The sequence below is a fragment of the Ulvibacter litoralis genome (assembly GCF_900102055.1).
Taxonomy (GTDB): domain Bacteria; phylum Bacteroidota; class Bacteroidia; order Flavobacteriales; family Flavobacteriaceae; genus Ulvibacter; species Ulvibacter litoralis.
The window spans coordinates 1-57671 of sequence record NZ_FNBA01000003.1; the positions used below are offsets into that span (position 1 = coordinate 1).

A 57671-nucleotide genomic window follows, 5' to 3' on the forward strand; every position below is an offset into this window, starting at 1 on the left:
GACGGCGATGGAGTAACTGACGGCGATGAGATTATTGACGGAACCGACCCAACCGATCCTTGTGAATTTGTAGTAACAAGTCAAACAGTACCAACTTCTACCGTATGGAACGATTTAGATTGTGATAACGATGGTGTTACCAATGGTGATGAGATTGCCAATGGAACGGACCCACTAAATCCAGATACCGATGGCGATGGAGTAACTGACGGCGATGAGATTATCGACGGAACCGACCCAACCGATCCTTGTGACTTCGATGTAACAAGTCAGACAGTAGATCCAAGTGCAGAATGGAACGATTTAGATTGTGATAATGACGGAATCAATAATGGTGACGAAGTTATCTTAGGAACTGATCCATTAAATCCAGATACAGATGGAGATGGAGTAACTGATGGCGATGAGATTATCGACGGAACAGATCCAACTGACCCTTGTGAATTTGTGTTAGCGAGTCAAACAGTACCAACTAGTACCGTATGGAATGACTTAGACTGTGATAATGACGGAATCAGTAATGGCGACGAGATTATCTTAGGAACCGATCCGCAGAATTCAGATACAGATGGTGATGGTGTAATTGACGGTGATGAAGTTAACGATGGAACTGATCCTATTGATCCTTGTGACTTCGATGTAACAAGTCAGACAGTAGATCCAAGTGCAGAATGGAACGATTTAGATTGTGATGGTGATGGAGTTACTAATGGTGATGAAATTGCTAATGGAACCGATCCAGGAGATTCTTGTTCATTCGTATTCACAAGTCAAACAACGACTCCTTCAAATGAATGGAATACGTTAGATTGTGATGGTGATGGAGTTGTAAATGGTATTGAAATCAGTAACGGTACAGATCCAACTGATCCTTGTGATTTCCTTGCGGAAAGTCAAACAGTACCACCTTCTAACGAATGGAACGACCTTGATTGTGACGGAGACGGAGTTACTAATGGTGATGAGATTGCCGATGGAACCGATCCAACCGATCCTTGTTCATTCGTATTGGCAAGTCAAACAGTTGATCCAAGTGCCGTATGGAACGATTTAGACTGTGATAACGACGGAATCAGTAATGGAAACGAAGTTGTCTTAGGTACAGATCCACAGAATTCAGATACAGACGGAGACGGTGTGATAGATGGTGATGAAATTAACGATGGAACAGATCCTAATGACCCTTGTAGCTTCGATATAACAAGTCAGACAGTAGATCCAAGCACAGAATGGAATGATCTTGACTGTGATGGTGATGGAGTAACCAATGGTGATGAAATTAACGATGGTACAGATCCGCAAAATGGATGTGACTTTGTGGAAGGAAGTCAAACATTACCTTCAACTACATGGAACGATCTTGATTGTGACGGTGATGGGATAACTAACGGTGATGAAATTGCTGGAGGAACAGATCCTTATAACCCTTGTAGTTTCGATAGTACAAATCAGACATTACCAACAACTACAGTATGGAATGAACTTGATTGCGATAATGATGGAGTAACCAACGGTGATGAAGTCAATGATGGTACAAACCCATTAGATCAGTGTGATTTTGTTCTAGAAAGTCAAACACTTCCAACGTCACAAGAATGGTTAGACTTTGATTGTGATGGAGATGGAGTAACCAACGGTGATGAGATTATTGATGGTACAGACCCATTAAGTGTTTGCGACTTCGATTATATGAGCCAAACAGTATCGCCAACAGTTATATGGTTAAGCGCAGATTGTGATTGTGACGGTGCTGGTGACGGCATCCCTAACGGTGATGAGATGGGTGATGTGAATGGAAATGGAATTCCAGATTTCTTAGAGTGTAATAATGGAGACATTACTTCTGAAGATAATCTTGATGTGTTTGATATCATGACGCCAAACGGTGATGGACTAAACGATGTGTTTACAATTAGAGGTATCGATAAATACCCTAATAACACAGTTGAAATCTATAACAGATGGGGTGTGAAGGTATTCGAAACGAGAGAATATGGTGTTGGAGATAATTACTTCCGCGGAATCTCAAACGGAAGGGTAACCATTTCTGAAACAGAACAACTACCAGTAGGTACTTATTACTATGTGATAACATATGTAAATGATAATGGTGAAACCAAGAAAATGGCCGGTCCACTTTACATAAACAGAAATTAGAAATTATAGAAAATGCCTGTCGGATGATGCATTCGACAGGCTAAACATAAACGATATGAGAAATAATAAACTAACTCTTTTGGTGCTTTTCGTCCTAGGATTGTACGCAAATATCGCCTCTGCACAGCAAGATGCTCAATATACTCAGTATATGTATAATACATTGAGTGTAAATCCAGCATATGCAGGAGCTAGAGATGTATTTAGTTTTGTAGGACTGTATAGAAATCAATGGTTTGGTAATAACATCAAAGGAACCCCAAAAACATTTACAGCATCTGTGCACTCGCCAATTGCAAAAAATGTTTCCTTAGGTCTTAATGCGGTTCGCGATGAAATCTTTATTACACAAGAAACCTATTTAGATTTAGATTTTAGTTATACACTTCATGTTTCAGATGAAGCGCGTTTAAACTTAGGTATTAAAGGAGGGGCGCATTTATTAGATGTAGACACACAGCGTGCTTACGAAGGCGCATACAATCCAGGAGATCCAGATGCGGAAGTATTTATAGATAATAAGTTTTCTCCTCAATTTGGAGTTGGAGCTTATTATTTTACGAATAATTTTTACTTAGGATTAAGTGCTCCAAACATTTTAGAAACGGAACATTTTGACGAATCTTCAGTAGATCCAAATAGCACATCTAGTGCAACTGCTAAGGAAAAAATCAATTTTTACCTTACTTCAGGGTATGTTTTCGATCTTAATGAAGACATCAAATTTAAACCAGCAGTATTGACGAAATTAGTTGAAGGAGCTCCGTTACAGGTAGACCTTTCCGCAAACTTTTTGGTAAATGAAAAATTTACGCTTGGAGCTGCTTATCGATGGAGTGCTGCATTAAGTGCGATGGTTGGATTTCAAATTTCTGAAGAGTTGATGTTAGGTTTGGCATACGACCGTGAAACTACCGAGCTTACACAATACAACAATGGGTCTTTTGAGGTTTTCTTGCGATACGAGATATTTAAGAACTCTAAAAATATGGTTTCTCCAAGATTCTTTTAATAGACAAAACTTACTCGAACATGAAAAATATACTTAAACTATTTTTAGCTTTTACGTTTTTAACTTCATCGCTAGTAAGCGCCCAAGAAGGGAAAATTAAAAAAGGAAATAAAGAATACAACGAAAATGCATTTATTGATGCGCAACAAGCCTATTTAAAAGTTGTTGAAAATGGATTTAAAACTCAAGATGTGCTGCAAAAGTTAGGAGATTCCTATTACTTTACAGCAGACTATGAGAATGCTACCAAATGGTATGAAGAACTATACAATAGTTATGGGCCCTCTGTGAGTCCAGATTACTTGTACAGATATGCGCAGTCTTTAAAGAGTTTGAGACGTTATAGAGCTTCAGACAATATCATGGAAAAATTTTATGCAATTAACGGAAACGATAATCGTGCGGTATTTTTTGCAAACGAAAGAGGATATTTAAAACAGATTTCTGAAGCACCTCGTTTTGAAGTAGCCAAAGTAAACTTCAATACAAAACTTTCAGATTTTGCACCTTCTTACTATATAGACAAATTGGTATTTGCTTCAAATGGACAAAAAAAATCAGAAAAACCAAGAACTCATAACTGGAATGATCAGCCTTTTCTAGACTTATATTCAATTTCCGTAGAAGCTTCCGAAGAGAGTGTTGAAGCATTTAGTGGAAAAGTAAATACTAAATTTCACGAATCTACAGCGGTATTTACCAAAGATGGAGAAGCGGTTTATTTTACAAGAAACAACTATACAAAAGGAAATTATAAAAAAGATGCCAACGGAACCAATCGTTTGAAGCTTTATAGAGGTAAAAAACAAGAAAACGGAAATTGGGATATCGAAGAGCTACCCTTCAATAATAACGAATACTCAGTGGCACACCCAGCATTAAGTGTTGACGAAAAAACATTGTACTTTGCGAGTGACATGCCTGGAGGAAAAGGGGCATCAGATTTATATAAAGTTACCATTACTGATGAAGGATTTTCAGTTCCAGAAAGTTTAGGCGACGGAATTAATACCAAAGAAAGAGAAACATTTCCGTTTGTAAGTTCAGACAACAAATTGTACTTCGCTTCAGATGGACATGTTGGTCTTGGCGGACTAGATATTTTTGTGACGGAAATTGATGGAGAAAACCATTTTAAAAAAGTGTACAACCTAGGAGCACCACTTAATAGCCCTTTTGATGATTTTACATTTATCATTAATGCCGCTACAGATACAGGTTATTTCGCTTCCAACAGAAAAGGAGGCGTAGGCGACGATGATATCTATAGCTTTAAAAGAACAGCACCGCTTGTGATTACTTGCGATCAAGTTGTGGATGGGTTTATCTTAGATGAAACAAGTAAAGAGCCAATAGCTGCTGCTAAAGTTGTTTTGTTAGATGAAAATAATACAGTTGTTTCTGAAAGTACTTCGGAAGCTAACGGTCATTTTACGTTCAATTTAGAATGTGTAAAAGCCTACTCAGTTCGTGCTACGAAAGAAGGGTTTTCAACTGAAGAAAAGTCGTTTGCCTCTTCAGAAACAAATAAAACTGTAATTGAAAAAACACTACTGCTTAAAAAAGGAAAAGATTTAAATGTTTCTCCCATTGGTATAGGAAGTGATTTAGCAAAATTATTAAATTTAAGTCCGATTAATTTTGATTTAAATCGATACAATATTAGACCAGACGCAGCTGTTGAGTTGCAAAAAGTAATCGCGGTTTTAAATGAATACCCAACAATGAAAATTGATGTGCGTTCGCATACCGATAGCCGTGGAAGAGATTCGTACAATAAAACGTTATCGCAAAAACGTGCGCAAGCAACAATGGATTACATTGTAAAAGAAGGCGGTATCGATAGAACGAGAATAACAGGCATGGGATACGGGGAAACGACACTGCTTAATCATTGTTCAAATGGTGTAAAATGTGAAGATTACGTTCATGAACAAAACAGAAGATCAGAGTTTATTGTAGTCGAAAATTAAAGATTACTACAATTAATTGTAAATAAAAAACCCACGCAACTTGCGTGGGTTTTTATTTTTATAAGAGCTACTAGGGATTAATGATCTCCTTTAATAGCGTCTTTAGTGTCTTTAGCACCTTTTTGAATTGCATCACCAGCGTCTTTTACAGCACCTTCAGTTGCGTCTTTAGCATCTTTTAATGCATCTCCAGTTGCATCAACTGCATCTTCAATAGCATCTCCAGTTGCATCGGTAGCGTCTTCAATAGCGTCACCTGCATCTTCCATTGCATCTTTAGTCGTGTCTGCTGCATCTTCCATTACTTCTTCCATAGAATCAGCTGCATCTTCAGCTTTTTTTTCTGTATCTCTACAAGAGTAAACAGATGCGATTAAACATACTGAAGCAAAAGTTAAAATTAATTTTTTCATTGTTGATATAAATTAGTGATTAATAGTGGGTAAAAGTACTTATTTTTTTAATACAACAACCTTTCAAAGGCAAATGTTACGCTTATAAAATATTTTTTTTTAACATTTACCGATTCTTCGGAAAAAATCCACTATTACTTGGAAATATTCCAAAAATAGTATAAATTTGAGTATGGATAAAGATCTTTCAATAGAAGCAAAGCGTTTTAAAAAAGTGCGAGAGGCTTTGCATTATACCCAGCAATCATTTGCAGAGGTGATTGGTATAAAGGGAAGTACGGCAGATATCGAACGCGGTAAAACCAAAGTTTCTGGTAAAGTTGTCATGGAATTGCTTCGACAGTTTAATATTAACCCCTTATGGCTTTTTGGAAAAAGCTTTACACAATATATTTCTATACATGGGGATGATGTAAGCCCAAAAGTAATTACGGTAGATGCTTCCGAAAAAGAAACCATCCTTTTGGTCAATCAAAAAGCCGCTGCAGGGTATCCGCATAACATTCAAGATGTCGATTGGTATGAAACATTGCCTGCCTTTTCCATTCCTTTGCCAGAATACAGAAATGCAACCTATCGCGGTTTTCAGGTTGAAGGAGATAGCATGTTGCCTAATATTAGACCCAATGAATGGGTTTTAGGAAGAGCAGTGCCCAGTATTTCCGAAGCTAGTGATAGTAAAATCTATATCGTAGTTTTAAAAGATTCTGTTTTGGTAAAAAAACTTCAGAAAGTACCTAATATGCCAGAAAAAGTGAAGCTTATTTCTCTTAATGAAGAGTACCTTCCAATTAATATTAATATTCAAGATATTCAGGAGTTGTGGTTGGTAAATAGCAAACTTACTTTTGGAATCGACGAACCTTCAGACAGTACTTTATTACGGCAATTGCAAGAGTCTATGAATGAATTAAAAGGTCAAATACGAAACCTAAACACATAAAAAAAGAGGCTTAGTTATAAGCCTCTTTTTTTTACAATACTGATGTATTAGTTATCATCAGTCATATCGGTTTCTTTGATTTTGGTGTTACCCTCATCATCCGTTTTAATTTTCACTTTTTTGTCGTCGGTTTCCATTTTAATTTTTGTTTCACCGTCGTCTTTTTTAACTTTAATGTCAGCGCCTTCATCTCGCATTTCTTCAATAAGAGCTTCTTTTTCAGATTTTTGCTCTCTACAAGAAGTAAAAGATGTGGTCAAGAATGTTGCGGTAAGCGCAATAAAAATTAACTTTTTCATAATAGATGGTTTTAATTATGGTTCAAATGTAAAACCCTTAAAAGTTAATTTTTCATAATCAATAGCTAATAATTTAATAAATATTGCGTAAAACACATAAAATTAACAAAATAAATGAATTTTAATAAATTGTTTAATTTTCTTCGGAAGCTTCAGAAAAACAATTCAAAAGAGTGGATGGATGCCAACCGTAAAGAATACTTTGAAGTCAGAGATTTTTATATTGCTTGGTTGCAAACAATGAATGATACCCTCGCAACAATCGATGCAGACTATTTTGATACGCCTGGTAAGAAAGCTATTAATAGAATAAATAACAACCTATTATATCACCCCAATAAGCCTACGTACAAAGATCATTTTGGAGCGGGATTAGACCAACGCAGCAAACAAGGTGATTTTTATATTGAGTTAGGTGTTCATGGATCTTTTATAGGTGGCGGTTACTGGCATCCTTCTTCTAAATTATTGAAAAGCATTCGGGAAGCCATAGATTATGATGGGGACGTTTTACAGGAAATTCTTCAGAAAAAAAGCTTCAAAAAGATGTTTGGCGGTCTCATTGAAAGTGAGTCGTTAAAAACGGCACCGAAAGGCTTTTCAACAGACCATAAACACATCGATTTATTACGGCGTAAGTCGTTTGCGGTGGGTTGTTCTTTTTCCGAAGCAGACGTGTGTAACGCTAATTTTAATGAAAAAGTAATTGCAGTGTATCAAGAATTGCTGCCTTTCCGAAGGTATTTAAATAACGCCGTTAGTGTTTAGCTTAAGCGTTCGTTTTGCTTTTTAAGGAGTCTAGTTTTTCAATATAATCCATTACCGTTTTAGTGGCTCCAGTATTGTTATTGATAAAATGTCCAGCAATCATTCCTGTTTTATTTCTGAAAGAAGCGTTGTTGGTTAATTTTTCTAGTATTTCGGTACATTCTTGTGCATTCGAAACAGAAAATAATCCGGCCAATTGTTGTAGTTTTTTAGCTTCTGGGAATTTCTCGAAATTTTTACCAATCACAATCGGAACCCCAAAAGTAGCAGGTTCTAGAATATTATGTAATCCCGTAGCGCCCATCGCACCTCCCACATACGCAATGTCTGCGTAGTTGTATATTTTGGTAAGCAATCCTACCATATCGATAATGAATACGTTTGCTTCGGAAAGGTTTTTAGTTTTTTTTACTTCGGAAAGTGATATCACTTCAGAATATAAGGCTGTTTTTTTCTGAATGTTTTTTCTGAAGGTATGTATTTTTGAAGGTTCAATTTTATGCGGTGCAATCACAAATTTTACATTTTCTGAAGCTGCATTGATAGAGTCTAATAATACGACTTCGTCTTCTGTCCAGGTGCTTCCGCAGACAATACACAGCGAATCTCCCTTAAATTGCTCCATAAAATCCAGTGTGTTGTTCTGTTCAATTTGGTGCGAAACTCGATCAAAACGAGTATCGCCACTTACCGTAAAATTGGAAATTCCAATACTAGAAAGTAAGTCTTTCGAATTTTCATTTTGCAAAAACAAATGGTCAAAAGTGCCAAGTGCTTTTCGCATAAATCCGCCATAAGGTTTAAAAAAGGATTGTTTAGATCGAAATAATCCAGAGACCAACAGCGTCGGAATCTTATTTTTTTGAAGTTCGAAAAGGTAATTAGGCCAAAATTCATATTTGATGAATATTGCTAACGAGGGATTTGTAGCCGCTATAAATTTTTTCGCATTTTGAAGGGTGTCTAAGGGCAAATACACAACAACATCGGCAATAGGGTCCTTTTTCTTAACCTCGTATCCCGATGGAGAAAAAAAGGAAACCACAATTTTATGGTTTGGAAGTAGTTGTTTACAAGCATTCATGATAGGAACGCCTTGTTCAAACTCTCCCAAAGAAGCGCAATGAAACCAAAGGGTTGTCTCGTTGGGAGCTATGTTTTCAGAAAGCGTATTAAAAACATCCTTTCTTCCAGAAACAAAAAGCTTCATCTTTTTACTAAAAAGAGGTAAGATGCCTATAAAAAGGCTCGTGATTTTTATTAAAATGGTGTATAATATCCGCATAAGGTAAAACCTAAGTGCTAAAATACGCTTCTTTGCGTAATTACATTGCTTGCCGTTTTCTATTTTTGTAATTTTACGATACTATAAGATTACTATTTTTTCAATAAAGAATATGCGAAAAATACAAATGGTAGACCTTAAAGGTCAATACCAACAAATAAAAGAGCGAGTAGATGCTTCTATTCAAGAAGTAATTGAAACCACAGCTTTTATAAACGGCCCAGAAGTACATCAATTTCAAAAGGAATTAGAAGAATATTTAGGAGTAAAACACGTAATTCCGTGTGCCAATGGTACCGATGCGCTTCAAATTGCTATGATGGGATTAGGGTTAAAGCCCGGCGATGAAGTAATTACGGCCGATTTTACATTTGCAGCTACGGTAGAGGTGATTGCCTTATTGCAATTAACTCCCGTTTTGGTAGATGTAGATCCTATAAACTTCAACATCGATATTGATGCTATTAAAAAAGCAATTACACCAAAAACAAAAGCGATAGTTCCTGTTCATTTATTTGGGTTAACGGCCAATATGGATGAAATTATGGAGCTTGCCGAACAGCATAATTTATTTGTAATTGAAGACAATGCCCAGGGTATTGGAGCCGATTATATTTCGAAAGATGGAAGCAGAAAGAAAAGTGGAACCATCGGTCACGTTGCTTCTACATCCTTTTTTCCTTCTAAAAATTTAGGTTGTTATGGCGATGGAGGTGCGATTTTTACCAATGATGATGATTTAGCATACAGCATTCGTGGGATAGTGAATCACGGAATGTACGAGCGCTACCATCACGATGTTGTGGGGGTTAATTCTCGTTTGGATTCTATTCAAGCAGCGGTTTTGAGAGCTAAATTACCTCACTTAGATGAGTATAACGCTGCAAGAAGAACTGCGGCTAGAAAATATACAAAGGCACTTTCTGGAATTGATACGATTATCACACCTTCAGGATGTACTTTAGATGCATTGTGTAAAAATGATGTCTGTAATTGTCACGTATATCATCAATATACATTGCGTATTATCAATGCAGACCGAGATGGGTTGGTAAAACATTTAAATGAGAACGGAATTCCGTGTGGTGTTTATTATCCAATTCCATTACACAGTCAGAAGGCATATAAGGATGCGCGTTACAATGAGGCAGATTTCCCAGTAACCAATCAGTTGGTAAAAGAAGTGATTTCATTACCAATGCACACCGAATTAGACGACGAACAAATCGAATTTATTACAACAACACTTATAAATTTCATTGCCAAATAATGAAAAAAATACTTGTAACAGGAGGTTTAGGATATATTGGATCGCACACTGTAGTAGAACTTCAACATTCAGGTTTTGAAGTGGTGATTGTAGATAACCTTTCAAACTCTTCATTAGACGTTTTAGAAGGAATTATTTCAATTACTGGAAAAGCACCTACATTTGAAAAGCTAGATTTGCGTGTGAAATCGGATGTTTCAGCATTTTTTAAAAAGCACACTAATATTGATGGAATTATTCATTTTGCAGCAAGTAAAGCCGTTGGTGAAAGTGTGACCAATCCATTGCTCTATTATGAAAACAACTTGAACACCCTTGTTTATATGCTTCAAGAGTGTGAAACGCATAAGATTTCTAATTTTATTTTTAGTTCTTCTTGTACTGTTTATGGTGAGCCAGACTCCCTTCCTATTACTGAAAAAGCACCTATAAAAAAGGCAATTTCTCCGTACGGAAATACAAAGCAAATTAGTGAAGAGATTCTTTTTGATGTGTGTTCCGTTTCAGAATTAAAAGCAATCGCATTGCGTTATTTTAATCCGATAGGAGCTCATGAAACAGCAAGTATAGGTGAGTTGCCTATTGGAGTTCCTCAAAACTTAGTGCCATTTATCACACAAACTGCAGCGGGATTGAGAAATCAGTTGTCAGTTTTTGGCGATGATTATCCAACGCCGGATGGAAGTTGTATTCGTGATTACATTCATGTGGTCGATTTGGCAAAAGCACACGTAATTGCTTTAAAGCGATTACTTTCTGAAAAGAACGAGACAAATCTGGAAGTATTCAATATTGGAACGGGAAAAGGAACTTCTGTGCTAGAAGTGGTTTCTACTTTTGAAAAGGTAACAGATCAAAAACTAAATTATAAAATCGTTGAAAAACGTCCTGGTGATGTTATTTCGGTCTATGCTGATACCACCAAGGCGAATGAGATACTAGGCTGGAAAGCTGAAAAATCGTTGGATGACGCATTAATTTCTTCCTGGAAATGGGAGAAAAAAATCAGGAATTTATAATGTATTTTCTTGTTAACAGTCGTTTAACGAACGTTTAACGGTTATGTCTAGCTATACGCTACTTAGTTTTCTACCTTTGCACGCTAAAGAAAGGAACTATGAACTTGATAACAGTACAACGAAAAACAAAAAAGGAAAAACGGTTTACCCAAAAAATGGGGATGTTTACAGCCAAAGTGGTTTACATCAGAAAAACCTTTTTATCGATCCCTTTTAAAACATTGCATAAATACCGAGAAACGTATTACGGTGAAATAAAAGATTGCGAACATTGCAAATTAAGCGCATAAAAAAAGCCCTCAACTTGAGGGCTTTTTTTATGCGTATGTACTTTATAAAGTTGCTTTTTCAGTTTCAGATTCTCGGTTAATCTTTTTAACCAATCCTTGTAGTACATTTCCAGGGCCTACTTCAATAAACTTCGTAGCACCATCTTGAATCATGTGTTGAATGCTTTGTGTCCATTTTACAGGAGCTGTTAATTGCGAAATAAGGTTTTCTTTTATCTCAGAAGGGTCTGTTACAGCATGTGTGCTCACATTTTGATAAATAGGACACGCAGGTGCTGTAAATACGGTATTGCTTATTGCAAGGGCTAATTCTTCGCGAGCAGGCTCCATTAATGGGCTGTGAAACGCGCCACCAACGGGTAATAACAATGCACGTCTAGCGCCCGCTTCTTTTAAAGCTTCACAAGCAAGACCTACCGCTTCTATATCTCCAGAAATCACCAATTGCCCTGGGCAGTTGTAATTAGCAGCTACGACAATACCTGGTGTTTTCGCGCAAATTTCTTCCACAATAGCATCTTCTAATCCTAAAACAGCAGCCATGGTTGACGGTGTTAATTCACAGGCTTTTTGCATTGCTAAAGCACGTTTGTAAACTAAGGTTAATCCATCGTTAAAAGCAATAGTTCTGTTGGCTACTAATGCAGAGATTTCTCCTAAAGAGTGTCCAGCAACCATATCTGGTTGAAAAGAAGTTCCTAGTACTTCAGCAAGAATAGTAGAATGTAAAAATATTGCGGGTTGTGTTACATTGGTTTCTTTTAATTGATCCGCAGTTCCTTCGAACATGATTTTAGTAATGTCAAATCCTAAGGTCTCGTTGGCTTGGGTAAATAGCTCTTTCGCTCTTTGAGAAGATTCGTATAAATCTAATCCCATTCCTGAAAATTGGGCTCCTTGACCAGGAAATAAATATGCCTTCATAAATCTAAGTTTTAAGCTACAAAAATAGGTTTTTCAATCAATTCTTCCGAAGAAATTATAAACGAACAAAAGTTTGGTAGCTAAATGCGTAGTTGTGCCTCTCATCTTTAGGATGTGTAACTTCAGAAATTAGTTTCCATTCAGCCTCCGGAATTTCAGGGAAAAAGGCATCTGCATCAAAATTTCCTTGTACGCGGGTGAGTTCAATTTTATCTGCTAAAGCAATCCCTAAATGGTATATTTCGCCACCGCCAATAATAAAGGGTTGCGGATCTTCTTTCGCTAGTTCTAGTGCTTCTTCCATACTATGAACCACAACGGCACCTTCTTTTTGGTAATCTTTATTTCGTGTAATGACCAAATGTGTTCTGTTGGGCAATGGCTTCGGAAAAGACTCAAACGTCTTTCGCCCCATAATAATATGATGCCCTGTCGTAAGCTGTTTAAAACGCTTAAAATCGTCGGGTAAATGCCAAACCAAATCGTTGTCTTTCCCTAATTCGTTATGTAGGCCGGCAGCGGCTATAAGTGTAATCATTCTTCTATTGCTGGAGGTGAAGGCATTGTGTCGTGTTCCTTCTTTTTTTTTACGGCTTCCACAATGGCTTCCTGCGCCATTTGTTTATCAAGTTCTGCAATGCGTTTCTCTTGCTTTGCTTTAAGCTTTTCCAATTGTTTTGTTTCCCATTCTTTTCCCATAAACGTGTTCATGATCAAAACATTGAAAAGGTGAATTAAAAATATAAAAGCCCAAATTAAAATGGCCCAAACAAACCAATCTTTAATAAAGAAATCATTTCCGTAGCCTAAAACGGGATTGATTACCACTAAAAAGATAGCGCCAGCTAAAAACACTACAAAATGACGCATCAAGTTTTTCTTTTGCTTCACTCTAGCGCGCGCATATTCGTATTGTTCTCGTTGTTCTGGGTCTAATCTTTCTGTTTTTTTAGTTTTTGAAAACATAGTTAGTTACTTTTATAGCATGTGCTTTCTAGATAGAAAGTATGTGTTACTGTAAAATTACCTAATTTTCATTTATTGCTTCTGTTTTATGAAAGATTTAAAAAAAGATTTTCCAATTTTAAACAACTATACGTACTTAAACACAGCTTCTAGCGGACTAATATCAAAGCCTCTTTTCGATTGGCGTAGGCAGCAAGATTTAAGTCTTATGGAGCAATCTAGTATTTTTAGAGATCAACATAAAACACATATTGAGTGTATTCGTAGTTCAGCGGCTCGTTTTTTTGGTGCTTCGGAAAGTGAAGTAGCCTTGATTCCTAATTTTTCCTTCGGATTTAACACTTTGCTAGAAGGATTGCCTAAAAATCAGAAAGTATTACTTCTGAAAATGGATTACCCGTCTGTAACTTGGCCGCTCGAAAATCGTGATTTTGATGTTTGCTATGCCGAAATTGATGAAAATTTAGAGCAAAATGTAGAAGATGCCATCGCACAGCATCAGCCAGATATTTTTGCATTTAGCATCGTGCAATATGTGAGCGGAATTAAAATGGACCTTTCGTTTATAAAACGTTTGAAAGCCTACCATCCTGAATTGCTAATTGTCGCCGATGGAACACAATTTTTAGGCACTTCTGAGTTTGATTTTTCTGAAAGTGGTATGGATGTTTTAGGAGCAAGTACTTATAAATGGATGCTTTCGGGCTATGGGAACGGACTCTTTTTTGTGAAAGAAGAAGCGCAGAAACGAATTTTTCCGAAGACCATCGGGTTTAATTCGGCAGATGCTGTTTTTAGCAAGCGTGATTCTTTCAGTTTTGTAAAACATTTTGAACCTGGACATCACGACACTCTTAATTACGGAAGTATAGAACAGTCTATTTTGTACTTTGAGGCGATTGGAATGGAGGTGGTTTCAGAAAAAATAAAAACACTTTCAGAAAAAGCAAGGGTAGCATTTACGGCACTCGGGTTGTTAGATTCTTCCGTAGTAAATAGAAAAGAACATTCAAATATTTTAAATATTAAAGGAGATGAAAAACTCTTTCAGAAGCTAAAAGAAAACAAAATTATCTGTTCGCTACGAGGCGATGGAATTCGTGTTGGATTTCATTTTTACAATACAGAAGAAGACTTAGAAAAATTACTTTCAGTGTTAGCATAAAAAAACGCGCTCCAAATCGAGCGCGTTTTTTATTTTTATGATTGCTATGAGCAACTATTATCTCCCAGTTTTAAAACTAAACGGAACGGTATATTTAATAGCTCTTGGTTTTCCACCTAACATTCCAGGTTTCATTTTAGGAATTTGCATGATGTTTCTTTTGGCTTCGTCTTGTAATCCTTTGTTTCCACCAGTTACACTTTTTACTTCTACCATCCCTTTTTCATTGATCACAAAGTTAACGGTAACTTTTCCTTGAATGTTGTTTTTGTATTCGTTGGCAGGGTATTTAAAGTTTTTAGTAATGTGTTGTACTAGTTTTTGGTCAAAACAAGCATCTCTTTTTGAAGCGCTGCTTCCTTCGCAACCTGGCCAAACAGGTGCAATTTCTTTCATGGTAACAGTGTTCTTGTTTACGTCACCCCATTCTTCTTGTTGAGCGAATAGTGCAGTTGAAACAAATAAACTAAAAATAATTAGTGCTTTTTTCATAAGTAGGTTTTTAAATTAAATGGCCACGGCTCCTTTAATGTGGGGGTGGGGATTATAGTCTGATAATGTAAAGTCATCAAATTTGAAGCCAAATATATCTTTTACATCTGGATTTAGCAACATTTTTGGCAAAGGCTTTGGTTCTCGAGACAATTGAAGCTCAATTTGTTCCATGTGATTGTTGTAAATATGAGCATCGCCAAAGGTATGTACAAAATCTCCTGCTTCGTACCCACAAACCTGTGCCATCATCATTGTTAATAACGCGTATGAGGCAATATTAAAAGGGACTCCTAAAAAGATATCGGCACTTCGTTGGTACAACTGACATGAAAGTTTTCCATCGGCAACGTAAAATTGGAAAAAGGCATGACAAGGAGGTAGGGCTGCTTTTCCGTTGGCTACATTTGTATCAAACGATTCGCTAGAGTTGGGCATTACACTAGGATTCCAGGCGCTTACTAACATGCGTCGGCTGTCTGGATTGTTTTTTAAGGTTTCTACAATTTCAGAAATTTGATCGATTTCTTCATTGTTCCAATTGCGCCATTGATGTCCGTAAACAGGACCTAAATCGCCGTCTTCATTGGCCCATTCGTTCCAAATTCGAACGCCGTTTTCTTGAAGATATTTGATGTTAGTATCGCCATTTAAAAACCATAATAGCTCATAAATAATCGATTTTAAATGCAGTTTTTTGGTGGTTACCATCGGAAACCCTTCGCTTAAATCAAATCGCATTTGATGACCAAACACACTTTTTGTACCTGTACCAGTACGATCGTGCTTCTCAGTTCCATTTTCTACTACATGTTTTATAAGGTCTAAATACTGCTTCATAGGGTTCTTCTTTGAGTGCTAAAAGTAAAAAAACAAGCGGTAGTTTAAAAACGCTTTGCATTCCCTTTTTGAAGAAGTTATTAACTGTTTTGAAGCGATTGAAGTGGGTAACGCTTTGGGTTAAAAAACCAATTTATAACAAGTGTTAATTTAGAAAAAAGACACCATCATCGCTCATTCCTAAAGGGGCAGAGGTTCTCTTTTTCCAATCGGTTGAAGCACCTTCTTTCAAGATAGGTTCTTTAAGTTTTTGTTCAAACTGTATCCTTAGCTGTGATTTCATCTTTTTCTCGGCATTAAATTGATTGACTTTTAAAAAGTTGAGACCATACTTCGGAAACTGAAGTAGTGTTATTTGCGTTTGAGTTCCTATAGTATATACATCAAGAACTTTAAAGTAGGAGCCTGCTGGTAGAATGGCAGCGCCAATGGCATGAAGCTCTGGATTAAATTGTGGGAGGCTTTTTGCGGAAGCTGAAACAATGGTATATCTACAATTATCGGAAAGACCATTGGCAAAAGAAGCCATGTCTGTAAACCCGCGCTCCATAATAATTTGAGACGGTTTGTACTTGGCAATCAATGAAGGGTCTAAGGTTGTGTCTCGATAAAAAAGATATACGTTTCCGAAGGTTTCCTTGAAAAGTTTTTCAATTGCTTGTGTAGATTCCATGACTATAAGTTATACCCATAAAAGTATGTTTTTATAGTGCTTTGAGGCTCTATGATTTCATAGAGTTTTCAGAAATACTAGAAATCGTAATCGCTAAGTATGATTTGTTTAGCCAATAATCATCCCTGCAATTGCTGCTGAAATTAAGGAAGCAATGGTTCCTCCTAATAAAGCTTTCATTCCAAACTTAGACAGGTTTTTACGTTGTCCAGGAGCTAATGAGCCAATTCCTCCAATTTGAATTCCGATAGAAGCAAAGTTGGCAAAACCACATAGCATATACGTTGCCATGATAATTGATTTTTCGTATTTTAAATGGCGTACGTTGGTAATGTCCTTTAAATCGGCCAATTGAATGTATCCAACAAATTCACTTGCTACAAGCTTGATCCCTAAAAGCTGTCCCATCATCATCATATCTTCTTTGGCAACCCCTACCAGCCACATTAAAGGGGCAAAAATAGTTCCTAATACAGCTTCGAGCGATAGTTTTGGGTACGATGAATTTGCTGCCACCCATTTGTTGATGGTGGTAAATTCGCCAACCCATTCTAATATTCCATTAAACATGGCGATAAAAGCCACAAAAACTAAAAGCATAGCACCTACATTAACGGCAAGTTTTAAACCTTCAGTAGTACCGTTTGCGATCGCATCTAAAATGTTTGAACCAATTTTTTCAGAAGAAACTTTTACATCGGTATTGATTTCTTCAGTTTGTGGAAATAATATTTTAGAAACTACAATAGCACCTGGCGCCGCCATTACAGAAGCAGCTAATAAATGCTTTGCGAATATGAGCCTTAAAACTGGATCGTCACCTCCAAGAAATCCAATATAAGCTGCAAGTACAGCACCTGCAACAGTTGCCATCCCACCAATCATCACCAATAGAATTTCCGACTTGGTCATTTTTTCTAGATAGGCTTTAATTAAAAGGGGTGCTTCCGTTTGTCCTAAAAAGATATTTCCGGCTACGCTTAAACTTTCGGCACCAGAGATTCTAAGGGCTTTAGAAAGGAGCCATCCCATTGCTTTTACCACTTTTTGGATAATCCCTAAGTAAAATAATACTGAGGTTAGCGCTGAAAAGAATATAATCGTTGGCAGTACTTGAAAGGCGAAAATAAATCCGAAGGTATCCATATCCACTACTAAACCTTCAAAAAGGAACTTACTTCCAGCTTGTGTGAAATCTAGAATTTTAACAAATATCTTCCCAATAAATTCGAAGATAGATTTAATAAATTCAATTTTTAAAACCCCAATTGCAATGATTAATTGAAACGCCAAGCCAATCCCTACCGTTCTCCAGTTGATGGCTTTTCGGTTAGAACTAAATAAAAAGGCAATAAAAATTAAGGAAAACATTCCTAGCGCACCTCTCCATAAACTATTTAGTGTAAGACCTTGCACAGGAATTATCCCAGCGGTATCGGCTGCAATTGGGTTTACTAGGGTTTTTTGAGTGTTTTCTTTTAATTTAAAAACTGTATTTTTTTCTGAAAATACTAAGGTGCTATCTGTAGCTTCGGTAACTCTAAAACGGCGTATGGTGTCGTTTGGAGTGTTGTGAAAAAGCACTAATACATTATTCTGAAAAAGGTAATCTCCAGTAGCATGTATGTTATTTTCTGCTTCAATTTTATATTCGAAGGCGCCTTCTTGAAATGAAAAGACATCATTTTCAGAATTAATAGGGAGGATCGTTTCGCCAGTAGTATTTTCTATGGCTGAAAATTTCCAGTTTTTTTCAATGTTTTGCCCAAAACTACTTCCGAAGAAAATAAATGTGATGGCAATAAGTAAAACTTTCTTCATAAGCTGTAGCAATCATTTTGAAGCTGAGGTAAATCAGTCCAAAGAGTAATTTGTCCTTATCTTTTTGAAATTTCATCTCGAATTCTGGCAGCAGTTTCGTAATCTTCGTTTGCAACTGCTTTATCGAGCATTTTATTTAATTCTTTTATGGTGAACTTGCTGTAATTTTCGCCAGTCGACTTTAGGGATTCTTTGTCGCTTCCCATGATTAGCTGTTCAATTACAGCTTCTTCATCTTCTTCTGAAACTTCTTCTTTTTTCTTTTTAGAAGAGGTCTTTAAAAAGATTCCTGCTTTGTCTAAAATGTTTTTGTACGTAAAAATAGGCGCTTTAAAACGAAGGGCAAGTGCAATAGCATCGCTAGTTCTAGCGTCTATAATTTCTTCAATTTTGTCGCGTTCGCAAATTATACTAGAATAAAAAACGCCATCCACTAATTTGTGAATAATAACTTGCTTTACTACAATATCAAACCGATCTGAGAAATTTTTAAATAAATCGTGGGTAAGTGGTCTAGGAGGTTTTATTTCCTTTTCTAGTGCAATAGCAATAGATTGAGCTTCAAAAGCACCAATGATAATAGGCAATTTACGGTCGCCTCCAACTTCACTCAAAATAAGCGCATAGGCTCCATTTTGTGTTTGGCTGTATGATATTCCCTTTATGTTAAGTCTAACTAAACTCATATTTCAAAAACAAAAAAGCTGTTTAAATTAGGACGTTTCCTACTTTAAACAGCCCTTTAATATTAAGGCACAAAGTAACAAAAATTATGCGTTTTGAGCCTTAAAGGCTTTTAATTTTTCGTTGAGTTGTGGAATCACTTCGAAGGCATCGCCAACAATCCCATAATCAGCCGCTTTAAAAAATGGTGCTTCTGGGTCAGAATTGATCACAACTTTTACTTTAGAAGCATTAATACCTGCTAAGTGCTGAATTGCTCCAGAGATTCCAATTGCAATGTATAAGTTAGATGCAACAGGTTTTCCTGTTTGCCCTACGTGTTCGCTGTGAGGTCTCCATCCTAAATCACTTACGGGTTTAGAACAAGCAGTTGCTGCTCCTAAAATTCCGGCAAGTTCTTCAATCATTCCCCAGTTTTCAGGACCTTTTAATCCACGACCTCCAGAGACTACTATTTCTGCATCTGCAATAGTAACTTTGTCTGTCGCTTTGTCTACAGAAACAACATTTACTGAAAAATCTTCCGAAGCAAGAGTTGGTGCGAAACTTTCCGAAGTTGCAGTAGTTGCATTTTCTTTAAGTCCGTACGCGTTTTTAGCCAATCCGATGATTTTTACGTCTGTTGTAATTTCAGTGTTTGAAAACGCTTTGTTTGTAAAAACACTGTGTTTAACTGTAAAAGGAGCAGTGCTAGAAGGCAATGCTGTTACGTTAGAAACATAACCAGCTTCTAGGTTTACAGCCACTAATGGTGCTGTAAATTTACTGTTTACGCTCGCAGTAAGTACTACTACTTTAGCGTCTTCTTTTTTGGCAGCTTGAGCAATAACATCTGCGTAAGCATCTGCATTGAAGTTTGCCAATGTATCGTTGTTTACTTCTAATACTTTAGAAGCTCCGTATGTTCCTAATTCGGAAGCATCACCACCATTAATGGCTACTGCAGTAACAGAAGTTCCTAGTGCGTCTGCAATTCCTTTTGCGTACGACACTGCTTCTAATGCTACTTTTTTAAACTTTCCGCCTTCGGATTCTGTATATACTAATACCATGTTTTTTCAAAATTATAAATACCGGCTTTTCAGCGAATGGTATTCAGGTTGAATTTTAGATTTTGATTAAATTACTTTTGCTTCGTTGTGAAGTAGATTGATTAAATCATCTACATTGTCCACTAACTTTACAGCACCTTTTGGAGCTGGTTTTTCAAAAGAAACCGTTTTTGTTTCAGAAGCACTTGCAACAGGCTCTTTTACAGTAAGTGGCTTACTACGCGCTTGCATAATACCACGCATGTTTGGAATGCGAAGATCACTTTCTTCTACCAATCCTTTTTGACCACCAACAACCAACGGAAGTGAGGTGCTTAAGGTTTCTTTACCACCGTCTATTTCACGAATAGCAGTTACTGCATCGCCTTCTACTTCAAGGCTAATACATGTGTTTACAAAATTAGCTCCAGTTAGCTTTGCAAGCATTCCTGGTACCATTCCTCCATTGTAATCAATAGATTCACGACCTCCAATTACAAGATCATACCCTCCATCTTTTACAACAGAAGCCAATTGTTTCGCAACCGAATAACCATCGGTAGCAGCTGTATTTACACGAATTGCTTCGTCTGCTCCAATTGCTAATGCTTTTCGAAGCGTAGGTTCTGTTTCGGGTCCTCCAACATTGACAACATGAACTGTTGCACCTTGTTTTTCTTTAAACCACATTGCACGGGTTAATCCAAACTCATCATTAGGATTAATTACAAACTGTACTCCGTTGGTATCAAATTTAGTATCACTATCGGTGAAGTTGATTTTTGAAGTAGTGTCTGGTACGTGACTTATACACACTAATATTTTCATATCTATATTGTATTTTGAGTGAAAGCTTTTATAGGCTGTAAGCTTCAAATTTAACGATGCGAATATACTGATATAATTCCTAATTTTGCTATGCATGCATAATAAATTTATGCTAAAACTTAAAAAAAAGACTTGCCCACTTATAAATAATAGTATTTTTGTTTTCCTGAAATACTTTTCAGAATATATAATTGATATTAAAATATGAAGACCTTACAATTTAGAGAAGCCATTTGCGAAGCGATGAGTGAAGAAATGCGTCGCGATGAAAGTATATATTTAATGGGTGAAGAAGTTGCCGAATACAATGGTGCTTATAAAGCCAGTAAAGGAATGTTAGACGAGTTTGGTGCAAAAAGAGTAATTGATACTCCTATTGCAGAACTTGGTTTTTCAGGAGTAGCGATAGGTTCGGCAATGAACGGAAATCGCCCTATAGTTGAGTATATGACGTTTAACTTCTCATTAGTGGGGATCGATCAAATAATAAATAATGCTGCTAAGATTAGACAAATGTCGGGTGGGCAGTTTAATTGTCCGATCGTATTTCGTGGGCCAACGGCTTCTGCAGGACAATTAGGAGCAACACACTCCCAGGCTTTTGAAAGTTGGTTTGCAAACACGCCGGGTCTTAAAGTGGTAGTGCCTAGTAATCCAGCAGATGCAAAAGGATTGTTGAAAAGTGCTATTCGTGATAACGATCCTGTAATTTTCATGGAAAGTGAGCAGATGTATGGTGATAAAGGTGAAGTGCCTGAAGGAGAATATTTAATTCCATTAGGAGTTGCTGATGTTAAAAGAAAAGGGACGGATGTAACAATTGTTTCCTTCGGAAAAATAATCAAAGAAGCATACACAGCAGCTGAAGCATTGGCAAAAGAAGGAATCGAATGTGAAATCATCGATTTGCGAACCGTTAGACCAATGGATCACAATACAATTTTAGAGTCTGTTAAAAAAACCAACAGATTGGTAGTTTTAGAAGAAGCATGGCCGTTTGGAAATGTTGCAACCGAAATTACATACCAAGTTCAAAGTCAGATATTCGACTACTTAGACGCACCAATTATTAAAATTAATACTGCCGACACACCAACTCCATATTCTCCGGGATTATTAAAAGAGTGGTTGCCAAATAGTGAGGACGTAGTGAAAGCTGTTAAAAAAGTTCTCTACAAAGAATAGATTACTTATTATAGTATAGAGGATTGGCAAGTGTTTTCTACTTTACGTTTTATACCAAAGTAAAAAACACTTGCGTTTTATTATAAAGCCTCTTAAAAACAACTGTTGTTTTACCCTATTTAGCCCTATGAAACATCTTATAGCCTTACTTTTTCTTTTTTTTACAACAATACTGTTGGCTCAAACAAAAGTGAGTGGTGAAATAAAAGATGAATTTGGAGAACCGGTAGCATTTGCAAATGTTATTTTTAAGGACTCAAATGAAGGGACTATCTCAAACGAAGAAGGACGTTTTTATTTAGAAAGTGACGAAAACTACAGTACTGTTGCTTTTTCCTTCGTAGGCTATCAAACCAAAGAAATTACCCTTGGACAACGCACCACTTATAAGTTAGTCATTGTGTTAGAAGAAGAAGCATCTTCTTTAGATGAGGTTGTGGTGTACAGTGGGAAACAGTCTAAAAAGAACAATCCAGCCATTGATATTCTTCGGAAAATTTGGGAGAACCGTAGAGAAAACGGTGTAAAGAAATTTAAGCAATACACCTACGATAAGTACGAAAAGCTAGAGTTTGATATCAATACCATCGATAGTTCACTTATAAAAAGTAAGATTTTTAAGGGAATGGAGTTTATTTTTGATCAAACAGACACTTCAAATATTACGGGGAATACGTATTTGCCAATTTTTATAAATGAAGCCTTTTCAAAAGTGTATGGTGATAATCTTCTCAAAGAAGAGAAAGAGGTTTTAGAAGGGAATAAAAACTCTGGATTTGATAATAACAATACACTTATCGCTTATTTGAAAGATTTGTATAGTGAGTACGATGTGTACGATAACTACTTAAAATTTTTCGACAAAGCGTTTACCAGTCCGTTGTCTAGAACAGGAATTGATGTTTATAACTATGTGCTTTTAGACAGTGCGTATCGTGATAACAAATGGTGCTACAATATTGTGTACTATCCAAGACGTAAAAATGAACTTACTTTTAAAGGAGATTTTTGGGTAAATGATTCTACTTGGGCTATCAAAGAAATTAACCTTCAGGCGTCCAAGAGTGCCAATTTAAACTGGGTTCGTGAAGTGTATATCGAACAAGAGTTTGATGTATTAAATGATTCTATTTTCTTAATTACCAGAGATTACTTTATGAGTGATTTCAGTTTCAGAAAAAAAGAAGAAGCACAAGGTATCTACGGAAAACGTACAACACTCTATAATAACTATGCGTTTGATGTTCCTAAAGAGAAAAAGTTTTACAGCGGACAAGTAGATCCCTATCAATACGAAGTTTACAATCGTCCAGATGATTTTTGGGAAGAACGCCGTTTAGAAAATTTAAATAAAGACGAAAAGGGAGTCTATAAAATGCTAGACACCTTAAAAACAGTACGTCGATTTAAAACCTTATACAATGTAGGGTCCGTGTTAGCCTCAGGCTATTATGAAGTGAATAACTTTGACATTGGTCCTGTGTTCTCAATTTTCGGTTTTAATGAAGCGGAAGGGATGCGAATACGATTGGGAGGACGTACCTATTTTAGCCAGAATGACCGTTGGCGTTTGGAAGGTTTTGGAGCCTATGGTTTTAAAGACAACCGATTTAAATACGGTATTTCAGGAAAATATTTATTGGATCGGAAGTCGCGTTTAATTGTTTTTGGAGGTAATAGACGAGATGTAGAGCAAACAGGAGCAAGTTTAACAAATAGTACCGATGTGTTAGGTCGAAGTTTGGCTTCGTCTTCTTTAGTTTCAGTAGGAGCAAATGATCGATTGACACGAATAAATTTAAGTACTTTCGGACTCGAGGTAGAGCCTAGTAAAGATTTTAATGTTCGGTTAACAGCATCTTACCGTACTTTAAAATCGGCTACGGAAACATTTAGCATCAATTACAAAGTGTTTGAAGATGGAGTAGATACGGGTGCAGTAAGGGATGAAATTAAACAGCCTGAAATTGAATTGAGTTTTAATTATACGCCAGGCCGAAAAACATCAGGATATGGTGTAGAACGTACCGTTATTAATACAGGGCAGTTTCCTACGTTTTTTCTTGGATATTCAAAGGGATTAAAGGGAATTATGAACGGCGATTTTGATTATGAGCGGTTACAAGCATTGTATGTTCAGCCATGGAATATTGGAGGTCTTGGTCGTTTGTACTCAACCGTTGAGGTGGGGAAAACATTTGGACAAGTACCTTTAAGTTTGTTGAATCCAATTCCTGGAAACCAAACGTACTTTAGTGTTTATAATAGTTTTTCACAGTTAGATTATTACGAGTTTGTAAGCGATACGTATGCTTCTGTTCATTTACAGCATAATTTTGGCGGACGTATCTTTCAAAGAATCCCTTTAATTCGGAAACTGAATCTTAGAGAGATAATCGGTTTTCGAGCGGTTTATGGTGATATTTCAGAAGAAAATATTGCTTTAAATGCCTCTAATATTGTGTATAAATCTCCCGAAGATATCTACTGGGAATGGAGTGTGGGAGTTGGTAATATTTTTAAAATATTCCGATTGGACTTTAACTTCAGAGGAAACTATCTCGAGAATCCGGAGGCACGTCCTTTTGGAGTTACAGGAACCTTCCAGTTTGTGTTTTAAACTTTTTTCTGCTATATTTAAGGTTTAAGATATTAATTTCCAAAACCTTACAAAATTTTAAAGAAAGTAGCTATCTTGTTTATTTTTTGCACTCAGTATGTTTTGCTGTTTGCCAATCCCAATGCTTCGGTGTATTATGAATATACGTCCGATGGATATGCCTTGTTTGCAGATAATGAAGAATTATGTCCTATAACTGTTCAAGTTGAATTAGATCTTATAAACATGAAACTTGCCGATGGCGATCGTTTGACAAATGTTGTTCCTCCTAATGTAACAAAACATAAAATATTAGATGTCGTTGTGATAAATCGATTGGATTTATACAGTTTCACCTATACTAAGAAACTTATTTTCGGAGATTTTTCTTTGGAAAGTTACGATGCTGGATTTCTGTATTATTTACCTTTTAAAAAAGGAAGTTCATTTCGTGTAAAGCAAGGGTATTTAGGTTCTTTTTCGCATCAAAATACATATGCAATCGATTTTGAAATGTCTGAAGGGACGCAGATTTACGCTGCCAGAGAAGGTACTGTTGTAGAAGTGGTGCAAGAAAATAACACTTCCTGTAGTGCCGCTAATTGTGAAGAATACGATAATTATATATTGGTGTATCATCCAGACGGTACATTTGCAAAATACGCACATATAAGACAAAATGGGGCAGTAATTTCAACCGGTGATGCCATAGCTATAGGGCAGCACATTGGGTATAGTGGGAATGTGGGTAGGACAAATGGAGGGACGTTGCATATTGAAGTGTATAAGCTAACCGTAAAGGGTCCGCAAACACTTAAAACAAATTTTTTAATTGATGATGGCCAAGACCATTCAATTTTAAATACTTCTCAGCGCTATTTCCGTAATTATTAGTAGTGTTAAAAAGCTTCTGTCTAGAGCATTTTTTAAGGGGTAAGGTAATTTTTCCTTCTTCTTATAGTTTCCATCTCCATCAATTTACGTACTTTTGCACCCCCATAGAACGAAATATATTTTAAGAGAAGCTTTTGTTTTGTGTGAATTAGAATTATTTCAGAATAAAATATAGGTAAAGATGACCGCAGACAAAATAAACACATTTGATGTGTTGATAGAGATTCCAAAAGGAAGTAGAAACAAGTACGAGTACGATTTTGAATTAAAAAAAATACGATACGATCGCATGATCTTTTCATCGATGATGTATCCTGCCGATTATGGTTTCGTTCCAGAAACATTGGCATTAGATGGAGATCCATTAGATGTTTTAGTATTGGTAACTGAACCTACATTTCCTGGATGTGTTATTGAAGTAAAACCTATTGGCGTTTTTCATATGGCAGACGAAAAAGGGCCAGATGAAAAAGTAATTTGTGTGCCTGTTAGCGATCCTATCGCAAATACAGTTGAAGATCTTTCAGATTTAAATCCGCATTTAATTAAAGAAATTGAACATTTCTTTCAAGTGTATAAAGATTTAGAAGAGAAGAGAGTAGATGTTGGTGGCTGGGGAGATGTTGTTGAGGCTAAGGGGATTGTGGCAAAATGCATCGATCGTTTTAGAGAAAGTGATGTTCCTTTTAAAGAAGTGAGTATCCGTTAAAATACATAAAAACACACTGTTTTAAAGCAATAATTCTCAAAGGGTTATTGCTTTTTTTGTTTTATTCCTTTTTTGTTACTTTAGCATCAAACATAATTAAAACTAAAAAACCATATGGAACAGAACATTATTTACGTACCAATAGCGCTTTCAGTTGTAGGTCTCCTATTTATGCTTGTTAAAAGAAGCTGGGTGCAAAAGCAAAACCCTGGAAGTGAGCGTATGCAGTTTATTTCAAAGAGTATTAAAGAAGGTGCTTTAGCCTTTTTGAATGCCGAGTATCGTTTGCTTTTAATTTTCTCAGTAATAGCTGCGGCATTATTATTTTTAGTGTCTACCATGGTAGAATCTACAAGTTGGATGATTGTTCCTGCTTTTTTATGTGGTGCAATTTTCTCTGCCTTGGCAGGAAATATTGGGATGCGTATTGCTACCGAAGCAAATTCGCGTACTGCAGAAGCTGCTAAAACAAGTTTGCCTCAAGCGTTAAAAGTCTCTTTCGGAGGAGGTACTGTAATGGGTCTTGGTGTTGCTGGATTGGCAGTACTAGGATTGAGTTTGTTCTTTTTGTTTTTCTTAAGTCAATTTATGGGAACCGAAGGGAATTTTTATGATAACATGACGATTGTTCTAGAAACCCTTGCGGGATTCTCTTTAGGAGCTGAGTCTATTGCTTTATTTGCACGTGTGGGTGGAGGTATTTATACCAAAGCAGCCGATGTTGGTGCCGATTTAGTAGGTAAAGTAGAAGCAGGAATTCCAGAAGATGATCCTCGTAACCCTGCAACTATTGCAGATAACGTTGGAGATAATGTAGGAGATGTTGCCGGAATGGGAGCCGATTTATTCGGATCGTATGTTGCGACAGTATTGGCAGCAATGGTTCTTGGAAACTATGTGATTAGGGATATGTCGTTGGCAAATCAGTTTACAGATAACTTTAATAATATGGGGCCAATCTTGCTTCCTATTGTTATAGCTGGGGTCGGAATTTTAGCCTCTATTATTGGAACTTTCTTTGTTAGTATTAAAAACAACGAAGCGAAAGAATCTCAAGTTCAAAAAGCATTAGATACAGGAAATTGGGTGGCTATTATTTTAACGTTAATTGCTAGTTATTTCTTAATTAAATGGATGTTGCCAGAAACGATGAATATGAAGTTCTTTGGCGAAGGCTATAAAGAAATTTCTTCTATGAATGTATTCTGGGCTGCTTGTATTGGTCTGGCTGTAGGAGCGTTAATTTCTATGGTAACTGCGTATTATACAAGTTTAGGGAAAAAGCCGGTAATGGATATTGTAACAAATTCTTCTACTGGAGCTGCTACAAATATAATTGCAGGTTTGGCTGTAGGGATGTATTCTACATTTTCTTCAGTATTATTATTTGCAGCTGCGATTTACGGATCGTATGAGTTGGCAGGATTTTACGGTGTTGCGTTAGCGGCATCAGCAATGATGGCTACAACAGCTATGCAGTTAGCGATTGATGCTTTCGGACCTATTGCAGATAATGCAGGAGGTGTAGCTGAAATGAGTGACTTAGAGCCTCACGTTCGTGAGCGTACCGATATATTAGATTCAGTAGGTAATACAACAGCGGCAGTTGGGAAAGGGTTTGCGATTGCTTCGGCAGCGTTAACAGCTTTGGCATTGTTTGCGGCGTATGTAACATTTACAGGAATTGACGGAATTAATATTTTTAAAGCTGATGTGTTAGCGATGCTATTTGTGGGTGGAATGATTCCGGTAGTGTTTTCTGCAATGGCAATGAAGTCGGTAGGAAAAGCTGCGATGGAAATGGTACAAGAAGTACGTCGTCAGTTCCGTGAAATTCCTGGAATTATGGAAGGAACAGGAACGCCAGAATATGCTAAGTGTGTTGATATTTCGACAAAAGCGGCTTTAAAGGAAATGATTTTACCAGGATTGCTTACCATTATTACACCAATTATCATTGGTTTAATTTTTGGAGCAGAACCTTTAGGAGGGTATATGGCTGGAGTTTGTGTAAGTGGTGTAATGTGGGCTATTTTCCAAAATAATGCTGGAGGTGCTTGGGACAACGCTAAAAAGTCGTTTGAGGCTGGTGTAATGATTAATGGAGAAATGACCTACAAAGGAAGTGATGCACATAAAGCAGCCGTTACTGGAGATACTGTTGGTGATCCATTTAAAGATACGTCTGGACCTTCAATGAATATTTTAATTAAATTGACTTGTTTGGTTGGATTGGTCATTGCACCAATTTTAGGTGGACACGGTTCTATGGCTCATTCTGATACTACTACGGAAGAGATTATCTCTATAGATGAAGATGGAAATGAAACCAGACTAACAAACAAGCAAGCCGATGAAATGGATGCTGCTGGTTTAACTGAAGTTTCTAAGGAAGTTATGGTGAAAATGTCGGTAGATGGTGATGTAACAACTGCTGAGGTTACCATTGAAACTACAAAAGATGGTGAGACCACAACAGAAACAAAAACGTTTAAAGGAACCGAAGATGAGGTAGAAGCTGAATTAAAAGCTTTGAGAAATATGTAAGTTTCTTTAAAACTAGATATTAAAAAAGTCTGTTCAGTTACTGAACAGACTTTTTTGCGTTAGGGATAGAGCGATTGTTGGAGCTTGCCGCGAAGCATTTAGGAAAGCGACTGCGAAAGCCCGGCCTGTTGGCAAACAGGAAACGCCCTAAAAAATATTATTTGTAGTCAATTAAAACAATCCGTGAAGTTCGGCGTCTATTTTGTTAATGATTTGTCCCAGATGTTCTGGGTTGTCAACAAAATCTAAATGATCTACATCGAGTATGATCAAATTTCCTTTGTCGTAGCCGTGAATCCAAGCCTCGTAACGCTCGTTTAGCCTGCTTAGGTAGTCGATGCTAATAGAGTTCTCGTAGTCGCGCCCACGCTTGTGTATTTGGCTCACCAAATTTGGAATCGAACTGCGTAAGTAAATAAGTAAATCGGGTCCTTCGGTCACGCTTTCCATTAAATCGAAAAGGGAGCGGTAGTTTTCGAAATCACGATTGGTCATTAATCCCATCGCGTGTAAATTGGGAGCAAAGATGTACGCGTCTTCGTAAATGGTACGATCCTGAATTACTTTTTTACCAGTTTCACGAATGTCGAGTATTTGACGGAAGCGACTGTTTAAAAAGTAAATTTGTAAATTGAATGACCAGCGCTCCATTTGATTGTAAAAGTCGTCCAAATAGGGATTGTCTTCTACGTCTTCAAAATGGGGTTGCCATTTATAATGTTTGGCTAACAAACGTGTTAAGGTTGTTTTTCCTGAGCCTATATTTCCTGCAATTGCAACGTGCATAAGTATTGTTACTTTGGGTTCTTGATTGAAAAGGTGTGTAAATTATTTCCGTCATAAATATACAAGAAATCCTTCGTAAGGTACAAGTCTTTTGGAGCCTTTTCGAAGACCGGTAGTTTTATGGGTGCTTCGGAATTTTCGGTAATTAAAAATAATTCGGACCCCTTTGTGACTAACAAATTGGTATCCTGTAGGGCGAGATTTTGATATCCATCTGAAGCTTTTTCAGAAAGAAGACTACCGTAACTATTAAAAATTCTAACTTTTTGTTCGGTGAGTACTGCACAGTAATTAAAATTGCTGGATTGTGCAAGTAGTTTTCCAGCAAAAGGTTGTGATACGGTAACTTTACGCTGGTCGCGATAGTTGTATAGCTCTAATTGTTGGGTGTCTATATTGAAAATCCAAAGCCGATTGTTTCCTGCATTTGTAGCGGTGCTAACGTTAATAAATTCGGGAAGCGTATTGAAGTTAATGCGCTCAATGGCGTTTAGTTTGTTGTCTAGTAAAACAACTGTATTGGTGTCTTCGTAAAAAAGGACAATCTTCAACGGATTTATAATATCTGCCGAGGTGATATTTCCTAATTGTAAGTCGTTAAAAACGAAAGAGCCGTCGGGTCCTTCCTTATGAAGCACACGGTCTTTTACAAAGTAGCTGTTTTGGTAAGAGTCAATTCCTATAAAACTGGAAGCAACAAGTGGTGTTTTAGTAACAGCTGTAAATTCTTGTCCTAAAACGAGTTGCGTAAAAAAAAATAGAAAAAATAAGTGCTTCATAGAGCGTTACAAGGTACTAAATGTGTATTAAAAACGAGTATTTTATTGGCAAACAAAGGGGAAAACCCTGTTTTTATTCTAGGGATAGCCCTCTTTTATAGTTTGTGGTTTCTGTTTTACTTTGTGTAACGGTTATTTTAAAGAAGGTATTGCCTTAGTTTCCTAACTCAATAGTAACTTTAACTTAATTGTGTAATGATATTTACAGGTTGTAATTAAACTACCTTCGTCACAATTTGAAACACTTTTTTTACGGGTGTTTTTTAAAAAATGAATGTTTGGTGCGTTTATTGAAGTACAGCTCTTAAATACACTAACTTAACACCACCATTATGATTGCCACAGAAGTTGAAGAACAAATAAAACCGTTGGTTAAAACTCCTTTGCTAAAAACAAAGATTCCTGCCAATAACTTTATTATTCCTCAAGGTGTTCCCATAAATTTTTGGCAACCAGATTACATCGAATCTCCTTATAAAAAAGCAGTAGATCTATTTGCCGATAATGCCGATTTTATCAGCCATTCAATAAATGCGATGGACGGTTCGTTTCTACGTTAACCTTCCAATTTTTAATTTCACACATTCGTATTGCGTTCTTTTTTTACGTAAAACTTTCAGTATCTTTCCTAAAAAAAAAAGAAATGCGTAATATTCTCTTCGGAATTGTCATCGCTTTGGTTCTTGTTTTCGGATTGCGATATTGCGATTACCAAAAAGACCAACGCGAGCAGTTAGAAGCCAATACAGCTTTGCTAGAACAACAACTAAAAAATGTTGGGAAGCTAATCGTTACCGAAGGTTCTTATGCGCAGGTTTTTAGTTATAAAGATTCTGAAAAACTATACTTCGATTTCTTTTCTTCCAGCAAAAAAGCATTGGTTGTTGTAAATGCCAAAGCAACCATCGCCTATGATCTGAGTAAAGTGGAAACTAAAATTGATGAAGCTTCAAAAACGGTGACTATTACCCATATTCCAGAACCAGAGTTAAACATTAACCCTAATATTGAATACTACGATATTGAAAATGGGTATTTTAATCAGTTTGAAGCATCCGATTATAACAAAATTAAAAAGCGGATTGAGGCTTCACTCCGCAAAAAGATTCTTGCGTCCGATCTTAAAACGAATGCACAAAACAGACTTATCTCTGAGCTTCAGAAAATTTATATTTTAACCAATTCGATGGGGTGGACACTGCAGTATAATTCGCAAACCATTTCCGAAGAAAACGATTTGCAAACCTTAAAATTATAGCTTTTTACTCAAGCTAAACCAACCGCCACCGTTCATTGCCTCGATGCCATTGCTTTTTAAAACAGCCGTAGCACTTCCACTTCGCATTCCGCTAGCACAGCATAGAATCACTGGTTTGTTCCATTTTTTAATTTCCGAAACTTTCGAATTTATAGTTTGCAACGGAATGTTTTTGGACCCCGGAATTGCACCACCTTCGTATTCCGCTTTAGACCGCACATCTACAATGATGGCGCCTCTGCTTTTAAAATCGTTGATTTTTGCACCTTTGTTTCCGAATAAAAAATCGAGTAGTCCCATATGTAATGCCCGAGAAGTCGGGTAACTTTTTTAATTAGTTTCAATAGTTTGTTTTTCTAAAAGTGCCAATCCTCCTTCAATAAGGTGTGCTACTTTAGGTCTTTTTTGTTGTACTTCGGAAAGATACGAAAGCACTTTGTCTGTTTTGGTTAGTTCAAAAATCTCTAACGGAAGCAACCAGTCGTTTGAGTATTTTTCAGACGCAATTGTGAAAATTGTGTCTAATCTGTTTAAAGCCTCTTCTGAAGGTGTCGCGCTTGCGTCTCGAATGTCGCGCACCTCTTTATACAATGAGTTTAACTCTTTTTCCTCTTCAGTAAGTGCCACACGAATTGTTTCCGAAGTGCTTTTATGTGTCACTAAATCAAACGATAAATAATCTGCAATTCCTGCAAAAGCAGATACAATTTCCTTTCCAACTGCCATGTCAAAATCGCCCATTTCTGGCGTAAACAACACTTCATCTTTATAGGTCACAGTACAATTTGTAAACTGAATAAGCATCAGTTCACCGCGTAAGTTACGAATTCCAGTTACGTTTAAACCTTCTACTGTAATACCACTTTCAAACTCAAAAGCAATTTGCTTTCCGTCGTAAAAATTGTAGGCTTGCAGGTCTCTCGGACCCATATTCTCAATCGCAAGATTGATGCCTTTCAGCTTTCCAAGGGGCGATCTAAAACCATTTTTATGACGACTCACTCCGTGGCCAATCATTTCTTTTTCTCGGTACGAAAGGGCTGTTTCTCCTTCTGTTTCGAAGTATACAATTTCGTTGTCTTCGTTTTTAATCATTCGCGTAAAAAGTCCGCTCACTTGTAGTCCCGTGCTAATTTCTACAGTTCCTAATTGCTTCGAGTCGATTAACTTTTGCAAACCGCGCCATCCACCTTTTCGTACGGCCATGGTATTGGCAAATTCTTCCAACACTTCTTGAAGGTAAGCGAAATCGGGCGTTACATATAATTGAGGTTGTGGTTTTGTAATGTCAAAATCTTGGTACGCAGCAGCAATGGAGTACGGAATTTTTTTCACTTCTTCCTTCATACACCAAGCACTCTCTCCAATAGACGAAAGCAATCCGGCACCGTAAATTTTTGGTGTTTCTACCGTTCCTACCAAACCATACTCAACCGTCCACCAATGTAAATTCCGAATCAACGAAATTTCCGAAGGAGGTACATCTTTATTTTGAAGGTCTTCCACACGTTGTTCGGCCTCCTTAATTTTTTCTTCTGAAATGCCTTCCGCTTCTTTCAATATGGATAACTCTCGAACGGCTTCGTACATATCAATGTCATGTGCACTTGAAATCGCTTTCGCGCCCACTTCACCAAAACGACGCAGGTATTCGGCGTAATCCGGACTCGCGATAATGGGAGCATGACCCGCGCCTTCGTGAATAATATCGGGAGCAGGGGTGTATTCTATATTTTCTAATTGCCGAATATCGCTGGCAATGACCAAGACTTTATAGGCTTGAAATTCCATAAATGCATTGGGCGGAATAAATCCGTCCACGGCAACCGCAGCCCATCCAATTTCTTTCAAAATACGGTTCATCCCGTACATCGATGGAATGGTATCAATCGAAATCCCCGTTTTTTTGAGTCCTTCCAGATAACTTTCGTGCGCAACTTTGCTTAAATAATCTACATTTTTGCGCATTACATAGCGCCACACTGCTTGATTTATAGGTGTGTATTGCTCATAATTTTGAGGCTTAATATATTGCTTTAGGTGCGGTGGCAACCTGTCTAGCAATTCATTGGTTTCTATTTGGACTTCCATACACTTCAAAAATACTAAGTTTTGGTTTCATAGTAAGTGTCTGCTGCGATTTTTGTGTTTATATTAGGATAGAATGCGTTTATAGTTTCAAATTTTTTACCTCGAATGTAGTATCTTGCGTCTTTATGGAAACCCTTTCACGAAAACAAGAAATCATCGTTGTAGCGTCCCGTCTTTTTAAAGAAAGAGGGTATAACGCTGTGTCTATGCGTGACATTGCGCAAGAAATGGGGATTAAAGCTGCCAGTTTATACAATCATATTTCTGGCAAACAGGAATTGCTTTCCACGCTTATTTTGGAAGTGGCCCGTGAGTTTACCTTCGGAATGAATCGCGTTGTGAAAGAAGAGGTGTCTTCCATAGAAAAAATCACACAAGTTATAGAGTTGCATATTGATATTACAGTGAACTTTTCTGAAGGTTTAGCCGCTTTAAATAACGATTGGATGCATTTAGAAGCTACCGATTTGGAGGGCTTTGTCAAAATGCGAGAAGACTACGAAGAAAACTTTCGAATCATTTTAAAACAAGGCATAGAAGCGGGCGAAATTCAATCGCACCATCCCGAAGTAATGCTTTTTTCAATTCTATCTACCCTGAGGACGCTCTATGTTTGGTACCAAAAAAGAGGGAAATTAGATGTCAATCTTCTTAAAAAAGATATGGTTGCAGTGCTTCTTCATGGTATCGTGCCTCCTAAATAATTATTATTTATTCTTGCTAAGTCTTGGTATATTTAGGCTTAGCTACTTTAACGAAGTAGATTTGTAATTCTAACTAACAAGCGTTAGTTTTGTGTACTTAATTCAAAATAGCGTGTCAAAGTTTCATAAAATACTAGTTAAGGATGTTTATAAAGAAACCGACGATTGTTCGGTGCTTACTTTCGACATCCCTTCAGAGCTTTACGAAGAGTTTCATTTTAGACAAGGACAGCACCTTACACTAAAAGCAGATATCGATGGTCAAGACATCCGTCGTTCGTATAGTCTGTGTTCAAGTCCGATCGATAACGAATGGAAAGTCGCCGTAAAAGGAATTCCGGGCGGGATTTTTTCAACGTTTGTAAATACAACCTTGCAATCTGGCGATACGCTGGAACTAATGGCGCCTAGTGGTGCTTTTGGTGTTGAAGTTTCAAACGAGCCAAAAACATACGTTGCTTTTGTAGCGGGTAGTGGTATTACACCAGTGCTTTCTATGATGAAAGCACACTTAGCTTCCGAGCCAAATGCTAAATTCAAGTTATTTTACTTGAACCGAACCGTGAAATCTATTATCTTTAAAGAAGAGATAGAACAGCTTCGTAATCAGTATTTTGGACGGTTAGAGATTTTCTATTTCTTAACCAAAGAGCATCGCGATATCGAGTTGTTTAACGGACGATTTACTTCGGAAAAATTACAAGAGATTACCACAAAGTTGATGGATATGTCCGAGGTTTCTGAAGCCTTTTTATGCGGCCCTGAAAAGATGATTTTCTTAGTGCGTGACGCCTTGATGGAAGCTGGAATGTCTAAAGAAAATATTCATTACGAACTCTTTGTTTCGGGACTTTCCGAAGAAGATATTCAACGAGCAGAACGACTATCACAACGAAATGTGGAAGGTGTAGAAGTGACCATTGTAGATGGAGGAAAAGAATTTCATTTTACAATGACCAAAGACTACGATAATATATTAGACGCTGCTTTAGGAGCTGGTGCCGATTTGCCATTTGCGTGTAAAGGGGGTGTTTGTAGTACCTGTAAGTGTAAAGTGCTAGAGGGTGCGGTAGAAATGAAAGTAAATTACGCTTTAGAAGAAGATGAGGTGGCACAAAATTTTGTATTGAGCTGTCAAGCAGTGCCGACTTCTGAAAGTGTAAAAGTAGATTTTGATGTCTAAATAGTTAAAAGACTGAGTTATGAGCGAACAAGAAGTAAAAAACCTAGAAGAGATTTTTGAAGCAAGAATCGCAAGGGACGAGAAAATCGAACCGAAAGATTGGATGCCAGAAAAATATCGAAAAACACATATTCGTCAGATATCGCAACACGCGCATTCCGAAATTATTGGGATGTTGCCAGAGGGAAACTGGATTACCAGAGCGCCTTCGTTGCGACGTAAAGTTGCTTTATTGGCAAAAGTTCAAGATGAAGCAGGACACGGATTGTATTTATACTCCGCGTGTGAAACCCTAGGGATTTCTCGCGATGAGTTGTACGAGCAATTACATTCAGGAAAAGCAAAATATTCCTCCATTTTTAACTATCCAACAGTTACTTGGGCAGATATGGGTGCAATTGGCTGGTTGGTAGATGGTGCCGCTATTATTAATCAGGTGCCGCTTTGTAACACGTCGTACGGACCGTATGCACGTGCCATGGTGCGTGTCTGTAAAGAAGAGAGTTTTCACCAACGTCAAGGGTTTGAAATCATGTTGACACTTTGTAATGGTTCGCCAGAGCAAAAAGCAATGGCGCAAGACGCGTTAAATAGATGGTGGTGGCCAAGTTTGATGATGTTAGGGCCTACTGATGCTGAATCGGTGCATACTGAGCAATCCATGAAATGGAAGTTAAAACGTAAAACTAACGATGAGCTGCGTCAGCAGTTTATTGATCAGACCGTTCCACAAGCTGAGTTGTTAGGAATTACGGTTCCCGATCCAGATTTAAAATGGAATGAAGAAACTGGGCATTACGACTTTGGAGAAATCGATTGGGATGAGTTTTGGCAAGTGGTAAAAGGTCACGGACCTTGTAATAAGGAGCGTATGAGTGCGCGCGTTAATGCTTGGAACAATGGAGAGTGGGTTCGCGATGCGGCTATCGCTCATGCTGAAAAGAAACAAAACAAGAAATTAAAAAACGTAAGCTAATACATTGCTCTTCGGAACGAAAAGTAATAATATTCAGTGATAAAATATAAAGAGTATGTCTAAAAAAAAATGGCCTTTATGGGAAGTGTTCGTTCGAAGTAAAAACGGATTGGAACATCGTCACTTCGGAAGCTTACACGCTGCCGATGCTGAAATGGCTTTAGAAAATGCACGCGACGTATACACACGCAGAAGTGAAGGTGTTAGTATTTGGGTAGTTGAAAGCAGTAATATTACAGCCTCTAATCCTGCGGATAATGGTGAGTTATTTGAGCCAGCGCAAGATAAGGTGTATCGCCATCCTACTTTTTACAATTTACCCGATGAGGTAAAACATATGTAAGCGAATCTCTTTTCTGAAAAAAGGCTATCGCAACTGAAAGACGAAAACGATCAATTAATTAGGATTATAGTAACAAGAATTAAAAAAAGTAAATAAGCTTGAAATTTAATTTGGATTCAATTTCAAATTCAATTTCAGTTTGAATTTCATTATTTCATGAAAAACGATTTATACAATTACATTCTCGGGATTGCAGATAATTCGCTCATTTTAGGGCAGCGATTAGGGGAATTATGCGGTCACGGCCCTAATTTGGAAACCGATATAGCACTCACTAATATTTCATTAGATTTATTAGGGCAAACCCGAAGTTACTTTCAATACGCAGCAACGCTTGTAGAAGGAGAGAAAACGGAAGACGACATCGCTTTTATGCGAACCGAACGCGATTACAAAAATGTATTGTTGGTAGAACAGCCTAATACGCACTTCGGATTTGTAATAATGCGTCAGTTTTTGTTTGATGTGTACCATTTGCAATTCATGAAAAAATTGCAGCAAAGCAAGGATGAAACTTTGGTGGCTATTGCAAACAAAGGAATTAAAGAAGTGAGTTACCACGAACGTTTTTCAAGCGATTGGGTCATTCGTTTGGGTGATGGAACAGACGAAAGTCGTGAAAAGATGCAAGAAGCGGTGAACGGTTTGTGGAGGTACACTAACGAATTGTTTCAGTTAACCGAAGCAGACAAAGCAATGGTTTCTGAAGGAATCGCAGTTGATGTTTCTACCTTGAAAGATGAATATTACGCTAAAGTTTCCGAAGTATTAAAAGAAGCGACCTTAACCATTCCAGATGATAATTACTTCCAAAAAGGAGGGAAAGAAGGAATTCATACCGAGCACATGGGCTATTTATTGGCCGATATGCAGTACATGCAACGAAGCTACCCAAATATGAAATGGTAATCCATTGAAACTAAAAACGTGCACTTAGAAACAACACATATCGATCCGAGTTTACTGCCTATTCTGGAAACGGTTTCAGATCCTGAAATTCCAGTATTGTCGGTATTAGATTTGGGTGTTATTCGGGAAGCTTTTGAAGAAGACGGTGTGGTGAAAATAAAACTAACACCAACCTATTCTGGTTGTCCGGCTATGGATGTGATTGGCGATGATTTGCGTACAGCATTTGCAGCGATTGGTAAAAAAGCAGTTGTGCAATTGGTGTTGGCGCCAGCTTGGACTACCGATTGGATTAGTGAGGCGGGAAAACAAAAAATGGAGGAATACGGTATAGCGGCACCTTTATCTGAAACTGCCGATAAAGATGCGTTGCTTGGAAATGCAAAAGTGGTGCGTTGTACCAATTGCGGGAGTCAAAACACCCATTTGGTAAGTCAGTTTGGTTCTACAGCGTGTAAAGCACTTTTTAAATGTGACGATTGCCAAGAACCTTTCGATTATTTCAAGTGTTTAAAATAGAAAATAACGTCATTCTGAACTTGTTTCAGAATCATATTAAATAGGAAAAAAGAGTTTTGTCATTCTTGCGAAAGCTGGAATCCTTACTAAAAAAATAAAAATGAGCAGTATTACAACCCATATAGAAAACAACATAGCAACACTAACCCTAAACCGTCCGGAAGTTTTTAATAGCTTCAACAAAGAGATGGCTTTTTTACTGCAAGCTGAATTAGATGCTTGTGAAAAGAATGCTGAGGTTCGCGCGATAGTAATTACCGGAAACGGAAAGGCTTTTTGTGCCGGACAAGACATTCAAGAAATTACCGATCCAGAATTAAATCCTGGATTTAAAAAGATATTAGACGACCATTACAATCCAATCGTAACGCGAATTCGTGCGATTGAAAAGCCAATTATTGGGGCTGTAAATGGCGTTGCAGCCGGAGCAGGTGCTAATATTGCATTGGCGTGTGATATTGTAGTAGCTTCAGAAAATGCAAGTTTTATTCAGGCGTTTAGTAAAATTGGATTGATTCCAGACAGTGCAGGAACGTTCTTTTTACCACGACTGATTGGCTTTCAGAAAGCAGCGGCATTAATGATGTTGGGCGAAAAAGTTTCTGCTTCAGATGCTGAGAAAATGGGGATGATTTACAAGGTTTTTACTGCGGAAGAATTTACAACTTCGGTACAAGCATTGGCGCAAACACTTTCAAAAATGCCAACCAAAGCCTTAGGATTGACAAAACGTTTGTTGAATCAATCCATGACGAACGATCTAACAGCACAATTGGCTTTAGAATCTAAGTTACAAATAGAATCGGCGCAGAGTGAAGATTATAACGAAGGCGTGACTGCCTTTGTAGAAAAGAGAAAACCGGTATTTAAAGGGAAGTAAATATGACTGTCATCCCGAACTTGATTAAGGATCTCATTAAATAAATGGGGATGTCAGTTCGAGTTAAAATGAAAATTAGTTTAAAGGAATTACGTGAGTCGTACCTGAATATGAAATTTTAAAAAAGCTCTAAATAATTAAAATTAAATGTCTGAAACAAATCAAAAATCTCCAATCAAGGCGGTAGGAATAATAGGCGCAGGAACTATGGGCTCAGGAATTGCGCAAGTAGCTGCAACTGCAGGATGTGTGGTGAAGTTGTTCGATTTAAATCAAGCCGCTCTCGATAAAGCAAAAGCTAGTCTTGAGAAAATCATGACTCGTTTGGTGGAAAAAGGGCGCGTTACTCTCGAAGAGAAAACTAGAATTCAAGACAGTATTAGCTATGTAAATTCTTTAAAAGAATTAGCAGATTCAGATCTTACGATTGAAGCAATTGTTGAAAATATAACTATTAAAAAGAAGGTGTTTCAAGAGTTGGAGAGTCATGTTTCTGAAGCGTGTATTATTGCTTCAAACACATCGTCGCTTTCAATCGCTTCTATTGCGTCATCGCTTCAGAAACCAGAACGATGCGTAGGGATTCACTTTTTTAATCCAGCACCTTTAATGAAATTGGTAGAGGTGATTCCGTCGATACAAACTTCCGAAGCAACCTTAAAAACTTCCGTAAAAACAATTCAAAACTGGAAGAAAGTAGTGGCGGTGGCTAAAGATACTCCTGGATTTATCGTGAATCGTGTGGCAAGACCTTTCTACGGCGAGGCCCTACGAATTTACGAAGAGGGCATTGCAGATTTTGAAACCATCGATGCTGCCATGAAAACACAAGGTGGCTTTCGAATGGGCCCTTTTGAATTGATGGATTTCATCGGGAATGATGTGAATTATACGGTTACTGAAACGGTGTTTGAAGCTTTTTACAACGATCCACGATACAAACCTTCCTTCACACAAAAACGTTTTTCTGAAGCAGGTTACCTCGGAAGAAAATCGGGAAGAGGGTATTATTCGTACGATGAAAACGGAAAAATAACACAACGTCATTCTGAACTCGCTTCAGAATCTCATGACACTGCTGAGGTTGCCACTTCAATCTTCGAACGAGTGTTAGTAATGTTGATCAACGAAGCCGCAGACGCATTGTTCTGGAATATTGCTTCCGCAGAAGATATTGACAATGCGATGACCAAAGGAGTCAATTATCCGAAGGGATTATTGGCGTGGGCAGACGAAAAAGGAATAGCGTGGTGTGTGGCGCAATTAGATGAATTGTACGATGAATACCATGAAGATAGATACCGTTGTAGCCCTATGCTACGACGAATGAATAGAGAGAATAAAACATTTTTTTAAATGAAAGGCGAACAAATCCCCTATAAAATGCTACGTCAAGATGCATATAGCACATGGCTAGGAATTGAAATATTGGAATGTGAAATTGGGAAAGTAAAAGTTGCATTAACCATTCGAAAAGAGATGCTGAATAGTATGGGGAAAGCGCATGGCGGAATTAGTTATTCGCTTGCAGATACGGCTTTTGGTTTTGCTGCAAATACCCACGGAAAGTATGCCGTTTCAATTGAAACAAGCATCAATCATATTGAAGCATTGAATGAAGGAGATGTTATTGTTGCGGAGTCGGTGATTGAAAAAGTAAATAATAAAATAGGATTTAATATTATAGAAGTCAAACGAGGTGACGAATTAGTAGCACTATTTAAAGGTGTGGTGTACAGAACTTCGAAAGATTGGGAATAATTGATATTGAAAAATTAAAATCATCAAATTATGAAATGGCAAGGTAGAAGGCAAAGTAAAAACCTAGATGATCGTAGAGGAATCGGAACAAAAGGAAAGGTTGTTGGCGGTGGTTTAGCGGTAGGAGTAATCGTTCTTTTGTTGCAAGTTTTTGGTGGCGATACAGGGAAGCAATTAGCACCCATTGTTGAGCAAATAGGCAATAGCCAATCGACCCAACAAGTCAGTCAAAGAGAACTTACGGCTCAGGAAAAGGAAGTAGGAGGTTTTGTATCCACTGTTTTGGCAGACACGGAAGATGTGTGGAATAAGGTGTTTAGCGATAATAACCTGGGCCAATATGAAGAGCCAACCATGGTTTTGTTTACCGATGCTGTTAGTACGGCCTGTGGGAATGCAACTTCTTCTTCAGGACCTTTTTACTGTCCTGGCGACCACAAATTGTACATGGATTTAGTCTTTTTTGATGAGCTAAAATCTCGTTTTGGCGCGCAAGGAGGCGATTTTGCAATTGCCTATGTCACGGCCCACGAAATTGGTCATCATGTACAAACATTGCTAGGAACGAATCAAAAAGTGAGTCAGTTGCAACGACAAAGCAGTGAAGTGGTTGGAAATAAACTTTCCGTAGCCTTAGAGCTTCAAGCCGATTTCTACGCGGGTGTTTGGGCGTATCACAACAAAGATTATTTGGAAGAAGGAGATATTCAGGAAGCGTTGAGTGCTGCCAATGCAGTAGGGGATGATGCCATTCAAAAAAGAACCCGTGGTAATGTAGTACCCGATAGCTTTACACACGGAAGCTCAGAACAACGTATGAAATGGTTTATGAAAGGATATCAAACTGGAGACGTTCGATTGGGAGATACTTTTTCAGAAATATTAGATTAAAACGATTTAAATATAAAACCGAAAAATGTAAAACTCTAAGTTTAAAAGTAAAGCAATAAGCTCCTTTTACATTTTACATTTATCATTTAAAATATATAATTTGAAAGAAGCATATATCATAGACGGAATTAGAACTCCAGTAGGAAGTTATAAAGGAACATTAAGTGCTGTTAGACCTGACGATTTAGGTGCTTTGGTGATTTCTGAAATCGTAAAAAGAAACCCGAACATTCCAAAAGAGGCGTTTGATGATGTGATTTTAGGATGTGCCAACCAAGCAGGGGAAGACAACCGTAACGTAGCACGAATGTCGTTACTATTGGCAGGATTGCCTTTTACGGTTCCTGGCGAAACGGTGAACAGACTTTGTAGCAGCGGACTTTCAGCAATAATTCATGCAAATCGCGCGATAAAAGCAGGCGATGGTGACTTGTTTATCGCTGGTGGTGTTGAAAATATGACACGTGGACCCTACGTAATTGCAAAACCATCTACTGCCTACGGAAACGATTCTAAAATGTACGATTCTAGTTTTGGATGGCGTTTTGTAAATCCTAAAATGCAGGAACTTTATGGGACTGACGGAATGGGAAATACTGCGGAAAATTTAGTAGAAAAGTACAATATCTCTAGAGAAGATCAAGATGCTTTCGCCTATCACAGTCAGATGAAAGCGACAAAAGCGCAACAAAACGGAAGGCTCGCAAAAGAGATTGTTCCAGTTGAAATTCCGCAGCGAAAAAAAGATCCAATTATATTTAAAGACGATGAATTTATCAAGCCAACGTCTTCAAAAGAAATATTAGCAAAATTACGTCCAGCTTTCAAAAAAGATGGAAGCGTTACTGCAGGAAATTCATCAGGATTAAATGATGGAGCAGCAGCAACAATCATCGCTTCCGAAGCAGCCGTAAAAAAATACAATTTAAAACCACTAGCTCGAATTGTAAGTTCGGCAGTTGTGGGAGTAGAACCACGTATCATGGGAATTGGTCCTGTGCAGGCTTCTAACAAAGCATTAGAAAAAGCAGGATTAACCATGGCCGATATGGATATTATCGAGCTGAATGAAGCCTTCGCGTCACAAGCATTGGCATGTATTCGTGAATGGGGATTAAAAGATGATGACGCACGAATTAATCCAAATGGAGGTTCAATTGCTATTGGACACCCACTAGGAGTTACAGGAACTAGAATCGCTTATTCTGCAGCTTTAGAATTGCAAGAACAAGGAAAACGATATGCGTTGGTGACCATGTGCATTGGAGTAGGACAAGGATACGCAGCGATTATTGAGAATGTGAGTCAAGCATAGAGAGTTGAAGGAAAACTTAGAGTTTAGATAATTAATTATAAAAATACCTACCTGCGCAGGCATTAGTATGAATAAAACACAACATTACGTACAAGGACAATGGCAATCTGGAAGTGGTGAAGGAATTCCCGTTTTAGATTCTATTACGGGTGAACATTTTACAAGTACCACGATTGAAGGACTAGATGTTCCGTCTATTTTGCAATACGGAAGAGCTAAAGGAGCTACGCTTCGTAAAATGACGTTTCAGCAACGAGGAAATATGTTGAAAAGTCTGGCGTTGTATCTTGACAAACGAAAACAAGCTTTTTACGAAATTAGCTACCGTACAGGAGCTACAAAAAGAGATAGTTGGGTAGATATTGAAGGGGGCTTCGGAAATTTATTTGCCAATGCTTCTCTTCGGAAACTGTTTCCAAATCAGTCGTATCACGTAGAAGGAGATCCTATCGATTTGTCTCGTGGCGGACGTTTTATGGCGCATCACATTATGGTACCTCGCGAAGGAGTTGCTGTTCATATCAATGCCTTTAATTTCCCTGTTTGGGGAATGTTAGAGAAATGTGCTGTAAACTGGATGGCTGGAATGCCAGCAGTTGTATTACCAGCTCCACAGACGGCTTATTTAACAGAAGCTGTAGTAAGAGAAATTATCGCCTCAGGAATTTTACCTGAAGGTTCCTTACAGCTCATTTCTGGGACTGCTAAAAATATATTAGATACCGTACAATCACAAGATGTCGTGACCTTTACAGGTTCGGCAAAGATTGGGCGATTGCTTAAAAACCATCCACAACTAACGGCAGAGTCTGTTCCATTTACGATGGAGGCAGATAGTTTAAATGCGGCTATTTTGGGGAAAGATGCCGTTCCTGGAACACCAGAATTCGACTTGTTTGTAAAAGAAGTACGCAACGAAATGACGACGAAATGTGGACAAAAATGTACGGCGATTCGTCGTATTATCGTACCGCAAGAATTGATAGAAGATGTACAAATTGCGTTGGCAAATCAGTTAGACAAAGTAACCATTGGCGACCCTCGATTGAGAGAAGTGCGAATGGGAAGTTTGGTGAGTGATGCACAACGAAATAGTGTGAAAGAGCAGGTGGCTAAAATTGCGGAGACCGCTGAGATGGTCTACGGAAACTACGACGATTTTGAAGCGGTAGGTGCAGATTCAAAAAAGGGAGCTTTTATGAAACCTATTTTGATGCGCGAAGACCATCCGTTGCAAAATGAAGCAGCACATATTACGGAAGCTTTTGGCCCCGTAAGTACGTTAATGCCTTATAATACGTTAGAAGATGCAATTACTTTGGCGAAAATGGGGAAAGGTTCTTTGGTAAGTTCAATTGTTACCAATGACGATAAAATCGCAAGAGAATACGCTGTAAATGCTGCAAGTCATCACGGTCGTATTCTAATTTTAAATCGGGAGTCAGCCAAGCAAAGTACAGGACATGGTTCGCCATTACCGGGATTAATTCACGGAGGACCAGGACGTGCCGGTGGAGGTGAAGAAATGGGTGGAATGCGTGGTATCAAGCATTATTTACAACGTTGCGCAATTCAGGGAAGTCCGACGACCTTGACAGAAGTAACTGGTATGTACCAACCAAAAGCCGATTATAAAGAATCGCCAAAACACCCTTTTGCATATCATTGGGAAGACATCCAACCTGGAATGTCTTTAAAAACTCACAACCGAACCATTACAGATACGGATATTGTAAACTTCGGAAATATAACGTGGGACCATTTTTATGCGCATACAGATATTACAAGTCTCGACGGAAGCATTTTTGAAAAACGAACGGCTCACGGATATTTCATCATTTCGATGGCGGCAGGATTGTTTGTGTATCCAAATAAAGGACCCGTAGCGGCAAACTATGGTTTAGAAGAAATTCGATTTTTACGTCCTATTTACCACAATGATACGTTGTACGTACGGTTAACGTGCAAGCAAAAAGTAGATAGAGACAGTAGAGGACAAGAACATCCCAGCGGAATTGTAAAATGGTATGTTGAAATTTTTGATGCCAATGTAGATGCAACAAACGCTATTTTACCTCCAGGAGCCGAGAAGGAAGATCCATTAGTATGTATTGCAACAATTCTTACCATGGTAGAAAAGAAGCAAGAGGTGTTTACTGAAATGACTTCGGAAAAAATAGCGGAATGTTTGCAGAAACTTACTCCAGAATCAAAACCGAAATGGGGAATTATGACACCGCAACACATGCTGGAGCATTTAGAGTATACATATAAAATAGCTTCGGGAGAACTACAAGATTTTGAGATAGCAACACCTGAAAAGTATCTAGATGTGGTTCATGACAGCTTGTATAATTTTGAAAAATTTCCGCAGAATTCAAAATTTCCTCAGTTAGAAAAAGATACGTTAGCACCATTGGTGCATCCCGATTTGCAAACAGCAAAAGAGATGTTTACGGCACAACGATATAAGTATTTAGATTTTTTTAAGAACAACCCGGATGCAGTTTTAAAGAATTTAGTGTTTGGAGAATTAAATAGGTACGAGTCTTATTTATTGGAACGAAAACATTTGAATCATCATTTTGAACAATTTGATTTGCTGTAGCAAATTTTGACAGGAACTGTCACTGCGCACTTGTTGCGCAGACGCTTAAATAGAAAACCAATGTAGAATGAAAATGCCGCGCGAACACAAGTATTATACATACATCCTCACGCACGAAAATAATCATATTTTCTATGTAGGAGTAACAAATAATATGAAGCGCCGGACAGCAGAACATAAAGCGTCAACACATGGAACACATGTAGGGAGATATAACATTAAGAAATTAGTCTATTTTGAAGAACATCAATGGATTCAAGAGGCTGTTAGAAGAGAGAAAACGATTAAAAAGTGGAAACGAGAATGGAAAATAAACATTATTACTGAAATGAATCCTGAATGGGAAGATTTAAGTGATGATTGGGACCTTTCTAAGTTTGCAATAGAAAACGAATAACCGAATCCGCAACAAGTGCGGATTGACATATTAATAAACATTTCAGAAAGAAGTTTATGACTAGTCCATACGTAAAAGAAGAAATAAACAACGGAGTTTCAACCATAGAATTCTTCCATCCAGCACACAATAGTCTGCCGGGAGATATTCTTGAAAAGTTGAGAAAAACAATTAAAGAAGCTGGAGAAAATGACGATGTAAAAGTGATTATTCTGAAAAGTGGAGGCGAACGTACTTTTTGTGCAGGAGCAAGCTTTAAGGAACTTATTAATATTAACGATGCTGAAACTGGACGCGTATTTTTCAGTGGGTTTGCAAACGTTATAAACGCTATGCGTAAATGTCCAAAATTTATCATTGGGCGTGTGCAAGGGAAAACTGTAGGAGGAGGAGTTGGAGTCGCTTCAGCAACCGATTACTGTATGGCTTCCAAGTTCGCTAGTATTAAGTTGAGTGAATTGAATGTTGGAATCGGACCGTTTGTAGTAGGACCTGCTGTGGAACGAAAACTAGGGCTTACAGGAATGAGTCAAATCGCCATCGATGCCAATACCTTTTACGATGCAGAATGGGCTCGCCAAAAAGGATTGTACGCGCAAGTATATGATTCTACGGAAGCTTTAGATGAAGCGGTGCAAGCTTTTGCTGAAAATTTATGCACCTATAATCCTGAAGCCATGAAAGAAATGAAGAAGGTACTATGGGAAGGAACTGAAAACTGGGATACATTATTAGCTGAAAGAGCGGTGATTAGCGGAAGACTAGTATTAAGCGATTTCACAAAAGAAACATTGAAACGATTTAAATAAAAATAAACCGCAAAATGTAAAACTGAAAAATTCAAAATTTTAAAGGTTTACATTTTTAATTTTTCGGTTTGGAATTTTACATTGATTATGATTTACAGTTTTAAAGGACATATTCCCGTAGTACACGAATCTAGTTTTGTGCATCCGTTAGCGGCTGTGACTGGAAATGTAATTATTGGAAAAAACTGTTACATAGGTCCTGGTGCTGCGATTCGTGGCGATTGGGGAGAGATTATCTTGGAAGACGGCGTAAACGTACAAGAAAACTGTACGGTGCATATGTTTCCAGGAAAGAGCATTGTGTTGAAAGAAGGCGCTCATGTGGGTCATGGAGCTGTAATACACGGCGCTAATTTAGGACGTAATTGTTTGATAGGGATGAACAGCGTGATTATGGATGGTGCCGAGATAGGAAATGAATGCATTGTAGGTGCGATGGCTTTTGTGAAAGCCGAAGAAGTATTTGAACCTAGAAATCTCATCGTAGGAAATCCTGCAAAGGCAATCAAAGAGGTTTCAGATGAAATGATTGCTTGGAAAACAGCCGGAACAAAATTGTACCAACAATTACCTGCCGATTGTCATGAGAGTTTAAAGGAAGTTGAACCCTTGCGTGAGATTCCGAAGAATAGACCGAAACAAGAAGATTTTTATAAAACGCTAAACCAATTCCTGCGCAGGCAGGAATCTCATTCTAAAGAATAATGAGTATATGGTACGTCTATATGATTGCAAATAAGCCTAACGGTGTTTTGTACATTGGGTGTACACACAATATAGAAGAAAGAGTAAAAGAACACAAATTAAAGATATACCCTAATAGTTTCACCGCTAGATATAATTGTGATAAAATAATATATTTTGAAGAAATAAATGCTGGAGACATTGCTTCAAATCGTGAAAAGCAAATGAAGAAATGGAAAAGAGAATGGAAGGTCAAGTTAATAGAAGAAATGAACCCAAGTTGGATGGACTTAAGTTTAAATTGGAATTTAAATTTTAATAAATTAAGGAATGAGTAACGAAAAGAGATTCCTGCCTACGCATGAATTTACAATGCCCAAAATGGGCGAGAGCATTACAGAAGGAACCATTTTAAACTGGTTGGTAGAAGAAGGCGATTCTTTTGAAGAAGGCGATATTTTGTGCGAAGTTGCTACCGATAAAGTAGATAACGAAGTACCTGCTCCTGCTTCAGGAAAAATGATTCAGCATTTGTACGCCCCAAAATCTGTAGTCGAAGTAGGAACCGCAATTGCATTATTGGAACTTTCAGGCGAGGCTAAAACAGAAGTTTCCGAAGCAACAAAAACGAAAGCTCCTGTAGAGAAAAAGAACGTTAAAAAAACAGTAGCACCTTCAAAAGGGACGCAGCAAAAAGCATTTAAAGTAAACGAGAATGTATTTATTTCTCCATTGGTGGATGCAGTAGCTCGAAAAAATCACATCAGTTACGAGGAGTTGGCACGTATTCCAGCAACAGGTAATAAAGGACGTTTGCGTAAAAGTGATGTGGTAAATTATATTGCTGAAGGGCGTCCGTTTCAGTTTGCACAACCCGTTTCTGAAAATTCAGGATTTCAAGTTCCTGACTTAAAATTTGACAAGGGCACAGGGAAAATTGTGGAGATGGATCGCATGCGTGAGATGATTGCAGACCACATGGTGTATAGCAAGCATACAAGTCCGCATGTTACGGCATATATTGAAGCAGATCTTACCGATATGGTTACTTGGCGGAATGCGAATAAATTAAAATTTTTAGATAAACACGGTGAGAAATTAACGTTTACGCCTTTGTTTATTGAAGCTGTAGCGAAAGCTATCAAAGATTTTCCGATGATAAATTCATCCTTAGATGGGAAGAATATTATTGTAAAAGAAGACATCAATATCGGAATGGCAACTGCTTTGCCAACTGGAAATTTAATTGTGCCAGTGGTTAAAAATGCAGATCAGAAAAACTTAAAAGAATTAGCTTCTTCCACCAACGAATTGGTTGGAAAATCACGCTCTGGAAAATTAAAAGGCGATGATATGAAGGGAAGCACATTCACCATTAGTAATGTGGGAACCTTTGGAAGTTTGATGGGAACGCCCATTATAAATCAGCCGGAAGCAGCCATTTTAGCGACTGGAATTATAAAAAAACGTGCTGAGGTGATTGAAAAACCTGAGGGAGATACGATTGAAATACGTAGTATGATGTATTTATCCTTATCGTTCGATCATCGGATTGTAGATGGGTATTTGGCAGGCTCTTTTTTAAGAAGAGTAGGAGATTATATGGAGCAATTTGATGTGAAAAGAACGTATTAATCGTTTTGTATTTAATCATTGCAGTAGAATAAATTACGAATGTTAGGTGGAGCACCGTCGAAACCGAATTAAATTAGACACCATTGAAAATTAATAAAGAGATACTTAAAAAAGCATTTACCAAACTTGTTACAGCAAAAGCGATGAGCGAGCTGTATGAAGAAAACTTTAAGGTGGTTTCAAAGTATGTACACGCTACATCGAGAGGTCATGAAGTGATTCAGATTGCGTTGGGAATGCAGTTATTACCGCAAGATTATGCCTTTCCATATTATAGAGATGACGCCATGTTGTTGTCTGTGGGGATGACGCCTTACGATTTAATGTTGCAGGTTTTGGCTAAAAAAGACGATCCATTTTCGGCGGGGAGAACGTATTATTGTCATCCAAGTTTACGCGATGACGACAAGCCGAAAATTCCACACCAAAGTAGTGCTACGGGGATGCAAGCCATTCCGGCAACAGGTGTGGCGATGGGAATTCGATACAAAGAATCGATGCGTGCGAGTGACAATAAAGAGAATAATGAAGGACCTTCAAGTACGGTCGATTTTTCGTTGGAATCGGTCGATACGCGTTTGCGCGATAACGGATTTGTAGTCTGCTCGCTAGGAGATGCTTCTGTTACCGAAGGTGAGATTGCGGAAGCCTTTCAGATGGCAGCTTTGAAGCAACTTCCCATTTTGTATTTGGTACAAGATAACGGCTGGGACATTAGTGCCAATGCGGCAGAAACAAGAGCACAAGATGCGTTTGAATATGCACGTGGTTTTAACGGACTGGAAGCCATTACCATTGATGGAACCGATTTTGAAGAGAGCTACACAGCTCTTCAAGATGTGATTAAAAAAATTAGAACCGAACACAGACCGTTTTTGGTGCATGCTAAAGTTCCGTTGTTGAATCACCATACTTCTGGGGTTCGAATGGAGTGGTATCGCGATGATTTGGAAGAAGCAAGAAGCAGAGATCCTTTTCCAAAAATGTGGAATCTTTTACTGAAAAATGGTTTTACTGAAACAGATTTAGAGACCATTGTAGCAACTGCTGAAAAAGAAGTAGCGGCAAGTCTTGAAAAAGCTTTAAAAGCCGAAGATCCTTCTCCTGAAGACTTATTTACCAACGATTTTGCACCTACGCCTGTAACGGAAGAAGTAGGCGAGCGCGCTCCCAAAGGAGCCGAAAAAGTGGTGATGGTAGATTGCGCGCTTTTTGCGATTGAAGAATTGATGGCAAAACACCCAGAATGTTTGTTGTACGGACAAGATGTTGGTGGACGTTTAGGCGGTGTGTTTCGTGAAGCAGCTACCTTAGCGCAGAAATTTGGTGATCACCGAGTGTTTAATACGCCAATTCAAGAAGCGTTTATCGTAGGTTCTACGGTTGGAATGAGTGCTGTGGGATTGAAACCGATTGTTGAGGTTCAGTTTGCCGATTATATTTGGCCTGGTTTAAATCAGTTGTTTACGGAAGTAAGTAGAAGTTGTTATTTATCGAACGGAAAATGGCCTGTTTCTATGATACTTCGTGTGCCAATTGGTGCTTACGGAAGTGGTGGCCCGTATCATTCTTCGTCTATGGAGAGTGTTGTAAGTAATATTAGAGGGATAAAAATTGCGTATCCGAGTAATGGAGCCGATTTAAAAGGATTGATGAAAGCCGCCTATTACGACCCGAATCCTGTGGTTATTTTTGAACACAAAGGATTGTATTGGAGTAAGGTGTCTGGAACAAAAGGAGCTACTTCTATAGAGCCTAGTGAAGATTATATGTTGCCCTTCGGAAAGGCTTGGGTATTGCAAGAAATTTGGAAGCAAGAAGAAGAAGAAACGATTTCGATTATTACCTACGGAATGGGAGTGCATTGGGCGATGAATGCTTCAGAAGAATTAGGACTGCAAGATAAAATTGAAATTGTCGATTTACGAACCTTACATCCGTTAGATTATGAAACGGTATTCGCTTCCGTTCAGAAATGCGGAAAATGTTTAGTGGTAACGGAAGAACCTTCAGAAAACAGCTTCAGTAGAGCGTTGCAAGGTAGGATTCAAGAAGAATGTTTTCAGTATTTAGATGCGCCTGTCATGGTGATAGGTTCAGAAAATATGCCAGCAATTCCTTTAAATTCGGTATTGGAACAAACGATGATTCCTTCCGTAGAAAAAGTGAAAGCTAAAATTGAACAGCTGTTAAATTATTGATTTAGTTTCGCTTCCATAGCGTTTAAACGATCTTCTAGCTTTTGGATCATTTCTGCTTGGGAGTTAATCATGACTTGTTGTTCTTTAATTCCTTTGGTTAAAATAGGAATCAATTCGGTGTATTTCATGCTTAACATGCCATCGTCGTTGGTTGTTACAACCTCTGGTAGAATCTCTTGGATTTCTTGCGCGATAAAACCGTAATGTGTTTTTTCTTCGGTTTCATGGTTTAAGAAGTAACTTACTGGATTCATTTTTGAAATAAAAGATAAACCAGTTACTAAAGGAATAATGTTCGATTTTAAACGTCTATCAGAACTAATATCAGGTACATTTTGTAAGTAGATAGTATTGTATCTATTTGTACTCGATCCGATATCATAACCTGAAGAGGAAGGAACTAAATCTTCGGTATGCGTATATATTTTTCTCCATCTAGAGTTTTGCCAAAAATATAAGCCTTCTGGTTCTGTAATAGATCCCGAACTAGGTCCCGTATTCCATACCATAAGTCCGTCTACTGGTGTAGAAATAATTGGACTACTACTGGTAAGATCGTTAATTTTCATTCTGTTTGTTAAAAAACCTTGATTGCTTTTAGACAAATAAAGTGACGCATATTCTGGATTGTTATTAGCTCCGATTTCTACGTTATTTCGCGTAGGATGTGTAGATATAATAACACCACTATCTGCACGAACTTGAAAATTCATGTCAGGGTCTCCATCAGGATTTACGGTTACTTGTCCACCACCTGCGCCAAAACTATCATACGAAAAGAAGCGCTTACCAGTGCTACTAAGACTTAAATTAGTAGTATTGTGCATATACATTCCAGAGTTAGAACTGTTGGTAAAACTGTATACAGGAGCTGATTCGCTACCTAGACCTTCAGAAAGAATTTTTGTTTGAGAACTTGCTCCAGAAGGGATTGTAAACTTGGTGCTATTGTTTGTCTTTACGACTAAAGCTTGTGAGTTTGTCGTACCTAGAAAGTCCCCTGAACTGATAGAATTTCCTTTTAATTTCCAGTCGTTTTCTAATCCAATCCATTTATCAACACCGTTCCAATAGTAAAATCCAGGTGTGACAGCATTTGTACCTGTAACAGTAGCTGTGTTATAAATTAAGGTGCTTTTTTCTAAAGTCGTTCCAGTTAAATTGATTGCACTTAATGAATTGTCTCCCGTAAGAGCGACTCTAGGAATAAGCATTCCACTGTCGGAAGAGTTAATGTCGAGCATCACTCCATCTTTTGGGCTTATGGTATTGATACCAACTTGGCTAAAACCAAAATAAGAGACAAGGCAAGCTAAAATACAAAGGAAAGATATACGCATTTTTAGTAGGTATTAGTTTTTATAATGTACGGGTACGCTATTGTTAAATATATGTAGACTTGGGGTTTACATAAATTATGTATTGGATGGTAATTTTACACAAAGATGTATTTTTCCTACAAAATATAAAATTCAAAACTTTCGATTAAGAGTTTGTTTTATCGATAAAATGTAACTATTTGTCAAGTTTTAGTGTAGGGAAATAGATGCATTTAGATATTAATCTTTCCTATTAAAAATTAAATTCGTCTTTTTTTATTGAATCTATGTTATTTACATAGAATTACTATTCATTTAGTTGGTTAGGGTGTAATTTATCTCGGTATTTACGTGTTATCACGTATTTTTTTTATTAAAGGATACCTATAATTTTGTTACTATCTTATAAACTAATCAATTATGAAAAAAATTACACAACTATTACTATTTCTACTACTAAGCATTCCTATTCAAGGCACATTGCTTGCGCAATGTGGTCCTGGACAGAATGTAATTCAAGACCAAACAAATGCTAATTATACTACCCCTGGAACTTCAGAATATGCTCAAGATTTTATTGTAAACTGCGACGGAGCAATTGAAGCTGTGAAAATCATTTTTGTAGGGGTAGTAGTTCCATCGTCAGGAACCTTAAAAGTCTATAGTGACCTTGCTGGAACTATTGTTATAGCATCTTCGGCTACAATAAGTCTACCTGTAGGGAATTCGACTCAAATAATACCGCTTACCAGTCCTTTGCCAGTAACCAATGGAACTCCTTATCTATTTGCATTTATTGAAGACAATACCGAGCAAATTGGCTATAGAGCTTATAACTCTGATGTTTATCCCGATGGGAATTTAAAGGTACGTGGTGTTGGAGGTACAATATGGAACGAAACTCCCTACGACTTATACTTTGAGGTGATGTATAGAGATGATGTAGCACCAGTTGCTGTGTGTCAAAATTATACGGCACAATTAGATGCGACAGGTTCTATTACTATTACAGGAGCAGATGTAGATGGGGGTTCCTCAGACGATAGTGGTTCTTTTACACTAAGTCTTGATACCGATACGTTTAGTTGTGCAGATAAAGGCGCAAATACTGTAACATTAACGATAACAGACGGTGCTGGAAATACAGATACATGTACCGCAACTGTCACCGTAGTGGATACGATAGATCCTATTATTTCATGTCCAGCTCCTATCTCAGTTTCAAACGATTTAGGAACTTGTGGAGCGGTTGTAACTTATTCTCAACCAACAGCTTCTGATAATTGTTCCTCTGGAGTTTTAAATATTTTATTTGTATCAGATAATGGAGCTGCTACAGAAATCGAAACAGCGTTAATTAACGAAGGGCACTCTGTAACAGCTGTCTACAATGATTATTCAGGAGGTGATAATGCAACACTTCAAGGGGCTTTAGCATCTTACGATTTAATTTATTGGCACGCAAGTGGTAGTGTTGGTTATGGAGATACTCACAATCTAGCTACTTTTACCAATTTAGACTCCTTTGTTGCGAATGGAGGCAATGTTTTTGTAACAGGATATGATGTAATAGCAAATCCGACGGATTCTAATATGATTTCTTTCTTAGGAGGAACTTCAACCAATGATATAGCTCCTTCTTACGGAACATTAAATGGTCCAAACAATCTTACAACAGGATTTTCTGATATTACAGGAATGACAATAACGGCTCCTAATGGAGATCAAGATAACCTTAATGGATTAGCTCCTTCAGTAATAACTGTATTACCGGGAAGTGCCACAGGAGGTGCCGAATGGGCAATCAATGATGTACCTGGCGGAGAAATTGCTTGGGTATCCTCTGGTCAATCTGGCACTAGTACTTTTTCTGCATGGACAACTGTAGGATCTGGATATCATGAAGCTCTTTTAAATTTTGCATTTAATACATCAGGTGTAACACCTACACAAACAGCTGGTTTACCTTCAGGAGCAACATTCCCTGTGGGAACCACAACAAACACGTTCGTTGTAACCGACGCCGCAGGTAACACTGCTACTTGTAGTTTTGATGTGACTGTAGAAGACAACGAAGCTCCAATGATTACTTGTATTGCTGATGATACACGTGATACAGATGCAGGCGTTTGTCAATACACGGTTGTTGGAACTGAATTCGATGCAACCTTTACAGATAATTGTACCAGCGGAAGTATTACAAATGACTTTAACGGAACTGCAACCCTTGCTGGTGAAATACTTCCTATCGGAGTAACAACAGTGGTTTGGACGGTTGATGATGGAAATGGTCAATCGGCTACCTGTACTACAGTTATTACGGTGGAAGACAACGAAGCTCCAATGATTGCTTGTATCGCTGATGATACTCGTGATACAGATCCTGGTGTTTGTCAATACACGGTTGTTGGAACTGAATTCGATGCAACCTTTACAGATAATTGTACCAGCGCCACCATTACAAACGATTTTAACGGAACCGCTACTATTGCTGGTGAAATACTTCCTATTGGAGTAACAACAGTGGTTTGGACGGTTGATGACGGAAACGGTCAATCGGCTACCTGTACTACAGTTATTACGGTGGAAGACAATGAAGCTCCAATGATAACTTGTGTCGCTGATGATACACGTGATACAGATGCGGGTGTTTGTCAATACACGGTTGTTGGAACTGAGTTTGACGCAACCTTTACAGACAACTGTACCAGCGTCACCATTACAAACGATTTTAACGGAACTGCTACTATTGCTGGTGAAATACTTCCTATTGGAGTAACAACAGTGGTTTGGACGGTTGATGACGGAAACGGTCAATCGGCTAGCTGTACTACAGTTATTACGGTGGAAGACAACGAAGCTCCAATGATTACTTGTATTGCTGATGATACACGTGATACAGATGCAGGCGTTTGTCAATACACGGTTGTTGGAACTGAATTCGATGCAACCTTTACAGATAATTGTACCAGCGGAAGTATTACAAATGACTTTAACGGAACAGCAACTATCGCTGGTGAAATTCTACCAAAAGGAATCACAACTGTACTTTGGACAGTTAATGATGGAAACGGTCAATCCGCTACCTGTACTACAGTAATTACTGTAGAAGACAACGAAGCTCCAATGATTACTTGTGTTGCTGATGATACACGTGATACAGATCCTGGTGTTTGTCAATACACGGTTGTTGGAACTGAATTCGACGCGACCTTTACAGATAATTGCAGCGACGGAAGCATTACAAACGACTTGAACGGAACAGCAACTATTGCTGGAGAAATCTTTACCCCTGGAATTACTACAGTAGTATGGACAGTTGATGACGGAAACGGTCAATCGGCTACCTGTACTACGGTTATTACGGTGGAAGATAATGAGGCGCCAGTAATGGCATGTCCTACAGATGTTGTAGCGAATACAGATCTAGGAATCTGTGGTGCTGTTGTAATCTTCTCAGATGCTATTGCATTCGATAATTGTGGTATCGCTAGTGTGATTCAAACTGCAGGTCTTTCTTCTGGAAGTTTATTCCCTGTAGGTGTAAGCACGATTGAATATACGGCAACCGACATAAACGGAAACAATACAACTTGTGATTTTACAATTACGATCACAGATAATGAAGTGCCTATTACAGTATGTCAAGACATTACGATTCAGTTAGATGCAACTGGAACGGCAAGTATTATTGCTTCAGATGTAGATGGTGGAAGTACTGATAACTGTGGAATCGCAAGTACTACTATTGATATGGACACTTTCGATTGTAGCAATGTAGGTCCAAACAATGTGACCTTAACAGTTACTGATGTAAATGGAAATGTTTCAACTTGTATCGCAGTGGTTACAGTTGAAGATATTACTGCTCCAGTAGTGGTTTGTCAAGACATTACAGTACAATTAGATCCAACAACAGGAACAGTTACAATTTTAGGTGCTGATGTAGATGGAGGAAGTACAGATGTTTGTGGAATTGCAAGTTATGATCTTGATATAGATACTTTCGATTGTAGTAACATAGGAGATAACCCAGTAATACTTACTGTGACAGATAGTAATGGAAATACGGCTACTTGTTCTGCGATTGTAACCGTCGAAGACAATACAATGCCTGAGCTTGTGTGTATGGATTTCACGATTGAATTAGACGAAAATGGAATGGCTACACTCACTCCAGACGACGTTATCGCAACCAATACCGATGCTTGTGGAATACAAACAACTGCGGTTGATATTACAGAATTTAGCTGTTCAGATATTGGTACGCCAGTAACCGTACAAATCTTTAGTCAGGATATGAATGGAAATCTAGCAACTTGTAATGCAACCGTAACGGTAGTAGATCTTTTAGGTCCAGAAGTTACGTGTCCAGCAGATCAAACGGTAGATCCAGGAACAGGGAATTTATTTTATGAAGTACCAGACTATTTCGCAACTGGAGAAGCCACAGCAACAGATAATTGTACAGACCCTGTAGTGATTACTTCTCAGGATCCAGCGGCAGGTACTTTGCTTAGTGATGGTGTGTATACGGTAACGTGTACTGCAGAAGATGCTTACGGAAATGTTTCAAACTGTACGTTCCAACTAACGGTAGATAGCGTTTTAGGAACCAACGATGCGACGATAGATGTTTCAAGTATTGGATTGTATCCAAATCCAGCAAGTGATTTTGTAAACATCAACAATCCACAGCTTATTCATTTAAAACAACTACATGTTTATGACCTAATGGGAAGACTTGTAATTAGTGAAAGCTTAGAAAGTGTGGGAGCAAGCAAAGCGATTGATGTTTCAATTTTACAAAGTGCTACCTATATGTTCATTATTCAA

Annotated in this window: 53 protein-coding genes (1 of these 53 running past the window's edge); 35 read left to right on the top strand and 18 right to left on the bottom strand. The window is 37.8% G+C overall.

Going from position 1 to position 57671, the window contains the following annotated elements; all coding sequences use genetic code 11:
• The 3 genes from BLQ00_RS10045 to BLQ00_RS10055 all read left to right on the top strand — a co-directional run.
• Positions 1-2157: T9SS type B sorting domain-containing protein (locus tag BLQ00_RS10045; RefSeq protein ID WP_139149386.1), on the top strand; the 2157-nt coding region annotated here is incomplete at its 5' end.
• Positions 2158-2212: 55 nt separating this feature from the next.
• On the top strand, positions 2213-3169 hold the full coding sequence (locus BLQ00_RS10050; RefSeq protein WP_093143978.1) for a PorP/SprF family type IX secretion system membrane protein: 957 nt from the start codon (positions 2213-2215) through the stop codon (positions 3167-3169).
• Between the two features lie 20 nt (positions 3170-3189).
• On the top strand, positions 3190-5142 hold the full coding sequence (locus BLQ00_RS10055; protein WP_093143979.1) for an OmpA family protein: 1953 nt from the start codon (positions 3190-3192) through the stop codon (positions 5140-5142).
• 77 nt (positions 5143-5219) lie between these two features.
• Here BLQ00_RS10055 and BLQ00_RS10060 read toward each other — a convergent pair whose 3' ends face one another.
• Positions 5220-5555: a hypothetical protein gene (locus BLQ00_RS10060; RefSeq protein WP_093143981.1), complete on the bottom strand. Its 336-nt coding sequence runs from the start codon at positions 5553-5555 to the stop codon at positions 5220-5222.
• 172 nt (positions 5556-5727) lie between these two features.
• Here BLQ00_RS10060 and BLQ00_RS10065 point away from each other — a divergent pair, with 172 nt between their 5' ends.
• Entirely contained in the window at positions 5728-6498 is a 771-nt protein-coding gene (locus BLQ00_RS10065) for an XRE family transcriptional regulator (RefSeq protein WP_093143982.1), read from the top strand.
• 47 nt (positions 6499-6545) lie between these two features.
• Here BLQ00_RS10065 and BLQ00_RS10070 read toward each other — a convergent pair whose 3' ends face one another.
• Positions 6546-6797 (bottom strand): hypothetical protein, encoded by a 252-nt coding sequence (locus tag BLQ00_RS10070; RefSeq protein WP_093143984.1) that lies wholly within the window; start codon positions 6795-6797, stop codon positions 6546-6548.
• A gap of 114 nt (positions 6798-6911) precedes the next feature.
• Between BLQ00_RS10070 and BLQ00_RS10075 the strand changes: the two genes are divergently transcribed.
• Positions 6912-7565, top strand: a complete 654-nt coding sequence (locus tag BLQ00_RS10075; RefSeq protein ID WP_093143985.1) for a DUF2461 domain-containing protein — start codon at positions 6912-6914, stop codon at positions 7563-7565.
• 1 nt (position 7566) lies between these two features.
• Here BLQ00_RS10075 and BLQ00_RS10080 read toward each other — a convergent pair whose 3' ends face one another.
• On the bottom strand, positions 7567-8775 hold the full coding sequence (locus BLQ00_RS10080; RefSeq protein ID WP_308425282.1) for a 3-deoxy-D-manno-octulosonic acid transferase: 1209 nt from the start codon (positions 8773-8775) through the stop codon (positions 7567-7569).
• Positions 8776-8962: 187 nt separating this feature from the next.
• On the opposite strand from BLQ00_RS10080, the gene BLQ00_RS10085 reads away from it, so the two are divergent.
• The 3 genes from BLQ00_RS10085 to BLQ00_RS10095 all read left to right on the top strand — a co-directional run bounded on the left by BLQ00_RS10085 (position 8963) and on the right by BLQ00_RS10095 (position 11429).
• Positions 8963-10120: a DegT/DnrJ/EryC1/StrS family aminotransferase gene (locus tag BLQ00_RS10085; RefSeq protein ID WP_093143989.1), complete on the top strand. Its 1158-nt coding sequence runs from the start codon at positions 8963-8965 to the stop codon at positions 10118-10120.
• A complete protein-coding gene (gene galE / locus BLQ00_RS10090) occupies positions 10120-11139 on the top strand; it encodes a UDP-glucose 4-epimerase GalE (protein WP_093143991.1) in 1020 nt (339 codons plus the stop codon). The genes BLQ00_RS10085 and galE overlap by 1 nt, the downstream gene beginning before the upstream one ends.
• 98 nt (positions 11140-11237) lie before the next feature.
• Complete coding sequence (locus tag BLQ00_RS10095; RefSeq protein ID WP_093143992.1) at positions 11238-11429, top strand: hypothetical protein; 192 nt, start codon at positions 11238-11240, stop codon at positions 11427-11429.
• Between the two features lie 42 nt (positions 11430-11471).
• Here the strand turns inward: BLQ00_RS10095 and fabD are convergent, their stop codons facing one another.
• From fabD to BLQ00_RS10110, 3 genes are read right to left on the bottom strand one after another with little or no spacing between them, the layout of a single operon-like run.
• Positions 11472-12353, bottom strand: a complete 882-nt coding sequence (gene fabD, locus BLQ00_RS10100; protein ID WP_093143994.1) for an ACP S-malonyltransferase — start codon at positions 12351-12353, stop codon at positions 11472-11474.
• A gap of 55 nt (positions 12354-12408) precedes the next feature.
• The gene (locus BLQ00_RS10105) at positions 12409-12891 is read right to left on the bottom strand and encodes a dihydrofolate reductase (protein ID WP_093143995.1); all 483 of its coding nucleotides are present in this window, start codon (positions 12889-12891) and stop codon (positions 12409-12411) included.
• Positions 12888-13319 carry a 2TM domain-containing protein gene (locus tag BLQ00_RS10110; RefSeq protein WP_093143997.1) on the bottom strand — a complete coding sequence of 144 codons (432 nt, stop codon included), beginning with the start codon at positions 13317-13319 and terminating at the stop codon, positions 12888-12890. Before BLQ00_RS10110 ends, BLQ00_RS10105 begins: the two co-directional genes overlap by 4 nt.
• 88 nt (positions 13320-13407) lie before the next feature.
• Between BLQ00_RS10110 and BLQ00_RS10115 the strand changes: the two genes are divergently transcribed.
• Positions 13408-14484 carry an aminotransferase class V-fold PLP-dependent enzyme gene (locus tag BLQ00_RS10115; RefSeq protein ID WP_093143998.1) on the top strand — a complete coding sequence of 359 codons (1077 nt, stop codon included), beginning with the start codon at positions 13408-13410 and terminating at the stop codon, positions 14482-14484.
• Between the two features lie 57 nt (positions 14485-14541).
• On the opposite strand, the gene BLQ00_RS10120 is transcribed toward BLQ00_RS10115, so the two are convergent.
• The 7 genes from BLQ00_RS10120 to BLQ00_RS10150 all read right to left on the bottom strand — a co-directional run bounded on the left by BLQ00_RS10120 (position 14542) and on the right by BLQ00_RS10150 (position 20853).
• Complete coding sequence (locus BLQ00_RS10120; protein ID WP_093144000.1) at positions 14542-14976, bottom strand: energy transducer TonB; 435 nt, start codon at positions 14974-14976, stop codon at positions 14542-14544.
• Positions 14977-14991: 15 nt separating this feature from the next.
• Entirely contained in the window at positions 14992-15816 is an 825-nt protein-coding gene (locus tag BLQ00_RS10125) for a thymidylate synthase (protein ID WP_093144001.1), read from the bottom strand.
• Between the two features lie 145 nt (positions 15817-15961).
• Positions 15962-16489 carry a hypothetical protein gene (locus BLQ00_RS10130; protein ID WP_093144003.1) on the bottom strand — a complete coding sequence of 176 codons (528 nt, stop codon included), beginning with the start codon at positions 16487-16489 and terminating at the stop codon, positions 15962-15964.
• A gap of 108 nt (positions 16490-16597) precedes the next feature.
• Entirely contained in the window at positions 16598-18310 is a 1713-nt protein-coding gene (locus BLQ00_RS10135; RefSeq protein ID WP_093144004.1) for a NupC/NupG family nucleoside CNT transporter, read from the bottom strand.
• 56 nt (positions 18311-18366) lie between these two features.
• Positions 18367-18996: a bifunctional nuclease family protein gene (locus BLQ00_RS10140; protein WP_093144006.1), complete on the bottom strand. Its 630-nt coding sequence runs from the start codon at positions 18994-18996 to the stop codon at positions 18367-18369.
• An 84-nt stretch (positions 18997-19080) separates the two neighbouring features.
• Positions 19081-20046, bottom strand: coding sequence for an electron transfer flavoprotein subunit alpha/FixB family protein (locus tag BLQ00_RS10145; RefSeq protein WP_093144007.1), 966 nt, complete (start codon positions 20044-20046; stop codon positions 19081-19083).
• A 66-nt stretch (positions 20047-20112) separates the two neighbouring features.
• The gene (locus BLQ00_RS10150) at positions 20113-20853 is read right to left on the bottom strand and encodes an electron transfer flavoprotein subunit beta/FixA family protein (RefSeq protein WP_093144653.1); all 741 of its coding nucleotides are present in this window, start codon (positions 20851-20853) and stop codon (positions 20113-20115) included.
• Between the two features lie 204 nt (positions 20854-21057).
• Between BLQ00_RS10150 and BLQ00_RS10155 the strand changes: the two genes are divergently transcribed.
• The 5 genes from BLQ00_RS10155 (at position 21058) to BLQ00_RS10175 (ending at position 28787) form a co-directional block, all read left to right on the top strand.
• Entirely contained in the window at positions 21058-22038 is a 981-nt protein-coding gene (locus tag BLQ00_RS10155; protein WP_093144008.1) for a pyruvate dehydrogenase complex E1 component subunit beta, read from the top strand.
• Between the two features lie 127 nt (positions 22039-22165).
• Positions 22166-24658, top strand: coding sequence for a DUF5686 family protein (locus BLQ00_RS10160; RefSeq protein ID WP_093144010.1), 2493 nt, complete (start codon positions 22166-22168; stop codon positions 24656-24658).
• A gap of 75 nt (positions 24659-24733) precedes the next feature.
• Positions 24734-25531, top strand: coding sequence for a M23 family metallopeptidase (locus BLQ00_RS10165; protein ID WP_139149387.1), 798 nt, complete (start codon positions 24734-24736; stop codon positions 25529-25531).
• A 181-nt stretch (positions 25532-25712) separates the two neighbouring features.
• Positions 25713-26240 (top strand): inorganic diphosphatase, encoded by a 528-nt coding sequence (locus tag BLQ00_RS10170; RefSeq protein WP_093144013.1) that lies wholly within the window; start codon positions 25713-25715, stop codon positions 26238-26240.
• A 114-nt stretch (positions 26241-26354) separates the two neighbouring features.
• Complete coding sequence (locus tag BLQ00_RS10175; protein WP_093144014.1) at positions 26355-28787, top strand: sodium-translocating pyrophosphatase; 2433 nt, start codon at positions 26355-26357, stop codon at positions 28785-28787.
• A gap of 171 nt (positions 28788-28958) precedes the next feature.
• Here the strand turns inward: BLQ00_RS10175 and BLQ00_RS10180 are convergent, their stop codons facing one another.
• Entirely contained in the window at positions 28959-29573 is a 615-nt protein-coding gene (locus BLQ00_RS10180; RefSeq protein ID WP_093144016.1) for a deoxynucleoside kinase, read from the bottom strand.
• Between the two features lie 8 nt (positions 29574-29581).
• Positions 29582-30352 carry a hypothetical protein gene (locus BLQ00_RS10185; protein WP_093144017.1) on the bottom strand — a complete coding sequence of 257 codons (771 nt, stop codon included), beginning with the start codon at positions 30350-30352 and terminating at the stop codon, positions 29582-29584.
• Between the two features lie 332 nt (positions 30353-30684).
• On the opposite strand from BLQ00_RS10185, the gene BLQ00_RS10190 reads away from it, so the two are divergent.
• A complete protein-coding gene (locus BLQ00_RS10190) occupies positions 30685-30912 on the top strand; it encodes a hypothetical protein (protein WP_093144018.1) in 228 nt (75 codons plus the stop codon).
• Between the two features lie 83 nt (positions 30913-30995).
• The gene (locus BLQ00_RS10195; RefSeq protein ID WP_093144019.1) at positions 30996-31610 is read left to right on the top strand and encodes a DUF4230 domain-containing protein; all 615 of its coding nucleotides are present in this window, start codon (positions 30996-30998) and stop codon (positions 31608-31610) included.
• On the opposite strand, the gene BLQ00_RS10200 is transcribed toward BLQ00_RS10195, so the two are convergent.
• Both BLQ00_RS10200 and BLQ00_RS10205 read right to left on the bottom strand, forming a co-directional pair.
• Positions 31605-31910 (bottom strand): rhodanese-like domain-containing protein, encoded by a 306-nt coding sequence (locus BLQ00_RS10200; RefSeq protein ID WP_093144020.1) that lies wholly within the window; start codon positions 31908-31910, stop codon positions 31605-31607. The genes BLQ00_RS10195 and BLQ00_RS10200 overlap by 6 nt on opposite strands.
• Before the next feature lie 30 nt (positions 31911-31940).
• Positions 31941-33701 (bottom strand): aromatic amino acid hydroxylase, encoded by a 1761-nt coding sequence (locus BLQ00_RS10205; protein ID WP_093144021.1) that lies wholly within the window; start codon positions 33699-33701, stop codon positions 31941-31943.
• Positions 33702-33826: 125 nt separating this feature from the next.
• Between BLQ00_RS10205 and BLQ00_RS10210 the strand changes: the two genes are divergently transcribed.
• The 18 genes from BLQ00_RS10210 (at position 33827) to BLQ00_RS10295 (ending at position 51516) form a co-directional block, all read left to right on the top strand.
• Positions 33827-34405, top strand: coding sequence for a TetR/AcrR family transcriptional regulator (locus BLQ00_RS10210; RefSeq protein ID WP_093144022.1), 579 nt, complete (start codon positions 33827-33829; stop codon positions 34403-34405).
• A gap of 112 nt (positions 34406-34517) precedes the next feature.
• Positions 34518-35588 (top strand): 2Fe-2S iron-sulfur cluster-binding protein, encoded by a 1071-nt coding sequence (locus BLQ00_RS10215; protein ID WP_093144654.1) that lies wholly within the window; start codon positions 34518-34520, stop codon positions 35586-35588.
• Between the two features lie 19 nt (positions 35589-35607).
• On the top strand, positions 35608-36564 hold the full coding sequence (paaA, locus tag BLQ00_RS10220; RefSeq protein ID WP_093144024.1) for a 1,2-phenylacetyl-CoA epoxidase subunit PaaA: 957 nt from the start codon (positions 35608-35610) through the stop codon (positions 36562-36564).
• Positions 36565-36619: 55 nt separating this feature from the next.
• A complete protein-coding gene (gene paaB, locus BLQ00_RS10225) occupies positions 36620-36907 on the top strand; it encodes a 1,2-phenylacetyl-CoA epoxidase subunit PaaB (RefSeq protein ID WP_093144026.1) in 288 nt (95 codons plus the stop codon).
• A gap of 156 nt (positions 36908-37063) precedes the next feature.
• Entirely contained in the window at positions 37064-37816 is a 753-nt protein-coding gene (paaC, locus tag BLQ00_RS10230; protein WP_093144027.1) for a 1,2-phenylacetyl-CoA epoxidase subunit PaaC, read from the top strand.
• 18 nt (positions 37817-37834) lie between these two features.
• On the top strand, positions 37835-38335 hold the full coding sequence (gene paaD, locus BLQ00_RS10235) for a 1,2-phenylacetyl-CoA epoxidase subunit PaaD (RefSeq protein WP_093144029.1): 501 nt from the start codon (positions 37835-37837) through the stop codon (positions 38333-38335).
• A 100-nt stretch (positions 38336-38435) separates the two neighbouring features.
• On the top strand, positions 38436-39215 hold the full coding sequence (locus tag BLQ00_RS10240) for an enoyl-CoA hydratase-related protein (protein ID WP_093144031.1): 780 nt from the start codon (positions 38436-38438) through the stop codon (positions 39213-39215).
• A gap of 147 nt (positions 39216-39362) precedes the next feature.
• Positions 39363-40571 carry a 3-hydroxyacyl-CoA dehydrogenase NAD-binding domain-containing protein gene (locus tag BLQ00_RS10245; RefSeq protein WP_093144032.1) on the top strand — a complete coding sequence of 403 codons (1209 nt, stop codon included), beginning with the start codon at positions 39363-39365 and terminating at the stop codon, positions 40569-40571.
• Positions 40572-40976, top strand: a complete 405-nt coding sequence (locus tag BLQ00_RS10250; protein ID WP_093144034.1) for a PaaI family thioesterase — start codon at positions 40572-40574, stop codon at positions 40974-40976.
• A 30-nt stretch (positions 40977-41006) separates the two neighbouring features.
• Positions 41007-41867 (top strand): KPN_02809 family neutral zinc metallopeptidase, encoded by an 861-nt coding sequence (gene ypfJ / locus BLQ00_RS10255; protein WP_093144035.1) that lies wholly within the window; start codon positions 41007-41009, stop codon positions 41865-41867.
• Positions 41868-41967: 100 nt separating this feature from the next.
• Positions 41968-43182 carry a 3-oxoadipyl-CoA thiolase gene (gene pcaF, locus BLQ00_RS10260; protein ID WP_093144037.1) on the top strand — a complete coding sequence of 405 codons (1215 nt, stop codon included), beginning with the start codon at positions 41968-41970 and terminating at the stop codon, positions 43180-43182.
• A gap of 67 nt (positions 43183-43249) precedes the next feature.
• A complete protein-coding gene (gene paaZ, locus BLQ00_RS10265) occupies positions 43250-45790 on the top strand; it encodes a phenylacetic acid degradation bifunctional protein PaaZ (RefSeq protein WP_093144038.1) in 2541 nt (846 codons plus the stop codon).
• Positions 45791-45863: 73 nt separating this feature from the next.
• Positions 45864-46187 carry a GIY-YIG nuclease family protein gene (locus tag BLQ00_RS10270; RefSeq protein WP_093144655.1) on the top strand — a complete coding sequence of 108 codons (324 nt, stop codon included), beginning with the start codon at positions 45864-45866 and terminating at the stop codon, positions 46185-46187.
• A 56-nt stretch (positions 46188-46243) separates the two neighbouring features.
• Positions 46244-46996 carry an enoyl-CoA hydratase/isomerase family protein gene (locus tag BLQ00_RS10275; RefSeq protein WP_093144040.1) on the top strand — a complete coding sequence of 251 codons (753 nt, stop codon included), beginning with the start codon at positions 46244-46246 and terminating at the stop codon, positions 46994-46996.
• A gap of 87 nt (positions 46997-47083) precedes the next feature.
• Positions 47084-47701 (top strand): acyltransferase, encoded by a 618-nt coding sequence (locus BLQ00_RS10280; protein WP_093144042.1) that lies wholly within the window; start codon positions 47084-47086, stop codon positions 47699-47701.
• Positions 47701-48018, top strand: coding sequence for a GIY-YIG nuclease family protein (locus tag BLQ00_RS10285; RefSeq protein ID WP_175445437.1), 318 nt, complete (start codon positions 47701-47703; stop codon positions 48016-48018). The genes BLQ00_RS10280 and BLQ00_RS10285 overlap by 1 nt, the downstream gene beginning before the upstream one ends.
• Complete coding sequence (locus BLQ00_RS10290) at positions 48011-49315, top strand: dihydrolipoamide acetyltransferase family protein (protein ID WP_093144044.1); 1305 nt, start codon at positions 48011-48013, stop codon at positions 49313-49315. The genes BLQ00_RS10285 and BLQ00_RS10290 overlap by 8 nt, the downstream gene beginning before the upstream one ends.
• A gap of 143 nt (positions 49316-49458) precedes the next feature.
• Complete coding sequence (locus BLQ00_RS10295) at positions 49459-51516, top strand: alpha-ketoacid dehydrogenase subunit alpha/beta (protein ID WP_175445444.1); 2058 nt, start codon at positions 49459-49461, stop codon at positions 51514-51516.
• Here BLQ00_RS10295 and BLQ00_RS10300 read toward each other — a convergent pair.
• Positions 51510-52856, bottom strand: coding sequence for a tail fiber domain-containing protein (locus BLQ00_RS10300; RefSeq protein ID WP_093144048.1), 1347 nt, complete (start codon positions 52854-52856; stop codon positions 51510-51512). The two genes, BLQ00_RS10295 and BLQ00_RS10300, sit on opposite strands and share 7 nt — an antisense overlap.
• Positions 52857-53255: 399 nt before the next feature.
• On the opposite strand from BLQ00_RS10300, the gene BLQ00_RS10305 reads away from it, so the two are divergent.
• A protein-coding gene (locus tag BLQ00_RS10305) for an HYR domain-containing protein (RefSeq protein ID WP_093144050.1) crosses the window boundary here: on the top strand, positions 53256-57671 show its 5' portion. Its footprint extends 42 nt past the window's final position; the window shows 4416 of its 4458 coding nt (coding positions 1-4416); it begins with the start codon at positions 53256-53258; its stop codon lies beyond the right edge, outside the window.

Bases quoted from the DNA above. Each gene is read 5' to 3' on its own strand.
- BLQ00_RS10050 (WP_093143978.1), top strand. From the start codon at position 2,213: ATGAGAAATAATAAACTAACTCTTTTGGTGCTTTTCGTCCTAGGATTG.
- BLQ00_RS10055 (WP_093143979.1), top strand. From the start codon at position 3,190: ATGAAAAATATACTTAAACTATTTTTAGCTTTTACGTTTTTAACTTCA.
- BLQ00_RS10060 (WP_093143981.1), bottom strand. From the start codon at position 5,555: ATGAAAAAATTAATTTTAACTTTTGCTTCAGTATGTTTAATCGCATCT.
- BLQ00_RS10065 (WP_093143982.1), top strand. From the start codon at position 5,728: ATGGATAAAGATCTTTCAATAGAAGCAAAGCGTTTTAAAAAAGTGCGA.
- BLQ00_RS10070 (WP_093143984.1), bottom strand. From the start codon at position 6,797: ATGAAAAAGTTAATTTTTATTGCGCTTACCGCAACATTCTTGACCACA.
- BLQ00_RS10075 (WP_093143985.1), top strand. From the start codon at position 6,912: ATGAATTTTAATAAATTGTTTAATTTTCTTCGGAAGCTTCAGAAAAAC.
- BLQ00_RS10080 (WP_308425282.1), bottom strand. From the start codon at position 8,775: ATGAAGCTTTTTGTTTCTGGAAGAAAGGATGTTTTTAATACGCTTTCT.
- BLQ00_RS10085 (WP_093143989.1), top strand. From the start codon at position 8,963: ATGCGAAAAATACAAATGGTAGACCTTAAAGGTCAATACCAACAAATA.
- galE (WP_093143991.1), top strand. From the start codon at position 10,120: ATGAAAAAAATACTTGTAACAGGAGGTTTAGGATATATTGGATCGCAC.
- BLQ00_RS10095 (WP_093143992.1), top strand. From the start codon at position 11,238: ATGAACTTGATAACAGTACAACGAAAAACAAAAAAGGAAAAACGGTTT.
- fabD (WP_093143994.1), bottom strand. From the start codon at position 12,353: ATGAAGGCATATTTATTTCCTGGTCAAGGAGCCCAATTTTCAGGAATG.
- BLQ00_RS10105 (WP_093143995.1), bottom strand. From the start codon at position 12,891: ATGATTACACTTATAGCCGCTGCCGGCCTACATAACGAATTAGGGAAA.
- BLQ00_RS10110 (WP_093143997.1), bottom strand. From the start codon at position 13,319: ATGTTTTCAAAAACTAAAAAAACAGAAAGATTAGACCCAGAACAACGA.
- BLQ00_RS10115 (WP_093143998.1), top strand. From the start codon at position 13,408: ATGAAAGATTTAAAAAAAGATTTTCCAATTTTAAACAACTATACGTAC.
- BLQ00_RS10120 (WP_093144000.1), bottom strand. From the start codon at position 14,976: ATGAAAAAAGCACTAATTATTTTTAGTTTATTTGTTTCAACTGCACTA.
- BLQ00_RS10125 (WP_093144001.1), bottom strand. From the start codon at position 15,816: ATGAAGCAGTATTTAGACCTTATAAAACATGTAGTAGAAAATGGAACT.
- BLQ00_RS10130 (WP_093144003.1), bottom strand. From the start codon at position 16,489: ATGGAATCTACACAAGCAATTGAAAAACTTTTCAAGGAAACCTTCGGA.
- BLQ00_RS10135 (WP_093144004.1), bottom strand. From the start codon at position 18,310: ATGAAGAAAGTTTTACTTATTGCCATCACATTTATTTTCTTCGGAAGT.
- BLQ00_RS10140 (WP_093144006.1), bottom strand. From the start codon at position 18,996: ATGAGTTTAGTTAGACTTAACATAAAGGGAATATCATACAGCCAAACA.
- BLQ00_RS10145 (WP_093144007.1), bottom strand. From the start codon at position 20,046: ATGGTATTAGTATATACAGAATCCGAAGGCGGAAAGTTTAAAAAAGTA.
- BLQ00_RS10150 (WP_093144653.1), bottom strand. From the start codon at position 20,853: ATGAAAATATTAGTGTGTATAAGTCACGTACCAGACACTACTTCAAAA.
- BLQ00_RS10155 (WP_093144008.1), top strand. From the start codon at position 21,058: ATGAAGACCTTACAATTTAGAGAAGCCATTTGCGAAGCGATGAGTGAA.
- BLQ00_RS10160 (WP_093144010.1), top strand. From the start codon at position 22,166: ATGAAACATCTTATAGCCTTACTTTTTCTTTTTTTTACAACAATACTG.
- BLQ00_RS10170 (WP_093144013.1), top strand. From the start codon at position 25,713: ATGACCGCAGACAAAATAAACACATTTGATGTGTTGATAGAGATTCCA.
- BLQ00_RS10175 (WP_093144014.1), top strand. From the start codon at position 26,355: ATGGAACAGAACATTATTTACGTACCAATAGCGCTTTCAGTTGTAGGT.
- BLQ00_RS10180 (WP_093144016.1), bottom strand. From the start codon at position 29,573: ATGCACGTTGCAATTGCAGGAAATATAGGCTCAGGAAAAACAACCTTA.
- BLQ00_RS10185 (WP_093144017.1), bottom strand. From the start codon at position 30,352: ATGAAGCACTTATTTTTTCTATTTTTTTTTACGCAACTCGTTTTAGGA.
- BLQ00_RS10190 (WP_093144018.1), top strand. From the start codon at position 30,685: ATGATTGCCACAGAAGTTGAAGAACAAATAAAACCGTTGGTTAAAACT.
- BLQ00_RS10195 (WP_093144019.1), top strand. From the start codon at position 30,996: ATGCGTAATATTCTCTTCGGAATTGTCATCGCTTTGGTTCTTGTTTTC.
- BLQ00_RS10200 (WP_093144020.1), bottom strand. From the start codon at position 31,910: ATGGGACTACTCGATTTTTTATTCGGAAACAAAGGTGCAAAAATCAAC.
- BLQ00_RS10205 (WP_093144021.1), bottom strand. From the start codon at position 33,701: ATGGAAGTCCAAATAGAAACCAATGAATTGCTAGACAGGTTGCCACCG.
- BLQ00_RS10210 (WP_093144022.1), top strand. From the start codon at position 33,827: ATGGAAACCCTTTCACGAAAACAAGAAATCATCGTTGTAGCGTCCCGT.
- paaA (WP_093144024.1), top strand. From the start codon at position 35,608: ATGAGCGAACAAGAAGTAAAAAACCTAGAAGAGATTTTTGAAGCAAGA.
- paaB (WP_093144026.1), top strand. From the start codon at position 36,620: ATGTCTAAAAAAAAATGGCCTTTATGGGAAGTGTTCGTTCGAAGTAAA.
- paaC (WP_093144027.1), top strand. From the start codon at position 37,064: ATGAAAAACGATTTATACAATTACATTCTCGGGATTGCAGATAATTCG.
- BLQ00_RS10240 (WP_093144031.1), top strand. From the start codon at position 38,436: ATGAGCAGTATTACAACCCATATAGAAAACAACATAGCAACACTAACC.
- BLQ00_RS10245 (WP_093144032.1), top strand. From the start codon at position 39,363: ATGTCTGAAACAAATCAAAAATCTCCAATCAAGGCGGTAGGAATAATA.
- BLQ00_RS10250 (WP_093144034.1), top strand. From the start codon at position 40,572: ATGAAAGGCGAACAAATCCCCTATAAAATGCTACGTCAAGATGCATAT.
- ypfJ (WP_093144035.1), top strand. From the start codon at position 41,007: ATGAAATGGCAAGGTAGAAGGCAAAGTAAAAACCTAGATGATCGTAGA.
- paaZ (WP_093144038.1), top strand. From the start codon at position 43,250: ATGAATAAAACACAACATTACGTACAAGGACAATGGCAATCTGGAAGT.
- BLQ00_RS10270 (WP_093144655.1), top strand. From the start codon at position 45,864: ATGCCGCGCGAACACAAGTATTATACATACATCCTCACGCACGAAAAT.
- BLQ00_RS10275 (WP_093144040.1), top strand. From the start codon at position 46,244: ATGACTAGTCCATACGTAAAAGAAGAAATAAACAACGGAGTTTCAACC.
- BLQ00_RS10280 (WP_093144042.1), top strand. From the start codon at position 47,084: ATGATTTACAGTTTTAAAGGACATATTCCCGTAGTACACGAATCTAGT.
- BLQ00_RS10285 (WP_175445437.1), top strand. From the start codon at position 47,701: ATGAGTATATGGTACGTCTATATGATTGCAAATAAGCCTAACGGTGTT.
- BLQ00_RS10290 (WP_093144044.1), top strand. From the start codon at position 48,011: ATGAGTAACGAAAAGAGATTCCTGCCTACGCATGAATTTACAATGCCC.
- BLQ00_RS10295 (WP_175445444.1), top strand. From the start codon at position 49,459: ATGAGCGAGCTGTATGAAGAAAACTTTAAGGTGGTTTCAAAGTATGTA.
- BLQ00_RS10300 (WP_093144048.1), bottom strand. From the start codon at position 52,856: ATGCGTATATCTTTCCTTTGTATTTTAGCTTGCCTTGTCTCTTATTTT.